General features: G+C 40.6%; 43 protein-coding genes, 2 tRNA genes and 1 pseudogene (2 of these 46 cut by a window edge). 36 read left to right on the forward strand and 10 right to left on the reverse strand.

The genetic code is table 11. From position 1 onward, the window contains the following. Positions 1 to 668 (reverse strand): annotated as a pseudogene (locus AQ505_RS01170) (SNF2-related protein); it reaches 2,226 nt to the left of the window's first position. Between the two features lie 246 nt (positions 669 to 914). On the opposite strand from AQ505_RS01170, the gene AQ505_RS01175 reads away from it, so the two are divergent. Next, positions 915 to 1,520, forward strand: a complete 606-nt coding sequence (locus AQ505_RS01175) for a GIN domain-containing protein (protein WP_062546488.1) — start codon at positions 915 to 917, stop codon at positions 1,518 to 1,520. 64 nt (positions 1,521 to 1,584) lie between these two features. Here the strand turns inward: AQ505_RS01175 and amaB are convergent, their stop codons facing one another. Further along, positions 1,585 to 3,123, reverse strand: coding sequence for an L-piperidine-6-carboxylate dehydrogenase (gene amaB, locus AQ505_RS01180; RefSeq protein WP_062546489.1), 1,539 nt, complete (start codon positions 3,121 to 3,123; stop codon positions 1,585 to 1,587). A gap of 336 nt (positions 3,124 to 3,459) precedes the next feature. On the opposite strand from amaB, the gene AQ505_RS01185 reads away from it, so the two are divergent. The 7 genes from AQ505_RS01185 (at position 3,460) to AQ505_RS01215 (ending at position 9,334) form a co-directional block, all read left to right on the forward strand. Next, positions 3,460 to 4,863 (forward strand): tetratricopeptide repeat protein, encoded by a 1,404-nt coding sequence (locus AQ505_RS01185; protein ID WP_062546490.1) that lies wholly within the window; start codon positions 3,460 to 3,462, stop codon positions 4,861 to 4,863. 67 nt (positions 4,864 to 4,930) lie between these two features. Next, positions 4,931 to 5,701 (forward strand): phosphosulfolactate synthase, encoded by a 771-nt coding sequence (locus tag AQ505_RS01190; protein ID WP_062546491.1) that lies wholly within the window; start codon positions 4,931 to 4,933, stop codon positions 5,699 to 5,701. A gap of 16 nt (positions 5,702 to 5,717) precedes the next feature. Further along, complete coding sequence (locus tag AQ505_RS01195) at positions 5,718 to 6,458, forward strand: shikimate dehydrogenase family protein (RefSeq protein ID WP_062546492.1); 741 nt, start codon at positions 5,718 to 5,720, stop codon at positions 6,456 to 6,458. A gap of 1 nt (position 6,459) precedes the next feature. After that, positions 6,460 to 7,047 (forward strand): gliding motility lipoprotein GldD, encoded by a 588-nt coding sequence (gene gldD / locus AQ505_RS01200; protein ID WP_062546493.1) that lies wholly within the window; start codon positions 6,460 to 6,462, stop codon positions 7,045 to 7,047. 16 nt (positions 7,048 to 7,063) lie between these two features. Continuing rightward, entirely contained in the window at positions 7,064 to 7,705 is a 642-nt protein-coding gene (locus AQ505_RS01205) for an MBL fold metallo-hydrolase (RefSeq protein ID WP_062546494.1), read from the forward strand. 14 nt (positions 7,706 to 7,719) lie between these two features. After that, a complete protein-coding gene (locus AQ505_RS01210) occupies positions 7,720 to 8,952 on the forward strand; it encodes an ABC transporter permease (RefSeq protein ID WP_062546495.1) in 1,233 nt (410 codons plus the stop codon). A 4-nt stretch (positions 8,953 to 8,956) separates the two neighbouring features. Then, positions 8,957 to 9,334: a hypothetical protein gene (locus AQ505_RS01215; protein ID WP_062546496.1), complete on the forward strand. Its 378-nt coding sequence runs from the start codon at positions 8,957 to 8,959 to the stop codon at positions 9,332 to 9,334. 20 nt (positions 9,335 to 9,354) lie between these two features. Here AQ505_RS01215 and AQ505_RS01220 read toward each other — a convergent pair whose 3' ends face one another. Further along, positions 9,355 to 10,200 carry a menaquinone biosynthesis family protein gene (locus AQ505_RS01220; protein WP_062546497.1) on the reverse strand — a complete coding sequence of 282 codons (846 nt, stop codon included), beginning with the start codon at positions 10,198 to 10,200 and terminating at the stop codon, positions 9,355 to 9,357. 85 nt (positions 10,201 to 10,285) lie between these two features. Beyond that, positions 10,286 to 10,918, reverse strand: coding sequence for a futalosine hydrolase (gene mqnB, locus AQ505_RS01225; protein ID WP_062546498.1), 633 nt, complete (start codon positions 10,916 to 10,918; stop codon positions 10,286 to 10,288). A 72-nt stretch (positions 10,919 to 10,990) separates the two neighbouring features. On the opposite strand from mqnB, the gene AQ505_RS01230 reads away from it, so the two are divergent. Genes AQ505_RS01230 through AQ505_RS01245 form a run of 4 tightly spaced genes read left to right on the forward strand, consistent with a single transcriptional unit; the run spans position 10,991 to position 16,672 of the window. Continuing rightward, positions 10,991 to 11,401 carry a 6-pyruvoyl trahydropterin synthase family protein gene (locus AQ505_RS01230; protein ID WP_062546499.1) on the forward strand — a complete coding sequence of 137 codons (411 nt, stop codon included), beginning with the start codon at positions 10,991 to 10,993 and terminating at the stop codon, positions 11,399 to 11,401. 10 nt (positions 11,402 to 11,411) lie between these two features. Then, positions 11,412 to 12,044: a GTP cyclohydrolase I FolE gene (gene folE, locus AQ505_RS01235; protein ID WP_062546500.1), complete on the forward strand. Its 633-nt coding sequence runs from the start codon at positions 11,412 to 11,414 to the stop codon at positions 12,042 to 12,044. A 19-nt stretch (positions 12,045 to 12,063) separates the two neighbouring features. Then, positions 12,064 to 12,954 carry an ACP S-malonyltransferase gene (fabD, locus tag AQ505_RS01240; protein ID WP_062546501.1) on the forward strand — a complete coding sequence of 297 codons (891 nt, stop codon included), beginning with the start codon at positions 12,064 to 12,066 and terminating at the stop codon, positions 12,952 to 12,954. Between the two features lies 1 nt (position 12,955). Beyond that, on the forward strand, positions 12,956 to 16,672 hold the full coding sequence (locus AQ505_RS01245) for a sensor histidine kinase (RefSeq protein WP_231635001.1): 3,717 nt from the start codon (positions 12,956 to 12,958) through the stop codon (positions 16,670 to 16,672). Between the two features lie 8 nt (positions 16,673 to 16,680). Here AQ505_RS01245 and AQ505_RS01250 read toward each other — a convergent pair whose 3' ends face one another. After that, positions 16,681 to 17,571 carry a hypothetical protein gene (locus AQ505_RS01250; RefSeq protein WP_231635002.1) on the reverse strand — a complete coding sequence of 297 codons (891 nt, stop codon included), beginning with the start codon at positions 17,569 to 17,571 and terminating at the stop codon, positions 16,681 to 16,683. Between the two features lie 202 nt (positions 17,572 to 17,773). Here AQ505_RS01250 and AQ505_RS01255 point away from each other — a divergent pair, with 202 nt between their 5' ends. Further along, entirely contained in the window at positions 17,774 to 19,330 is a 1,557-nt protein-coding gene (locus AQ505_RS01255) for a glycoside hydrolase family 10 protein (protein WP_062546503.1), read from the forward strand. A gap of 164 nt (positions 19,331 to 19,494) precedes the next feature. Here AQ505_RS01255 and AQ505_RS01260 read toward each other — a convergent pair whose 3' ends face one another. Both AQ505_RS01260 and nagB read right to left on the reverse strand, forming a co-directional pair. Then, complete coding sequence (locus AQ505_RS01260; RefSeq protein ID WP_062546504.1) at positions 19,495 to 22,359, reverse strand: M16 family metallopeptidase; 2,865 nt, start codon at positions 22,357 to 22,359, stop codon at positions 19,495 to 19,497. A 156-nt stretch (positions 22,360 to 22,515) separates the two neighbouring features. Continuing rightward, on the reverse strand, positions 22,516 to 24,435 hold the full coding sequence (gene nagB / locus AQ505_RS01265; RefSeq protein WP_062546505.1) for a glucosamine-6-phosphate deaminase: 1,920 nt from the start codon (positions 24,433 to 24,435) through the stop codon (positions 22,516 to 22,518). 217 nt (positions 24,436 to 24,652) lie between these two features. Between nagB and AQ505_RS01270 the strand changes: the two genes are divergently transcribed. From AQ505_RS01270 to AQ505_RS01280, 3 genes are all read left to right on the forward strand, one after another. Continuing rightward, positions 24,653 to 25,852, forward strand: a complete 1,200-nt coding sequence (locus tag AQ505_RS01270; protein ID WP_062546506.1) for an anhydro-N-acetylmuramic acid kinase — start codon at positions 24,653 to 24,655, stop codon at positions 25,850 to 25,852. 70 nt (positions 25,853 to 25,922) lie between these two features. Then, positions 25,923 to 26,138, forward strand: coding sequence for a hypothetical protein (locus AQ505_RS01275; RefSeq protein ID WP_062546507.1), 216 nt, complete (start codon positions 25,923 to 25,925; stop codon positions 26,136 to 26,138). A gap of 63 nt (positions 26,139 to 26,201) precedes the next feature. Then, the gene (locus AQ505_RS01280; RefSeq protein WP_062550844.1) at positions 26,202 to 27,902 is read left to right on the forward strand and encodes a S41 family peptidase; all 1,701 of its coding nucleotides are present in this window, start codon (positions 26,202 to 26,204) and stop codon (positions 27,900 to 27,902) included. On the opposite strand, the gene AQ505_RS01285 is transcribed toward AQ505_RS01280, so the two are convergent. Both AQ505_RS01285 and AQ505_RS01290 read right to left on the reverse strand, forming a co-directional pair. Further along, positions 27,903 to 28,223, reverse strand: coding sequence for a 2Fe-2S iron-sulfur cluster-binding protein (locus AQ505_RS01285; RefSeq protein WP_062546508.1), 321 nt, complete (start codon positions 28,221 to 28,223; stop codon positions 27,903 to 27,905). A 2-nt stretch (positions 28,224 to 28,225) separates the two neighbouring features. Then, positions 28,226 to 29,236, reverse strand: a complete 1,011-nt coding sequence (locus AQ505_RS01290; protein ID WP_062546509.1) for an NAD(P)/FAD-dependent oxidoreductase — start codon at positions 29,234 to 29,236, stop codon at positions 28,226 to 28,228. 129 nt (positions 29,237 to 29,365) lie between these two features. On the opposite strand from AQ505_RS01290, the gene AQ505_RS01295 reads away from it, so the two are divergent. The 4 genes from AQ505_RS01295 (at position 29,366) to AQ505_RS01310 (ending at position 31,643) form a co-directional block, all read left to right on the forward strand. After that, positions 29,366 to 30,109: a UDP-2,3-diacylglucosamine diphosphatase gene (locus tag AQ505_RS01295; RefSeq protein WP_062546510.1), complete on the forward strand. Its 744-nt coding sequence runs from the start codon at positions 29,366 to 29,368 to the stop codon at positions 30,107 to 30,109. Between the two features lie 161 nt (positions 30,110 to 30,270). Beyond that, positions 30,271 to 31,344: a peptide chain release factor 1 gene (gene prfA, locus AQ505_RS01300; RefSeq protein ID WP_062546511.1), complete on the forward strand. Its 1,074-nt coding sequence runs from the start codon at positions 30,271 to 30,273 to the stop codon at positions 31,342 to 31,344. A 77-nt stretch (positions 31,345 to 31,421) separates the two neighbouring features. Then, a tRNA-Asp gene (locus tag AQ505_RS01305) sits at positions 31,422 to 31,495 on the forward strand. A 74-nt stretch (positions 31,496 to 31,569) separates the two neighbouring features. After that, positions 31,570 to 31,643 (forward strand) — tRNA-Asp (locus AQ505_RS01310). Between the two features lie 130 nt (positions 31,644 to 31,773). On the opposite strand, the gene AQ505_RS01315 is transcribed toward AQ505_RS01310, so the two are convergent. Beyond that, the gene (locus AQ505_RS01315) at positions 31,774 to 33,765 is read right to left on the reverse strand and encodes a VPS10 domain-containing protein (RefSeq protein WP_062546512.1); all 1,992 of its coding nucleotides are present in this window, start codon (positions 33,763 to 33,765) and stop codon (positions 31,774 to 31,776) included. 137 nt (positions 33,766 to 33,902) lie between these two features. Here AQ505_RS01315 and AQ505_RS26765 point away from each other — a divergent pair, with 137 nt between their 5' ends. The 16 genes from AQ505_RS26765 to AQ505_RS01395 form a co-directional block, all read left to right on the forward strand. After that, on the forward strand, positions 33,903 to 34,223 hold the full coding sequence (locus tag AQ505_RS26765; protein ID WP_231635003.1) for a hypothetical protein: 321 nt from the start codon (positions 33,903 to 33,905) through the stop codon (positions 34,221 to 34,223). 15 nt (positions 34,224 to 34,238) lie between these two features. Then, positions 34,239 to 34,643 carry a phytanoyl-CoA dioxygenase family protein gene (locus tag AQ505_RS26770; protein WP_231635004.1) on the forward strand — a complete coding sequence of 135 codons (405 nt, stop codon included), beginning with the start codon at positions 34,239 to 34,241 and terminating at the stop codon, positions 34,641 to 34,643. Positions 34,644 to 34,649: 6 nt separating this feature from the next. After that, positions 34,650 to 35,270, forward strand: coding sequence for a class I SAM-dependent methyltransferase (locus AQ505_RS01325; RefSeq protein ID WP_062546513.1), 621 nt, complete (start codon positions 34,650 to 34,652; stop codon positions 35,268 to 35,270). Between the two features lie 556 nt (positions 35,271 to 35,826). Continuing rightward, positions 35,827 to 36,237 (forward strand): HYC_CC_PP family protein, encoded by a 411-nt coding sequence (locus AQ505_RS01335; RefSeq protein WP_062546514.1) that lies wholly within the window; start codon positions 35,827 to 35,829, stop codon positions 36,235 to 36,237. 79 nt (positions 36,238 to 36,316) lie between these two features. Further along, positions 36,317 to 37,768, forward strand: a complete 1,452-nt coding sequence (locus AQ505_RS01340) for a TolC family protein (RefSeq protein ID WP_062546515.1) — start codon at positions 36,317 to 36,319, stop codon at positions 37,766 to 37,768. A gap of 12 nt (positions 37,769 to 37,780) precedes the next feature. Beyond that, a complete protein-coding gene (locus tag AQ505_RS01345) occupies positions 37,781 to 40,930 on the forward strand; it encodes an efflux RND transporter permease subunit (RefSeq protein ID WP_062546516.1) in 3,150 nt (1,049 codons plus the stop codon). A 5-nt stretch (positions 40,931 to 40,935) separates the two neighbouring features. Beyond that, entirely contained in the window at positions 40,936 to 42,027 is a 1,092-nt protein-coding gene (locus tag AQ505_RS01350) for an efflux RND transporter periplasmic adaptor subunit (protein WP_062546517.1), read from the forward strand. A gap of 1,397 nt (positions 42,028 to 43,424) precedes the next feature. Beyond that, positions 43,425 to 46,424, forward strand: coding sequence for a SusC/RagA family TonB-linked outer membrane protein (locus AQ505_RS01355; protein ID WP_062546518.1), 3,000 nt, complete (start codon positions 43,425 to 43,427; stop codon positions 46,422 to 46,424). Positions 46,425 to 46,444: 20 nt separating this feature from the next. Then, on the forward strand, positions 46,445 to 48,010 hold the full coding sequence (locus AQ505_RS01360; protein ID WP_062546519.1) for a RagB/SusD family nutrient uptake outer membrane protein: 1,566 nt from the start codon (positions 46,445 to 46,447) through the stop codon (positions 48,008 to 48,010). A gap of 34 nt (positions 48,011 to 48,044) precedes the next feature. After that, entirely contained in the window at positions 48,045 to 48,725 is a 681-nt protein-coding gene (locus tag AQ505_RS01365; RefSeq protein WP_157262163.1) for a hypothetical protein, read from the forward strand. 11 nt (positions 48,726 to 48,736) lie between these two features. Then, the gene (locus tag AQ505_RS01370) at positions 48,737 to 49,765 is read left to right on the forward strand and encodes a DUF5007 domain-containing protein (RefSeq protein ID WP_062546521.1); all 1,029 of its coding nucleotides are present in this window, start codon (positions 48,737 to 48,739) and stop codon (positions 49,763 to 49,765) included. A gap of 31 nt (positions 49,766 to 49,796) precedes the next feature. After that, positions 49,797 to 52,943, forward strand: coding sequence for a SusC/RagA family TonB-linked outer membrane protein (locus tag AQ505_RS01375; protein WP_062546522.1), 3,147 nt, complete (start codon positions 49,797 to 49,799; stop codon positions 52,941 to 52,943). An 18-nt stretch (positions 52,944 to 52,961) separates the two neighbouring features. Next, a complete protein-coding gene (locus AQ505_RS01380) occupies positions 52,962 to 54,467 on the forward strand; it encodes a RagB/SusD family nutrient uptake outer membrane protein (protein ID WP_082461371.1) in 1,506 nt (501 codons plus the stop codon). Between the two features lie 36 nt (positions 54,468 to 54,503). Then, positions 54,504 to 55,292, forward strand: a complete 789-nt coding sequence (locus AQ505_RS01385; protein ID WP_062546523.1) for a hypothetical protein — start codon at positions 54,504 to 54,506, stop codon at positions 55,290 to 55,292. A gap of 38 nt (positions 55,293 to 55,330) precedes the next feature. Then, positions 55,331 to 56,938 (forward strand): DUF5008 domain-containing protein, encoded by a 1,608-nt coding sequence (locus tag AQ505_RS01390; protein ID WP_062546524.1) that lies wholly within the window; start codon positions 55,331 to 55,333, stop codon positions 56,936 to 56,938. Positions 56,939 to 56,966: 28 nt separating this feature from the next. Continuing rightward, positions 56,967 to 57,671 carry the 5' portion of a LamG-like jellyroll fold domain-containing protein gene (locus AQ505_RS01395; protein WP_197286275.1) on the forward strand. The gene runs 1,071 nt beyond the window's last position, so the window shows 705 of its 1,776 coding nt (coding positions 1-705); its start codon is at positions 56,967 to 56,969; its stop codon lies off the right edge, out of view.

The following is a 57,671-nucleotide window of genomic DNA, read 5'->3' on the forward strand; positions in this document are numbered from 1 at the left end:
TCTGTTGATTTAGGGATCGTGATATAGCGTTTGTTTAAAAACGGCAGCAGTTTTTTACCCTCAATGTCTTGTTCGAAGAAATATAATACATCATTCAACAGGAGCCATGCCGGTTGGTTACTCACTACCTGTGCTTCCTGAAACATGAAATCAATGCGCATTCCCTGATACTTGATGGTTGGGAAATAGCGGGTTTCCATCGCATTGCGCCTAAAATGAAACAATACGGTAGCAGGTTCAGCAGCGAGTTCGATTTTTCGTTCTGCAGGCCAGCCATCACTGTCCATCTGGTACAATGCCCCGTCTTTTTTAATCAGCTCTAAAGCTTCGGCCAGCTTCTTTTCAATCTTTGGTCTTACATTTTCATAAAACTTATCATTGAAGAATTTACTGAAGAACTCTACCGGGCGGATGGGTTTCTTATGGTATTTCTTGATGATGAAGTCCTGCTCGGTTTCATCCAGAATTTTAATCAGCTTGAAATCTTTTTCTGTCAGGTGTGCTGCGAATTCTGATGCGGTATGAGAAAAAATCCTTTGGTATGTTAATGAAAAGTCTCCCTGAGGATTCAGCTGGACAATATGAGGCTCTATTAAATAACCGAAAAATTCGTGTTTACACAATGAATAAACAATTTTACAGGGTTTAGAACTATCTACTCGTAACATCAGCTAAAGATTAAAACAAAGGGAGGGTAAGCATTTAAAAATCTTTAAACATACAGCAAATTGAACTTCTTTCAAATAAAATACCTGATTTAGCTAATTTTTTTTCTGCCTGTTCGTCGAAAAAAATAGCCCTTTGGTCGGGGATTCTTTCATTATGGTCTAAAACGGTAAATATTGTTGAAACGTTTCTGAAATGGAGGCGTCTTATCTACAAAACCTTAAGAAATCATTTAAAATCAAAATATTATGAAAACCGCTGTAAAATCATTAATCGCATTAACCTTAACCGCAATTGTTTTATCTACCTCTGCATTTACAAATGCATCGATGGCAGCAACAACACCAACAGCTATCAGTCCTGAAAGACCTTTCAATAAGATTGAAGTACGTGGAAATGTGAAGGTTACCTTGGTCCAAAGTAAAAATGAAAGAGTGGAAGTAAAGAATGAAGTGGAAGGAAATGAGGTGATCTTTAAACAAAAAGGCTACACTTTGCTGATCAACTCTGATGCAAAAGAAACTTTAGATATAGTAATTTATGTGAAAGATTTACAAAGAATTGTGGCCTCAAATGGTGCTAAAGTAGCTACTTTAGGGAAATTTGACCTGAATGTATTACAAGTATTCCTGAATGATGATGCTAAAGCGACATTTAAAGGAAATATCAAAAGCTTATACACAGTGACAAATGGCAGCTCAGATCTGAGACTGCTTGGAACTGCCAACGAGCATATTTTAGTAAAAAATAAAATGTCTGTATTGAATACTACCGATTTTGCTGCCTTGAAAACAGAGAGCACTTTCCTTGAAAATGGAATTGCTGCAAACACGAAAACGACTTTAGTGAAATAGAAGAGAAAGATTTGCGGTACTATTAAAAAGGCGGCGGGAGTTTATCCCGTCGCTTTTTTTATGATTATAAATCAAATTTGATGCCTTGTGCCAAGGGCAATGTATTGGCATAGTTAATCGTATTCGTTTGCCTGCGCATATAGCCTTTCCAGGCATCAGAGCCACTTTCTCTGCCACCCCCAGTTTCTTTCTCGCCACCAAAAGCACCGCCTATTTCTGCACCTGAAGTGCCGATATTTACGTTTGCAATGCCACAGTCGGAGCCTGAGGCCGACAAAAACTGTTCGGCTTCTCTAAGGTTTAATGTCATAATAGCGGAAGATAATCCTTGCGGTACTCCGTTTTGTAAAGCAATGGCTTCTTCCAGCGTTTTATATTTGATCAGGTAAAGAATAGGAGCAAAAGTTTCTTCCTGTACAATTTCATAATGATTTTTTACAACTGCAACGCATGGCTTTACATAACAGCCGGAATTATAATTCTCTCCGTCCAGAATGCCTCCTTCCACTACAAATTCCGCACCTTCCCTGATTCCCTTTTCGATCGCTTTGCTGTACATTTCTACTGCTGCGGTATCGATTAATGGACCTACATGGTGGTATTGATCTAAAGGATCACCAATTCTTAACTGACCATAAGCCTTAATCAGCCTGTTTTTGAAATCTTCAAAGATGTCTTCATGAATGATGAGCCTTCGGGTAGAGGTGCAGCGCTGTCCGGCAGTACCTACCGCGCCAAATACCGCGCCAATGATTGACATCTCTAAATCGGCATCCTTTGAAATAATTATGGCGTTGTTTCCACCAAGTTCCAGGATACTTCTGCCAAACCTGCCCGCTACTGCAGTCGCAACGGTACGGCCAATACGGGTAGATCCGGTAAAGGAAACCAGGGGAATCCGTTTGTCGTTATTGATCATCTCGCCTACTGCATTACCAATTAGCAGGCTGCTGATGCCTTCTGGCATGTCGTTATTTTTCAGTACTTTAGTGATGATCTGCTGACAAGCGATGGCACACAATGGTGTTTTTGAAGAAGGTTTCCATACGCAAACATTTCCACATACCAATGCCAATGCCATGTTCCAGCTCCATACAGCTACAGGGAAATTAAAAGCTGAAATCACACCTACTATTCCCATCGGATGCCATTGTTCATACATCCGGTGATGCGGCCTTTCAGAATGCATGGTCAGACCGTATAACTGACGGGAAAGTCCAACTGCGAAATCGCAGATGTCAATCATTTCCTGTACTTCGCCAAATCCTTCCTGTAAACTTTTTCCCATTTCATAGGACACCAGGGTGCCCAAATCTTCTTTTGCCAACCTCAATGCATCTCCAAACTGACGTACAATGTCGCCGCGTTTTGGTGCAGGCAGACTGCGCCAATATTGAAAAGCACTTTCTGCAGTTTTCATGACGGTTTCATAATCTTCGGCAGTAGCCACCTGAATGCGGGCAATTTTCTGCCCGTCTACCGGCGAAAAGCTATCTATGGTTTTAGTGTTTTTTGCTGCCGACCAGGTCTGGCCAGTGCTGTATGCAGGATTGAGTTCCTGAATCCCTAGGTTTTTTAAAACGGAACTGATGTTTTTTTTCATTCGTTTTACGGTTTATGAACGGTGATAAAGCTTTCTCCTGAGGAGGATCCATACTTTTTACAACCATTTTTTTAATATTTGGTTTCTTTTCTGACCTGAATTTTACAGGTTTTCATTTAAAGTTATGTTATTTTGTAAGATAATTGTGATCATTATCTCTATTGCAAAAAGCGGTCAACTCATTTTCCCCGAGCCTTTTGCCAAAAATATTACTATCAGTCATTTAGGGTTCGGGTGTGTGGATGTTGAAAATTAATTAGTTTATGCAAATATTTAATTTGTAAACTTATATTGTGTTTTTAAAAATCTGGGATCTGTTCTTTAATTATTCGCAACATGGAAGAGGAGTTTTTATTTGAGTTTAGTGATGATGCGCAACGTTCTGTAGAACGTTATGAGGAAATGATACGTAATGAGGATCAGTACTTTTTCGATGCGCAGGCTTTTGAAAATATTATTGATTATTATATCGAGAAGAGTGATCCTGTAAAGGCACTGCAAGTGACTGATTATGCAGTAAATCAGCATCCTTATGCCGCTGTATTTCTGGTGAAACAGGCGCAATTGTTTTTTGTAACCGACCAGATTGAAAGGGCTTTTCTTGCTTTGCAAAAGGCAGAAATGCTGGAGGCTTCAGAAGCGGAGATTTATATCTTACGAGGTAATATTTACAATAGTCTGGAACGTTATTCAGAAGCTTTGGATAATTTTCAGATCGCATTGGGTTTTGCCGAGTCTACTGATGAAATCCTGTTACAAATTGCTTATGTGTACCAGAATATGCTCGATTATGAACAAGCAATTGTTTATATCAAACGTAGTCTGGAACAAGATATGGAAAACAAGGACGGCTTATACGAGCTGGCATTTTGTTATGATATCCTGGATAAACAAGAAGAAAGCATTAAATTTTATCAGGAATATATAGATAATGATCCCTATTCTTATGCGGCATGGTATAACCTTGCCAATTCGTATCATAAACTTGACCTGTTTGAAAAAGCGATCGATGCTTATGACTATGCCATTTTAATTAAGGATAATTTTGCTTCTGCTTATTATAATAAAGGAAATGCACTGGTACAGCTAGACCGTTTTGCGGAGGCTATAGAGGTGTATAAACATACTTTTGAGTACGAACCACCTAATGCGGACACGTATTGTGCCATCGGTGAATGCTATGAAAAACTGGATTTGATGGATGAAGCACGTGCTTATTATAAGAAATCAGTGAAAATGGATGCTAAAATGGCAGACGCCTGGTTTGGAATTGGAGTGACGCTCAATTTCGAAGAGCGCTATTTTGAATCGCTTCATTTTTACCGTAAAGCATTAGAACTGGACGACGAAAATCCAGACTTCTGGTTTGCCATGGCAGATGCTTTTTATAAACTCGGTCAGATTGAAGAATCTATCGAAGCTTACTATAAGGTTTTGGAATTTAATCCGGTGGATATTGAAGCCTGGCTTGACTTTTCTACCGTGCTTTATGAGCAGGGAAGGCTATTGGAAGCTTCTGAAACGATTTTGGATGGGATAAAAAATAACCCGGATGCTGCAGAACTATACTACCGAATGGTGGCCTATCTGTTTGCACTCGGAGAAAAAAATGATGCCCTGGTTTACTTGGAAACAGCGTTGGTAACCGATCCGGATAAACACTATATTTTATTCGAATATTTACCACAACTACAAGATAATGGTTCAATAATCGAAGTCATTAATCGTTATGTTAAATAATGTTACCATTTTTTATTAGATATACCTGATAAAAACTGTCCATTTTTTTTTCACCTTTGTGACCAATATGAACTACCCATTAAATAATATACCCGAAAGATCTGTAAAGCCACGCAACAAAGGAATTACAATGGTCATGGATAAAGGATTAAGCTTAAGGCAAACTGAAGATTTCATCGAGGTTGCCGGAGTACATACTGATATCGTAAAATTAGGCTGGGCAACTTCGTTTGTGACGCCTAACTTAAAAGAGAAGCTCGCAATTTATAGAGATGCAGGAATTCCTACTTATTTTGGAGGGACATTATTCGAAGCTTTTGTAATTCGTAATCAGTTTGACGACTACTGCAGAGTGCTGGATAAATATCAGATGGAATATGCTGAAGTTTCTGATGGCTCGATTAGCATTGAACACGACCTAAAATGTGAATTCATTCAGAAATTAGCAAAACAGGTCACTGTAATTTCAGAAGTAGGTTCTAAAGATGCAGCAAAGATTTTTGCCCCATACAAATGGATCAAATTAATGAATGCTGAGCTGCAGGCGGGTTCCTGGAAAGTAATTGCTGAAGCCAGAGAGGGTGGAAATGTGGGCATCTACAGAGGTTCTGGAGAAGTGAGAGAAGGATTAGTAGATGAAATCCTGACTCAAATCCCTGAAGAAACCATCATCTGGGAAGCACCGCAGAAAGAACAACAAGTTTGGTTTATTAAGCTTCTTGGAGCCAATGTAAACCTTGGAAATATCGCTCCTGCGGAAACTATTCCTTTGGAAACTATCCGTTTGGGCTTAAGAGGTGATACTTTTGATCATTTTCTGAATCTGGATAAATTGTAACCCTACATTTATACAGATGAAGAAATTTGGCCTGATTGGGTTTCCCTTATCTCATTCCTTTTCAAAAAAACATTTTACGGAGAAATTCGCGCAGGAGCAAATCGCTGATTGTGAGTATGACCTTTATCCAATTGAAAATATCAGTTCCTTCCCGGAGCTGATTGCTGATGAAGAAATTTGCGGAATTAATGTGACCATCCCTCATAAAGTGGGCGTGATGACCTATATTAATCAGCTGGATGAAGCAGCAGCAGAAATTGGTGCCGTAAATTGTATCGATATTCGGAGAGAAAACGGTAAGGCTGTGCTGAAAGGCTACAATACTGATGCCTATGGTTTTGAAACATCTTTATTTCCTTTTTTAAAGGAACACCATACTAAAGCCTTGATTTTTGGCGATGGTGGGGCTGCAAAAGCAATAAAATATGTGCTCCATAAGTTGGGAATTTCATTTTTAGTGGTCACAAGAAAACCAGCAGAGGGAACGATTTTGTACGAAGCTGTAAATGAAGAAATGCTGCGGGAATATACGGTGCTGATCAATACCACGCCTCTGGGGATGTCGCCAAATGTAGACAGCTGTCCGCAGATTCCTTATGAATTTATCACTGAAAAACACCTTTCTTACGATTTGGTTTACAATCCTGAGCTGACAAAATTTTTAGAACGAAGTGCTGCATCCGGTGCCGCCATTAAAAATGGACTGGAAATGTTGTACCTTCAAGCCGAACGCTCCTGGTACATTTGGAACTCCTGATATGAATAGATTTTTCCCGGTCGGCCTCCTTGCGCTGGTATTGGCTTTTACTGCCTGTAATCAGGAAAACAATTATGCACCGAAGCCGAGAGGGTATTTTCACATCAATTTTCCTAAAAAAGCATACCAGACTTTCAATGAAGGCTGTGCTTTTTCATTTGAATACCCAGTGTACGCAAAAATGATTCCCGATAGCGGAAGAGGGACACAGCCTTGCTGGTATAACCTTTCTTTTCCGCAATTTAACGGACGTCTGCACCTTACTTATTACGATGTATCTTCCAAAAAAGAATATGAGGGCCTGGTAGAAGATGCGAGAACCTTTGCCTTTAAACATACGGTGAAGGCGAATGCGATTGATCAAAAACTGATCAATTACCCTGAAAAGAAAGTTTATGGCATTTATTACGCCATAGAAGGCAATACTGCTTCTTCTGTACAGTTCTTTTTAACAGACAGTGCGAAACATTATTTTCGTGGTGCTTTATACTTTAATGAGCGCCCGCAGTACGATTCTATTCAGCCTGTTGTAAATTTTATAAAAAAAGATATTGATCAGATGATCAGTACCTTCAAATGGAAAAATTAAGACTTATTTTAAATATATGATTAGTATTCAGCAATTTGCTTTCAATCCATATCGTGAAAACACTTACGTTTTATTTGATGAATCGTTGGAATGTGTGATCATCGATCCCGGAATGTATGATGGTGATGAACAAAACGAACTGGTTCGTTTCATCAAGGAGAATAAGCTAAAACCGGTATTGTTGTTAAATACACATTGCCATATCGACCATGTATTGGGAAATAAATTTGTGTATGACAACTGGAGTTTGAAGCCTCAGTTTCATGCAGGAGAACTTTCGGTGCTGCAAGCCATCCCTGGATATGCAACACAGATGGGCTTCGAATACGAGCTTTCTCCGGAACCAGAAGTCTTTTTGGGAGAAACAGGAAGGGTTAAATTTGGAAACAGTCAGCTGGAGCTGATTTTTGCGCCAGGTCATTCGCCGGCACATTTATGTTTCTATGCCGCTGCAGACAACTTTTTAATTGGTGGTGATGTACTTTTCTATACCAGTATCGGTCGTACAGACCTTCCGGGTGGGAATCATGCGCAATTAATCAATAGCATAAGAAATAACTTGTTTATATTGCCAGATGATTGCAAGGTTTATCCAGGTCACGGTCAGTTTACGACCATTGGCTTTGAAAAACAGCACAATCCATTTTTACAGTCGTAACATTATAACCAGATTTGAATACAGCCTTTTACATAGCCCGCAGGTATCTTTTTGCTAAAAAATCTACCAATGCGATCAATATCATTTCCGCAATTTCCGTGCTGGGGGTGTTTGTGGGAAGCGCTGCATTGATCATTATTTTGTCGGCTTTTAACGGGCTTGGAGAAATGGTGCTGAAAATGTTCAATACCATGACCCCTCAACTGGTCATCATGCCGGCTCATGGCAAGACTTTCGAACCCAATACCGCTTATTTTAATCAATTGAAGAAGGCAGATGGGATTTATTCTTACGTGGAGGTCTTGTCAGAAAATGCCTTACTTAAATACAATGACAAGCAAAGTGTAGGCCTGATTAAAGGCGTAGGCCCGGATTATCTGAAGAACAAAAGCCTGGACAGTACCATTATTGACGGACATTTCATGCTCGACAATCCGAGTGGTCATTATGCGGTGATTGGCTCTGCAATTCAGAACTTCCTGGTGGTCAATACCACAGATCCCTTTAACCCTTTACAGGTCTATTCTCCAAAAAAAGGAAAAGGGGTGAGCTCGATTAATCCCGGTGATAATTTCACCGTACTGACCATTCCGGTATCTGGGATTTTTGAGGTGCAGCAGGATTTTGACAACGTGGCTATCGTACCTTTAGACTTTGCCCGGCAGTTATTAGCTGAACCAAGCAAAATTTCTTCTATAGAATTGCTGTTAAATCCAGGAATAGATCCAGATGAATTTAAAGCGAAAATAGAAGAGAAGATCGGAACGGAATTCGTTGTAAAAGATCGTATTGAGCAGAATTCCGCACTTCATAGCATACTGGGGAGTGAAAAATGGGCGGTATATATCATCCTTACTTTTGTATTAATAATTGCTATATTTAATATTATCGGTTCATTAACAATGCTGGTGATAGACAAATTGAAGGATATTTCCGTTCTAAGTAGTCTGGGAGCAGGGAAAAGCCTGATCAAGCGGATATTCTTGCTGGAGGGGATGATGATTACCATGACGGGATGTATACTTGGGTTATTTGTGGGACTGATATTTTGTCTGGTACAGCAGGAATTTGGCCTGATCAAGATGTCGCAAGACAACCCAATGATTTCCAATGCCTATCCAATTGGCCTTAAATGGGCGGATTTTTTATTAGTATTTTTAACAGTGACTGTGTTCTCTTTTATGGCATCAGCTTTGTCGTCTAATCTGAGCGTCAAGAAAATTGACCACTTAAATCAAGATCTCTAACATCATGAATATATCTATCAAATCATTACCCTTATTAGTACTTTGCTCAGTTGTTGTTCTGGCCTGTAATACCAAACCAGTATCTGTTGAAAAGAACAACATGAGGGTGATAAAAGGCTTGTATAGCTATGGTCCGGAGATTAAATCTTTTACGGATTGCGAAGAAGGGACTGAATATTGGGTAGCCGATAGCGCGAAAACATTGGAACTGGCTTATAGTAACTTCAATTTTGAAAAGCCCTATGAGCCCGTATATATCGAGGTAGAATGCCATATCATCAAATCCGACAGCTTAATTGTTGCTGCAGATTTTGATTCTACTATGGTAGTGACGAAATTATTGAAGATCACTAAAGAAATTCCTGACGGGCCTTGTAATTAAAGTCCGTCTTTTAAATACAGCTAAGGAATCAGGTAAAGGTCTTTTGTAATGGGTTGGATCAATCCTCTTTCCTGCGCCATTTGAAATAACACATCAATTGCTTTTCTGCCTTCTGTACCCAGGTCAATAGAGTATTTGTTAACGTACAGGTCAATGTGCTTGTACATCACTTCCTCACTCATTTCCTGTGCATGCTGTTTGATGAACTCAATTCCAGATTTAGGGTTTGCAAAAGCGTATTCAACAGATTTGCGAAGTACTCTGTTTACTTTTTCTTTTATGTCCTGATCCAGGTCTCTATTGATCACTATGCCTCCTAAAGGAATCGCACAGCCGGTTTGCTGCTCCCAGTAATTACCCAGATCCATCACCTTGTGTAAGCCCTTGTCCATATAGGTAAACCTGTTTTCATGAATGATCAATCCGAGGTCAATTTGATCTGTCAGAAGTGACTGCTCAATGGCGGAGAAAACCATTTCCTCCTTTTGTACTAAATGGGGGAAAGCAATGCCCAACAGGAAGTTAGCGGTAGTATATTTTCCAGGGATGCCCACGCGAAGTTCGGCATTGATATGATCTGGATGATTGGCGAGGTATTCATTTTTGGCAATGAGTAAAGGCCCAACGCCGAATCCTAAAGCACTTCCGGCATCTAACAGCGCATATTGTTCATACACATAAGCAAAAGCATGAAAGCTCAGTTTAGTGATGTGAAGTTCCCCTTTCATGGCCTTTTGATTCAATGTTTCTACATCATCAAATGAAACTTTAAAATCTAATCCTTCCGTGTCAATTTTATGATGAATCAGGGCATCAAATATAAACGTGTCATTCGGGCAAGGGGAAAATCCAAGGCTTAAAGTCATTGCAGTATAATTTTTGGGTTTGGAAAGATCGGCTGATCAGCGGCAGCCGACAGGCAAAGGTAGTTAAAATCGAAAGGGAAGATCGTTAGCTGTTTGTCAAAAATCCAATCGCCCATTCATTCAAATTTTTGATGGCAAGGCCGATTTTCCAGCTTTCGCGGTTTCTCGGTTCCACATAATTCGAGATGCTGCGGATTTGCAGACAGGGGATGCCGGCTTGCTCACAACTGTAAAGTACCGCTGCGCCTTCCATGCTCTCCGTAATGGGATGCAGCCTGTTTTTAACCGCTTCAATGCTTTCTGCAGAGCCATGAATGGTATTTACGGTAATTCCTTTCACTTTCTTAAGTTCCGATAAAGAGGGATGAAGCAGGTTGTTGTAGGCATGGTAACCGCTTTTTCCGAAACCCAGCGCTTCGATAGGAAGAAATTGGCCATGGTCTTCTGCACCAAGCTCCGAAAAATCATCCGCCACTACATTCAAAACTGTCCCTAGCGGGATCGTAGGGTCAAAAGAACCTGCAATACCCAGGTTGAGCACCAATTGATACCGGTTAGATAAATGCTTTCCTAATGCAAAAGCGGTGGCAGTCATCCCTACCCCAGTAATCAGCAGGTCGAACCTTTCTGTTTTCATCAATGCGGCTCCTGATAACCCGAAATGTTCGGTTATTAAAGAGATTTCTGCATTTGTTGCTGCTACTAAAAGAATCTTCATAAAGTCTAAGTTAGAGATTAAACCTTTCTACTTTAAGCTTTCTGCGTATATTTGTCAACAATATAAGAGAGAATGATATACATAACCAGAAAAGCATCATTTAACGCTGCGCATAAATTGTCGAGACCGGATTGGTCTGAAGATAAAAACACAGAAGTTTACGGAAAATGTGCCAATCCAAATTGGCATGGACACAACTATCAGCTGTATGTGACTGTTAAAGGGGAGATTAACCCGGAAACAGGCTTCCTTGTAGATCTGAAATGGTTGAAAGACATCACCAATACTTATGTGGTGGATAAAATTGACCACAGAAACCTGAATCTTGATGTAGATTTCATGAAAGGGAAACTGGCCTCTACGGAAAACTTAGCCATCGCAATATGGGAAGAATTACTGCCTTATATTGAAGAGTCTGGCGCGACCCTGCACTGCATCAAAATTTACGAAACTGAAAACAACTTTGTCGAGTACTTCGGCTAATCCATCAGATATGAACAATCATTTAGATCATTTAGATGAAACTGAAGACGGTTACATCAAAATAGATCGTTACAACGAAGGAAAAATCTCCGCTGTAGCGAATCATTATACAGACATTCTAAGCCAGTTAGGCGAAGATCCTAGTCGCGAGGGACTGGTAAAAACACCGGAACGTGTAGCGAAAGCCCTGCAATATCTAACGCATGGTTACGACCTGGATCCGGCAGCGATCCTTAAAGGTGCAATGTTCAAAGAAGACTACAGTCAAATGGTGGTAGTGAAAGATATTGAAGTATTTTCTATGTGTGAACACCACATGCTTCCTTTCTTCGGAAAAGCACATGTGGCCTATATTCCGAACGGTCATATTGTTGGATTGAGCAAAATTCCTAGAATTGTTGATGCTTTTTCTCGCCGTTTGCAAGTACAGGAACGTTTAACAAATGAAATTAGAGATTGCATCCAGGAAACGTTAAACCCTTTAGGAGTAGCCGTGGTGATTGAATGCAAGCATTTATGTATGGCAATGAGAGGAATTCAGAAGCAAAATTCTGTGACTACCACCTCCGCTTTTACAGGAGAATTTGCAAAAGACACAACAAGGGCAGAGTTTTTGAGGTTAATCACTGCCAACTTACACTAAACACACATTAAGCATAAAAATGAAAGCATATATATTTCCAGGACAAGGCGCTCAGTTTTCGGGCATGGGTAAAGAATTGTACGAAAATGAAATCGCTAAAGACCTGTTCGAAAAGGCAAATGAAATTATTGGTTTCCGCATCAGCGACATCATGTTCTCCGGAACGGATGAAGAGTTAAAAGAAACAAAAGTAACTCAGCCAGCTATTTTCCTTCATTCTGTGATTTTGGCAAAAACATTAGGTGCAGATTTCAAGCCTGATATGGTAGCAGGACACTCTTTGGGAGAGCTTTCGGCATTGGTAGCCGCAAATGCTTTGTCTTTTGAAGATGGCTTAAGATTGGTAATTGCAAGAGCAAATGCCATGCAGAAAGCCTGCGAATTACAACCTTCTACAATGGCTGCTATTTTAGGTCTTGCAGATGAGGTGGTAGAAAAAATCTGTGAAGGAATTGACGAAGTAGTTGTGGCCGCAAATTACAACTGTCCTGGACAAATTGTAATCTCTGGCAGCATTGAAGGCGTAGATATCGCTTGTCAGCAGTTAACAGAAGCCGGTGCTAAACGTGCTTTAAAGCTAAATGTTGGCGGTGCTTTCCACTCTCCATTAATGGAGCCTGCAAGGTTAGAACTTCAGGAAGCAATTGAAAATGTAACGGTACTTTCTCCGGTATGTCCAATTTATCAAAATGTGGATCCGGTTCCAAATACTGATCCTGAAAAGATCAAAGCAAACTTAATTACACAATTGACCGCTGCGGTAAAATGGACGCAAACTATCGAGCGTATGATCGCTGATGGTGCCAGTGAATTTGTAGAAGTGGGTCCTGGCAATGTTTTACAAGGCCTGGTTAAAAAAGTGAATAGAGCCTTCCCAACAAGCTCTGCAACTACCACAGCAAAGGTTTAACGTGAGCATCGCGGGTAAAATCAGATTTTTATTATTGATACTTGGGGCCTGCTGTATTGGCACGGCCCTCACTTTAAAAAGTACGATCAGTAAGAAAGATCTGCTTACCCATGAAGCGGCAACCCTTCAGGAAAACCTGAGTGATAAAGAAAGTATTGTTTACGACTTCCTGTCCGATTCGAAAAGAGTGGAACAGGCCAAGCAATATGAGCTCAACGAAAAATACGCTTTAGACTTTATTAACCTTTATCCACAGCAGGGAATTAACCTGCTGGTGTATGAAAAAAATAATTTAAAATTCTGGAGCTCTTTTAGTGCCTTTCCTTCCAGTTTGGATGCGATAAATGAAGGCTCATCCTTCGTTCAGCTGCCCAATGGCTGGTATGAAGTGGTTCGGAAGACAACCGGAAATTACGCGCTGGTGTTCCTCATCGAGGTAATGGACCAATATAATATTCAGAATCAGTACCTGCTGAACGACATTTCACCTTACCTATTACCTTCCAATTCATTATCCCTGGCCTCTTTTACAGATACAGACGTTTATGGCATCAATAATTTTGAAGGCCGACTGCTGTTTGAAGTAAAGCTAAAACCGAGTTATACTAAGAGTATTTATTCAAAAATTGAGGTTTGGTTATGGGCAATTGGCTTGTTTAGCATTTGCTTATTCTTCAATTCCTTTTGTGTCTGGATGGTGAAAAAAGGCCGATTGCTTTCTGCTACCTTATTACTGACCTTGTTCTTTGTGGTCTTGAGAGTAACAGATCTGGAATATGGATGGTTCAATCAACAGTTTGACCTGCTGATATTTAGTCCTACGATATACGGGGAGAGTTTCTTTCTGCCTTCTTTAGGCGACTTCCTGCTCAATGTATTTGCCATTACCTGGGTCATTTATTTTATTTATAAACACAGAAATGAGTACCGTTTGCCTTCCTGGCTGAACCAGAATAAAATAGCAGGATGGGCCTTTTATCTGATATTACTGGCCTTTTTTGGTCTGCTTGCGCTGATCAGTGACCAGATTTTCTTTGGGCTGATCATCAATTCAAAGATCAACTTTGACATCACCAATATCATCAATCTGGGCTGGGTAAGCTGGATCAGTATTGTTATCCTATGTCTGGTATGGTTCAATATTTACCTGGTCATCACCATATTATTGCAATTGAGTAAAACCCTGAATGTCACGAATAAGGAGCGTTTAATGCTGTTTCTGTTTGCATTCTTAGCTTACCTTTGCTACCGCCTGAGTACAGATTTCAGTATTTTCTTTGTGGTGTATGCTGTGTTTATCCTCACAGTAGGCTGGAATGTGTTTATTAAAGACAATAAATTCTCTATTGGTGTTTTTACTACTATATTCTTCTGTCTGGCCTTCATGTCCTCTATCAAGTACCTGAAGTTTATCGATATAAAGGAGAAAAATAAAAGGCTTACGATCGCGCAGAAACTGGAATCTACAGACGATCCTAAGATCATCAGTGCAATTGAGAGTCTGGAAGTAGGCATTTACACAGATAGTTTTGTTGCTGATTACTTTAAGCAACCCATGATGGGCAGGTCTGATGTTTTGCAAAGACACATTAATAAGCAGTTTTTGGGAGGCTATCTTTCCAAATTCGAATACAATATTTACGAATACAACAGCAAAGACTCTTCTCTAAATAAGCAGGGAGTTCCCTTAAGTTATTATAAAAAGCTGGTGCAGACAGGTTCTATAAAAGCTTCTGAATCAAATTTCTTTTACCGGCTGAATGATACTTTTGGGTATCAGAACTATTTCGGAATTATTCCTATTTTCGAGGATAATCACATTCTTGGGACACTGGTGATCGAACTGAAATCGCAGCAATACAATTACAATAGTCAGCTGCCTGATATCCTGATCGACCGTAAAAATAAGAGCGAGGATGATTATAGCAATTACTCTTTTGCCTTCTACAGTTATGGTAAATTAGTCAATCAATCTGGGCCATACACGTATAAGCTCTCTGCTCTGGATTTTAAAGCTGAGCCTAGAAAGCCTAGGATCGTCACAGACAGCCTTGGGTATACACATGTAGTGTATATGCCAATCGCCTCCAAAATGATCGTGGTGAGCAAGGAAAAGGTGTCTTATGTGGCGCGCCTCGCTACGCTTTCTTTCTTCTTTTTGGTTTTCATTATTTTTTCAGTTACGCTCTACGCTTTAATCTGGGTGCTAAAGAATATCGATGAAAGCTGGGGTGGCTGGTTTAATATCAATCGGTCGTTAATGATCAATGCGAACAAAATCCTCTATAAGACCAGGATTCAGTTCTCAATTGTACTTTCGGTTGTGGCCACTTTGGTGATTGTAGGCTGGACCACCTATTTCTACATCCGCGACGAGTACCGCAGACAGCAGGAGGACTATATCCAAGAGAAAATAAGAAAAGTACAGCTGTCTTATGAGAAACGAATCATAGCCACCGGATTGCCGACCTCTGATGAGGAGTCTACGCGGTTTTTTAATGAGTTCGCTGATGTGAATGGTGCCTACCTCAACCTTTTTGATGCAAATGGAAACCTCTTGTTTACCTCTTTGCCAAGGATTTATGATTTTGGCATTATAGGGCGTAAAATGGGTGCAAAAGCCTATGTTTACCTGAAACAGATGCAAAGATCGGAATACATCAATCCAGATGAACATATCGGAGATTTCGGTTATTCTTCTGCTTATGCGCCGATTCGCAATGCGATGAATGAGACCATTGCTTATATCGGACTACCTTATTATGCCAATGAAGCAGATTATCAGCGTAAAATTGGCCTATACATCAATACCTTAATTAACATTTATGCCCTGGTATTTGTAGCCATTGGTATTCTGGCTGTGTTTCTAGCCAATCAGATCACCAGCCCGCTTACTTTTATTCAGGAAAGTATCCGAAAGACCAAATTAGGCCAAAAAAATCAGCCTATTCAATGGTCGAGGCATGATGAAATTGGCTCCCTGATTAGGGAATACAATAAGATGATTGCCGCATTAGAGGAAAGCGCTTCTAAACTGGCCCGATCCGAAAGGGAAATTGCCTGGCGGGAGATGGCCAAACAGGTAGCGCATGAGATTAAAAATCCTTTAACGCCATTAAAACTAGGTGTGCAGCTGCTGGAGAAATCCTGGAAAGAGAAAGATCCTAATTTTGAAAAGAAGTTTGAACGCTTTAATAAGTCATTTATAGAGCAGATTGATAGCCTGGCTTCTATCGCTTCAGAGTTCTCGAATTTTGCCAAGATGCCAGATACCAAACTGGAAAAACTACGTTTACTGCCGATTATACAGCAGGCAAGGGATGTTTTTACGAATACGCAAAATGTAGAAATTTATATATTTAACCATACCAGCGTTGAAGTCATGATTCTTGGTGATAAAGATCAGCTGCTGCGTACATTTAATAACCTGCTTAAAAACGCGATTGAAGCCGCCGGTACAGACGCGAGGTGTGTCATTAAAGTGAATGTGATGAATGATGAGGAAAACGTATTTGTAGAGGTAGAAGACAATGGCAAGGGTATTGACCCAGAGCAGCAGGATAAGATTTTTGTACCTAACTTCACGACTAAATCATCCGGAACAGGATTAGGTCTGGCCTTCGTAAAACAAGCTGTGGAAAATGCAGGGGGAACAGTTTCGTTTAAGTCCTTTGCTGATGTGGGAACCACTTTTTACCTGAGCTTCCCACTATCTTAATCGGGTTTCTATTTTAATTCAATTGCTGCTTTACCCATGGTAAAACCATCTGCATAAAGAATAATCGAGTAAGTGCCTTTAATAAAAGGGTTCGGATTGATCCAGTCCATCTTATAAATAGTATTGTCGTCGTTATAAGAAATAGAGGTCGAAGAGGTGTATTGCATTTGCTCACCGTCTGCTTCAAATAGGTTTTCACCGTTAGCAATCAGGTTTCCTGCAGGGTCAAATACACGCAGATATATCTTGTGGTAATCTTTAGCGGCTAGCGCATTGGATGCGATATTGAAATTAATTGTTAGTTTTTTTGCGGTACTGGCACGGGTCACTTCTATGGTTTTTCCATTGTTTTTCACCTTATAAGCTACAATAGATACATTTCCAGCTTTTAAAGCAGCACCAGTTTTTACTTTAGCTTCTAATTCTGTGTTTTTCTTCTCCAGATCGCCGGCCTTTTGATTGGCAGTATTGGCAAACTCTTTTAAGCTGTCACGTTGTGTTCGTAAATAAGCGTTTTCTTTTTCTAAGCGGAGGATTTCATCGCTGTAGTTTTTCACAAATTCGCGTAGTTCTTTAACCTCTTTCTGGGCAATATTGAGGTCGCCTTGGGTCAGTTTTCCGTTTTGTAGGGCAAGTTTCAACTCCGCAATCTTTGCTCTGGCGAGCTTTTGTTCTTCCTGAAGTTTGTCAGTTAAGGTAACATTGAGTGCATTCACCTTATCCAGTTCGGCTTCTATCTTCTCCACTTCAAGTTTTAGTCTGTCTTTTTCTGTGCTCACGGTTACAAAGCGCTGGCTTTGATGTCGGTCTTTTAAGTATAGGTAAGCATTGGTTCCCAGAAGGGCGAGAATGACTACAATTAGAAAATAGATCTTATTGCGGTCTCCCTTATTTACCATCTCATTTTGGTCTGACATTTCTTGAATTCTTCTCTAAAGGTGTTTAAAACGCGAACATAATATAAAAATATAGGAAATAGTAAAAAAAACAGCCTATTTGTATGAGACTTTAAAAAAAATCGTTTACTTGCTAAGATCTCGAATACACAACGTATACCAGAGCACACAAAGAAAAAGAATTATTAAGTACAAATTATATAAAATGTTTAAAAATACTATCTATGGGCTATTGTTTCTAATAGCACTAACTCCATATCTATCTTTCGCACAAGGCACATCAAAAATTGCTCCAAAAAGAGAGTTTCGGGGGGTATGGGTGGCTACGGTTGCGAATATCGACTGGCCATCTAAACCGGGCTTGAGCATGGATCAGCAGAAGCAGGAGTTAATTGGCTTATTGGAAATGCATAAAGCAAATGGAATGAATGCGATCATGTTACAGGTAAGGCCTGCAGCAGATGCGTTTTATGCCAAATCGAGGGAGCCCTGGAGTCAGTGGTTAACCGGCAGACAAGGGGTTGCTCCAGGACAGGATTATGACCCATTGGCCTTTGCAATTAAAGAAGCACATCAAAGAGGAATGGAGCTGCATGCCTGGTTCAATCCATATCGCGCTACAACAAGCCCGAGCACGGTGGTGAGCGCTGATCATATGATCAGAAAGCGCCCGGAATGGTTTTTTACCTATGGTGGCAAGAAACAGTTTGATCCAGGGATTCCAGAAGTAAGGGAATATATCATTCAGGTGATTCTTGATGTGGTAAAAGGTTATGATGTGGATGGAATTCATTTTGACGACTACTTTTACCCTTACAAAATCGCTGGACAAAAGATCAATGATGAGGCTACATTTAGCAAGTATGCTAATGGTTTCACAAATATCAACGATTGGAGAAGGAACAATGTCGATTTACTGATTAAGCAGCTGGACGACAGTATTCATACCCATAAAAAATATGTTAAATTTGGAGTAAGTCCTTTTGGCATCTGGAAAAACGACAATGAAGATGTGGAAGGTTCAGCTACCCGTGGATTATCAAACTTTCATGAACTGTTTGCCGATTCTAGAAAATGGGTAAAAGAAGGATGGGTAGATTACATCAATCCACAGATATATTTCAGTTTTACCCGTAAAGTAGCGCCTTTTGCTACCTTGGTAGATTGGTGGAGTAATAATACTTATGGCCGCCACCTTTATATCGGTCAGGGCGCATACCTTGTGAATCAAAAGATGGAAGCTGCCTGGAGATTACCAGAGCAGGTGCCAGATCAAATCAGGTACTTACGTCAGAATAACCGTGTTCAGGGAAGTGTGTTTTTTAGTTCAAAATCCTTTTCTACGGTCGCGCGGGCAGTGGGAGATTCTTTAAGAAACGATCTGTATAAATTTCCGGCATTGCCTCCTCAAATGCCTTGGCTGGATGATGTTGTACCTCATGCGCCACAGGAATTGACTGCGGAAGCAAAGAATGATGGAGTACACCTGAAATGGGAAAAGCCTACGGTTGCCAGTGATGGCGAAACAGCATCAGGATATGTAATCTACCGATTCAATGAAGGGGTAAAAGTGGATGTGCTGGATGCCAGGAATATCCTTAGGATCAGCTTCGAGAATTATACTTCCTTTATCGATACCACAGTGGAAAGGGGAAAAAGATATACCTATTTGGTGACCGCATTGGATCGATTGAAGAATGAGAGTGAACCAAGCAGCCCAGTTGGGCTGGAAACAAGTGCATTGGTTAAACTAGAAAAGTAAGTAAATAAAGTTCGTATCATTCGATAGAGCTGATCAATTCAATAATAGACTCGGTCCATGCTATAAATAACAAGACCTGATGTTTAAAAAGCATCAGGTCTTGTTATTACCATTGTGTCCGTACTATTTCAGGATTTTTTCCTATTTCCCGTACGGCCACCTGCTTATTTTTGTGGAACCAGTACGAAACGCAGGTAATTATTTTCGTTCAGGTATTTGTTTGCTGCAGCTTTTGTGCTTTCTACAGTTACCTTTTCTAATAATTTAGGTTGCTGGAATACCATATCCATTGGTTCTCCATTTTTAATACTGCTGCTCAGGTAACCTAACCAGAAACCATTGTCTCTAAGGCTGAGTTCTGTCTGACGTTGTTCTTCAGATTTGAATTTCGTCAGGTCATCCACCGATGCACCACTCTGTTTGATCTTGTTGACCTCATCTAAGGCCGCTGCAATCAACTTTTCTACATTGGCTGGAGCACAGCTAAATGAAATCGTGAAATAATAGTGCGGATTCGGCTCTTTGTTGATGCTAAGGCTTACATTCGGACTGTATACGCCACTTTCTTTCTCTCTCAGACGTTCCAGGATTTTGATTTTCAAGGCTTCGTTTAAGGCATCCAGCTGTACGTTGTTTTCTTGTGAAAAGTCGTAATCTCCATGCAGGTACAATTGTACCGCTGCTTTATCTTCCAAACCTTTGTAAACAGTTTTGCTGATCTTTCCTACCGGAGCTTTCACACCATTGTCTGCGAAGTTTTGTTTTTTGCCTGCTGAAGGCAAGCTGGCGATATAAGTTTCGATTAAAGGTTTAATTGCATCCACATTAAATGCACCAACGATCACAAAAGTCTGCTCTCCAAGGTCTGCAAAGCGGTCTTTATAGAATTCAAAGGCCTTATCCAGTGAAATTTTATCCAGATCCGATAAGTTCATTGGCATACCTCGTTCATGGTAAGAAGCCATCACTGCCTGTACCGTATCCGCAAATACGCTGCTGGGACTTGCATTTTTATTGGCTAAAATGACTTTATAATCACTCATGTTTTTATTGAAAATCTCTACATCTTTTCTTGGTTTGGTCGCGTATGCGTATACCAATTGGAAAGCTGTTTCCAGATCTTTTGGAGAAGCACTTCCACTGAAACCCTGGTAGAGGTCGCTCACATAAGCGCCTGCATTCGCTGTATTCCCTGCAAGCAGTTTATTCAGGTTCGAAGGGTTAAATTCTCCAACACCACTTTCAGGAATCAGGCTTACGAGTTCAGCAGAGCGGAAATCCGAATTGCTGGCCAGAGAAGTTCCTCCTTTAGAGAAGGAGCTGAAAATAATCTGATCATTTTTGAAATCCGTAGGCTTCAATAATACCTTAATACCGTTGCTTAGCGTTAATTCTGTGGCGCCTACGGCATCAATTTTCTTTTCTGAAACAATCTTTCCAGCTGCAGGCTTTTTGTCCAGGAGCGGCTTGTTGATGGTGTTGTCTACATAAGGAGTGATGCCATTGCCTGCATTTTTTAAGGTAGCCAATAATTGTGCTTCAGTAGGTAAACTGGCTTTTTCTTTTTCTGGTGCCATCACCAGGATAATTTGATTATCCTTTGTAATCAGGGTTTTTGCCAGTGCATTGAGATCAGCAAGGCTGATTTCTTCCAGCGTCTTTTTAGTCAGGTTATAGCTATATTCTGTGGAAGCAATACTACTTCCTTCCAGAAAATTATTCAGGTATTTTTGAACAAAGCTGGAAGAAGGAGTTTTATCCTTTTCTTTCATGCGTTTTTCATTGGCAGCGGTAATGTTCTTTTTAGCGATCTCTATTTCTGACGGTAGAAAACCGAATTTGTTTACACGTTCATTTTCAGCTAAGCCAGCAGTAATGGCTTTTTCTAAAGTGGCTCCGGAATTGGAAACAACTACCGTTTGAAAGGCATTGATGTTGGGTACCAAACCTCCCTGGAAAGGGCCATAACTAGACTGTGCCACTAAAAATGGTGCATTTCCTTTTTGAAGGATCTCTTGTAAACGTGCGCCTAACATGCTATTGATCATCGAGTACATCAGGCTCTTCTTTAAATCTGCGGTAGTTTTAACGACTCCGCCACGGTGTTTATACATCACCTGCGCCACATTGTAAGGCTGTTCAGGGTCTGTGATGATCTTGACTAAGGGTTCCTTATTATCAGGAAGATCGTAGGTTAAACGTGGTCTCGGATTGGCAGGATTGGCCAGGTCAGAAAAGTTTTGTTTGATCAGCTGTTCTACTTCATTCACCTCAAAATCACCTACAGCAATCACTGCCTGTAAATTTGGTCGATACCAATCCTTATAAAAATTGCGGATTTTATCGTGTGTAAAGTTTTGCAGCAAGTCAATTTTACCAATTGGTATGCGATTTTCATAACGTGAACCTTTCAAAATTAAAGGCAGCATTTGCTTTTGCATCCTTTCCTGCGCATTTTTTCCACGCTGACGATCTTCTTCAATGATTACACCACGTTCTTTATCGATTTCTTCGCCATCCATGCTGATTTTTCCTGCCCAGTTGGCGAGGATTTTAAATCCTGACTTGAATACTGCAGCACTATCGGTAGGGATAGGCAGTTGATATACGGTTTGATTGAAACTGGTATAAGCATTTAAGTCGGCGCCAAAGCGAACGCCTGCTTTTTGCAGGTAATCAATCATTTCATTTTTTGGGAAATCTTTAGAACCATTAAAAGCCATGTGCTCTGTAAAATGGGCGAGGCCACGCTGGTCATCGTTCTCCATTAAGGAGCCTATGCTGGTGGCTAAATACAGCTCTGCCCTGTTTTTAGGCTCTGTATTTTTTCTGATGTAATAAGTGAGTCCGTTTGAAAGTTTTCCTATTTTAACATTTGGATCATTCGGGATGAGCTGTCCATCCGTTTTTTTTGCAGGGCTTGTAGTACCGGTTTTCGCAGCACCGGTTTTTTTTTGGGCATATCCGGGGCTATAAACAGTCAATTGTGCGACCAGTCCTATCGCAAGAATATAAATATTTTTCTTCATGTAGTTTGGTAATAAGTTGGACTAAATTATAGTTTTATCATGAGTATTCATGAGCTATCGGCAAAGATTTTCTGTTCAGAATAAAATGGCGTACATAAAAAAACCGCTAAGCTTCAGGAGCTTAGCGGTTGTAAAATATTTAAGTATTAAATACGATTAAAAATGGTATCGCACAAAGGCTTCCATTGCTTCATATTCAGCTAATCCAAGGTGGTCATAAGCTTCTGCAGTTTCTCTGTTTCTGTCTTCAGCTCTTACCCAGAATTCTCTCGAATCATCACCAGGGAATACTGCGCGGTCTTTTTGCGACTGGTGTTTGAAAATAGCAAATTTCTTTTTCTCTACTTCTTGCGGGCTCAATGGTACGGCCATTTCGATCTCATAAGTATCAAACTCTAACCAGGCACCACGGTATAACCATAACCAGCAGTCTTTAACCCAGCTTTCAGTTTTCGCTAGTCTTTGTAATGCTGATAAAATGATATTGAAACATACGATGTGTGTACCATGTGGATCTTCAAAATCTCCAGCTGCAAATACCTGCTCTGGTTTGATTTTTTGTAAAAGTTCCATTGTCAGTTCGATGTCTCTCTCTGTTACCGGATTCTTTTTAGTTTTTCCACTTTCGTAGAAAGGAAGGGCCATGAAATGGATATGGTCGTCTTCCAAACCGCAGAATCTGGCACCAGCAATCGCTTCTCCTTTTCTGATCAATCCTTTAACCGTTTGTAATTCCGGAGTATCTACCTGATTTGGTTGTTTAGTCTCGATGAAGCTGCGGATATTTTGGTAAATACCTTTCATTTCATCCTGAGCCATGCCCATTTTTTCTGAGAAATCGATGTTGAATTCTAGGAAACGCAGTGCATCATCATCCCAAACTGCAGTATTGCCTGAGGTTTGGTAAGCCACATGTACATCATGTTTCTGGTCTACTAAGCGGATAAAAGTACCACCCATAGAGATCACATCATCATCAGGATGTGGAGAGAAAATTACCACACGTTTGTTAGCTGGTTCCGCGCGCTCTGGTCTTTGAGAATCATCTGCGTTTGGTTTACCACCTGGCCATCCAGTGATGGTGTGTTGTAATTTATTGAAAATGTGGATATTAATGTTGTATACCGGACCTTGTTCCACTGCAAGCTGAGCCATACCGTGGTTATTATAGTCATCTTCAGTCAGTTTCAAAATTGGCTTACTTAAAGTATTTGCCAGCCAGATTACTGCTTTTCTGGTCATTACTTCATCCCAGATGCAGTCTTTTACCAACCAAGGTGTATCAAAACGTGTCAATAAAGAAGCCGCATCTTGATCCAGAATAAATTCTACATGCTCAGATAATTGCAGATAAGTAGCAGGAACTTCACTTGAAATTTCACCTTCTACTGCTTTTTTAATGATGGAAGCTTTTTTCTTATTCCAGGCCATAAGAATGATCTCACGGGCTTTGAAAATAGTACCGATACCCATGGTGATTGCTTTTGTAGGAACAAAAGATTTACCACCAAAGTCGCGGGCCGCATCTCTTCTGGTCAAATCGTCTAGCGTTACTAAACGAGTACCTGAGTTTGGCGCAGAGCCTGGCTCATTGAAACCAATGTGACCAGTACGACCGATACCCAGAATCTGAATATCTAAACCACCAACTTCAGTGATCTTTTTCTCGTAAGCTAAACAGAAAGCAGGAATGTCTTCCAGTTTCAGGGTACCATCAGGGATGTTTACGTTTTCTTTTTCAATGTCAATATGATCAAATAAATGATCATTCATGAAAGATACATAGCTCTGTGCAGCAGTTGGCTGCATAGGGTAGTACTCATCAAGGTTGAATGTGATTACATTTTTAAAGCTCAAACCTTCTTCCTTATGCATTCTAACTAATTCCGCGTACACCGCTATTGGTGTAGCTCCGGTAGCTAGGCCTAAGACAGCCTTGGAATTGTTCTTTTGTTTTTCTTTAATAAGGTCCCCGATGCGGTGAGCAACACTTAAAGATGCTGCTGTAGGATTTTCAAAGACAGAAACGGGCAGTTTTTCAAAACGCGTTTCTTCCAGAAGATTTAATCTTGCCATTTAATTGTTCTTAAATTTTGTACGGAGCAGTAAATATAGGGACTCTGCCGACTTAATCCAAATTTTTAACCCCGCTGTGTTTTTTGTTTCAAATTGGCAATCAAAATGGTTTTTTTTTGCAAAACTGTTAGTTTTTTCAACGGATCGGGAGGATTTTTTATGAAATCCCTTCAGACAATTGATTTTAACCTATTTTAGTATCCGACAAATCAGCCTTATGAATTCAAACTGGAAATCACTCTTCGAAATACTGCAGAAACCGGAACGCCTGATCATCGGACTGATGTCTGGCACCTCTCTGGATGGTCTGGATATTGCCCTTTGCGCGGTAAAAGGAAATGGTGCCGAAACCGTTTTAAAAGTGCTGGAATTTACTACGGTTCCTTATCACCAGGAGTTTAAGCATGAAGTCAAATCTGTTTTTTCCAGAACAGATGCTGACCTGCAAATGGTTTGTCTGATGAATGAGAAGATTGGGCTATACCATGCCGCGCTGATTTTGGAAACCTTAAAAAACTGGGGAAGGACACCTGCAGAAATTGATGTGATCGCCAGTCATGGTCAAACGATTTTTCATGCGCCTGCAACTTTACATGGCCTGAAGGATTTCCCAAATGCCACCCTTCAAATTGGTGATGGCGACCATATCGCGGTGAAAACCGGCATCATTACCATTTCAGATTTCCGTCAGAAACACCTGGCAGCAGGAGGAGAAGGAGCACCATTGGCAGTTTATGGAGATTACCTGCTCTTTTCAAAAAAAGGAGAGGACCGCATCATGCTCAATATCGGAGGAATTGCCAATTTCACCTATCTGCCAGCCGACCATGATGCCTCGAAAGTTTTTTCTACGGATGTTGGTCCCGGAAATACCATGATGGATCAATTTGTTCAGCAGCATTATCCGGGCTTATATTTCGATGAAAATGGAGCAATCGCTATTGAAGGAACAGTGAATGAAGACTTATTAACCGCTTTATTAACAAATGAATTTTTAAACGCTGATTTTCCGAAAACCACCGGGCCTGAACTTTTCAATCTGAGCTACTTATCCACAGCACAAGAACAATCAGGCACTTTAAACCTTGCTAAAGAAGATGTACTTGCCACTTTATGTGCCTGCTCGGCAAAAGTGATCCTGGCTGCTATCAACAAATGCTTTGAAAAAACAGCCACACCTTATATATATATGAGTGGAGGAGGGATGCACAATCCGCTTTTAGTAAGGATGCTGAAAGCTGGTCTGCCAAAGGCGAAATTCGGCACTACAGCACAGCTGGAAATTAATCCGGATGCTAAAGAAGCAGTGCTTTTTGCCGTCCTGGCTAATGAGACTTTAGTTGGCGAAAAAATCAATTTCGGTGCGCGCCAAGGTGTCCCTTCCATCCGAATGGGAAAAATCTCTCTGCCTGATTAACCGGAGAATACGGAATCCCTGTGCTCCTCTCATAAATTTTCCTATTTTTGCAACCAAACTATAATACATTATGGCAAGTTTTACACTTACTCCTGAGACCTGGACAAAGGTTAAAATTAAGTTTCTTAGAAAATACCGCGATCTGGCGAAAGAGAACCTATCTTTTGTGCCTGGACAAGAAGATCAATTGGTAGAGCAATTGATGAGCTTAGTGAAAAGAAACCGCGAGTATGTAGAATTTACCATCAAGAAAGCCCTGGCTGATCCTGATGGCAACAGGCTATAATTCCCATTAGCCTATTGAGTTCCAAGCCTTTTTTGTAAATTTACGCTTCAACAGATGGGTAAAATGAAAAAATTCAGACTTGTAGCCGCCTTTTCGCTGATCGCTTTTGCTTCCATAAGCTGGTCTTTTAAGGAAGATCTTTTTCAGGTTTCCAAAAACCTGGATATTTTCGCGTCTTTATATAAAGAGATTAACGTCAATTATGTAGACGAAACCAATCCATCCGACCTCATGCGTAGCAGTATTGACGCCATGCTGGATGGACTGGACCCCTACACAGAATATATTCCTGAGTCTGAAGTAGAAGACTATAAACTAAAATATGTGAGCACCCAATATGGGGGCATCGGAGCGAGTACGCTTTTTATCGAAGGAAAGCTATTTGTAAATGAAGTGACAGAAGGCTACCCTGCAGATAAGCAAGATCTGAAACCTGGCGATCAGATTGTAAAGATCAACGATGTTGCGGTAAAAGGAAAAGAGCGCGCACAGGTAAGTCAGCTGCTGCGTGGCCCTCGTGGTTCAGCCCTGACTTTGTTAGTCATCAGAAATGGCGCCGTGATCACCAAAAATCTCAATCGGGATGAAATTAAACAACCTAATGTTTCTTATTCAGGCATGACTGAAGATCATTTTGCCTATATCAGATTGGATAAATTTTTGGAAAATGCAGGACAGGAGGTAAAGGATGCGGCCATCAATCTGAATAAACAGCAGCCTAAAGGAATGATCATTGACCTGCGCTACAATGGCGGTGGAATCTTGCAGGAAGCCGTAAAAATTGTAAACCTCTTCGTGAATAAAGACGTTTTAGTGGTGACTCAAAAAGGTAGAAACCCACAAAAAACCATTACTTATAAAACCTTGGCAGATCCCTTGCTTCCTCAAATCCCATTGGTAATTCTGGTAGGAGGTAACTCCGCTTCTGCCTCAGAAATTGTGGCGGGTGCTTTACAGGATTTAGACAGAGCCATTATAGTAGGGCAGCGCAGTTATGGAAAAGGATTAGTGCAGCAAACTTTTCCCTTGCCTTATAATAGCCTGGTGAAAGTAACCGTGGCCAAGTATTTTACGCCTTCAGGCAGATGTATTCAGGCCTTGGATTATGCCCATAAAGACCAGAATGGAAAAACACCTAAAGTAGCGGATTCCCTGATGAACAAATTCAGTACCCGTACCGGCAGAAGCGTCTATGATGGCAATGGAATTTATCCTGACATCTTTGTGGAAACACCTAAACTGAGTCCAATTACGATTTCTTTATTGAATAAGAGCTTGTTTTTTGACTATGCGAATGCCTATAAAAACAACAACAAAACCATTGCCCCTGCAGTAAGTTTCCAATTGACAGATCAGGACTATGCTGCTTTCCTGACTTCCCTGGAAGGAAAAGACTATGCCTATGTTTCTAAAACAGAGCGTTTGCTGGCAGATTTGCGAACGGAGGCAGAAAAGGAAAATAAACTACCGGCTGTAAAAGCAGATCTGGAAGACCTTAAAGCTAAGATGTTAGTGGCAAAGAAAACAGACTTGACTACCTTCAAACCGGAAATCAAAAGGGTATTGGAAACACAGATCGTAAGCAGGTATTATTATGAAAAAGGGAAGGTGATCCAGGCTTTCCAATATGATAAAGAGCTGAGTGCAGCAAAAGCTGTGTTGAGCAATTCGTCAAAAATGATGGCAATATTGAAAGGAGAAGGCGAATATAAAACTATAGGCAGCCCAATCAAGACAATTGCGGCTGCTCCTATAGAAAATTAATTAGTGTAGTTTAACGACCAGTCCATCCATTGCTGGACTCAACTGTAACTGGCAGGCTAACCTGGAATTAGGAAGTAAATCTGGTAAGGTGTCCAGCATGGCATATTCGTCATCGGTCATCTCATTCAATTTTTCTTCTCCTTCCAGCACGTCTACGCAGCAAGTTGCGCAAAGTGCCATTCCACCACAGGTGGCAAGAATATCGTATTCACATGCTTTCAGGTATTCCATCAAGCTCAGGCCCATATCTACAGGCGCTTCTAATGTTGTTCTGCTGCCGTCCGGATTTTGGACGTGCAGGGTAATGTTATTTTCTTCCATGCTTAGAATTCGGATACTCCGTTTACGGTAGTGTATTTCATGGTATATTTAACACCTGGGTTCATGTACTGGTAAGCACTATGACTCATTAGTGCCGCTTCGTGGAAACCGCAAAGGATTAATTTTAATTTATTCGTGTAAGTATTGATGTCGCCAATCGCATAGATACCTGGGATATTGGTCGAATAGTCATCTGTATTTACTTCAATTGCACTTTTGTTGATGTTTAAGTTCCATTGTTCAATTGGACCTAATTTAGGGCTCAATCCGAAAAGAGGAATCAAATGATCCGCTTGGATTGTACTTTTTTCCAGGCTGCGGTTATGAACAAGTTCCACTGTTTCCAATTTTCCATTTCCATGAACAGAGCTTAAATTGCTGTTCAATACCAGGTTGATTTTTCCGCTTTCTGCAAGAGCCATTACCTTGTTTACTGAATCAGGTGCACCACGGAAACTTTCACTGCGGTGAACTAAAGTCAATTCGTCTACAATATCCGCAAGGAAAATTGTCCAGTCTAAAGCAGAGTCACCACCACCGGCGATTACCATTTTCTGACCACGGTATTTTTCAGGATCAAGAATCATATAATTCACCCCTTTACCATTTTCAAACTGTTCTAATCCTTCTACTGCTGGTTTACGAGGCTCAAAACAGCCTAATCCGCCTGCAATTACTACTACTTTAGCTTCAATGATCGTACCCATGTTAGTGGTCAACACAAAATCTCCTTCTCCACGTTTCTCCAGACCTTCAATGCGTTCTCCTAAAGTAAAACCAGGATGGAAAGGTTTCCCTTGCTCCATTAGGTTGTCAATCAATTCCTGAGCTAGTACCGTAGGGTATCCAGGAATGTCATAAATAGGTTTCTTAGGATATATTTCAGACAATTGACCACCTACCTGAGGTAAGTAATCGATCAAATGACAACGCATTTTAAGGAGTCCTGCTTCAAAAATCGCAAATAAACCAACGGGTCCGGCGCCAATAATGGCTATATCTGTAGAAATCATGTGTTTAAATTTTGTGCGAATTTACGAACTTTTGTTTTAATAACCGCGACTGTTTAGATATATTCTAGATAATTGGTAGAACTTATGACAAACCTGCGATATTTTTTTTACTTATCTTTGTTGATACTGATGACAAAAAACATATATTTTGCTTCTGATTTCCACCTGGGTTCTCCCAGTCATCAGGAAAGTAGAAAGCGCGAAGATCGAATCATTCGTTGGTTAAACGCTATAGAAAGCAGTTGTGCTGAGCTTTTTTTGATGGGCGATATTTTTGACTTCTGGTTTGAATATCGGGAAGTAGTCCCAAAAGGTTTTGTTCGCCTGCAAGGTAAGCTCGCTTCGATGACAGACGCAGGAATTAAAATTTATTTTTTTAAAGGCAACCATGACATGTGGGTGAGGGATTATTTCACGACAGAAATGGGAATTGAAATCATTAGCGATGAAATGGTCATGGAGCGAAATGGTAAAAGTTTTTACCTGCACCATGGGGATGGACTAGGACCTGGTGATGAAAAATATAAGTTGTTAAGAAAAGTATTTAGAAACCCGGTTTGTCAGTGGTTATTTTCCATCGTACCCCCACGTATTGGACTGGGAATCGCCAATTGGTGGTCTGGAAGCAGCAGGGTAGCCAATAAAACTGAGGAAGCATTTCATGGAGAAGAATTCGAATGGCTGGCGATTTATGCAAAAGAACTATTGCAAAAGAGACATTACGACTATTTTGTATTCGGACACCGCCACTTGCCTTTAGAGATCAATCTGAATGGGAAAAGTAAGTATGTGAACCTTGGGGAATGGATTAATTTTAATTCTTATGCGGTATTTGACGGCAAAGAATTAACACTGAACTATTTCGAAAAATAATCATCAGGGCTGTAAGAATCCGGCAAGCATTAAATTTTTAGTGTCAATTAACTGAAAAAGCCGTATTTTTGCCTTCCAAAATAAATCAATTGCCAGGACAGGATCCGCAGGACGGGTCTGAATCAAGAAGGCAACAAGTATTAATTTTCTGAAAAAAGAATATGTTAGAAAAATTAGAAGCAATTAAGCTACGCTGGGAAGATGTAGAAGAACAGTTGAGTAATCCTGATACGATGCAGGATATGAAACGTTTTGCGGCTTTAAATAAAGAGTATAAAGATTTAGGCAAGATTGTAGACCAATATAAAATCTACAAGAATGTAATGAGCAATATCGAAGCAAACAAGGAGATCTTATCTACGGAGAAAGATGCCGAAATGCGCGAAATGGCTAAAGAAGAATTGGATATGTTGCTGAAGCAGCAGGATGAACTGGAAGAAAAAGTACGTTTGATGCTGATTCCTGTAGATCCTGAAGATGCTAAAAATGCCGTATTCGAGATTCGTGGTGGTACTGGTGGTGATGAAGCAGCTTTATTTGCTGGTGATTTATACCGTATGTACAGCCGTTTCTTTGAGCAAAAAGGCTGGAAGGTAGAAACTGTGGATGTAACTGAAGGTACTGCCGGTGGTTATAAAGAGGTGATCCTGAAAGTGAGCGGAGAGGATGTTTATGGGCAATTGAAATATGAATCAGGTGTACACCGTGTACAACGTGTACCAGATACAGAAACTCAGGGTCGTGTGCATACTTCAGCAGCCTCGGTAGCGGTATTGCCAGAAGCAGAAGAAATCGATCTATACCTTAACCCTGCAGATATTGACTTGCAGACTTCCCGTTCAGGTGGAGCCGGAGGTCAGAATGTGAATAAAGTAGAGACGAAAGTGCAATTGACCCACAGACCTTCGGGACTGGTAGTAGTTTGTCAGCAGGAACGTTCTCAGCTTGGAAACAGGGTGATCGCAATGGAGATGCTGCGTAGTAAACTATATGATATCGAATTGCAGAAGAAAAATGGAGACATTGCGGCAAGACGTAAGACGATGGTATCTACCGGTGACCGCTCTGCAAAGATCAGAACTTACAACTATCCTCAGGGAAGAGTAACAGATCACCGCATCGGATTGACACTTTATAACCTAAATCATGTGATGGATGGTGGTGTTCAGGAGCTGATCGATGCATTGCAGTTTGCAGAGAATGCTGAAAAGATGAAAGAAGGCTCTGTGGTTTAACCAGTTGCGATTATTTCAAAAAATAGTTTGTAAATATAAATAAAGACTCTATATTTGCAATCCCGAAAGGGAACAACGGACCGGTAGTTCAGCTGGTTAGAATGCCGCCCTGTCACGGCGGAGGTCGCGGGTTCGAGTCCCGTCCGGTCCGCAAAAGTTTCTCATCGAGAACTTGAAGTTGTTAAGTAGAGGATCTACTATAAAATCCACCCGTAAGGGAAACACGGACCGGTAGTTCAGCTGGTTAGAATGCCGCCCTGTCACGGCGGAGGTCGCGGGTTCGAGTCCCGTCCGGTCCGCAAAAAGCCACTCCAACGAGTGGCTTTTTTGATTTACAGGGATTTTGACCACCCAGCCATAAGCCCGCTTCAATAGCTATCCTTTATATATATTAATAAACTGATAATTTTGTAAAAACATTCAGAATAACTACTGACTAATTTTTTGCCTATAAATATAATCGGCAATTCTAAATATCGCATAGTTTTTGTCGCGTACATGCTGGACAAAAAAGCTGCCCTTTGTTAGATGATCAATAGCCTTACCGAACTGAATAGAGTTGGATTTGAGTTTCAATGCCCCGTATTCGATATTCCATGGCATAAAAAGGTAGTTTGGGCGGTTGTAGGAATTTTCGACAATGAGTCTTTTACCATCCTTAAAAACAAGGATTATTCTTCTTGTATCAATTGTGGTACTCCAATAGCTGTCAGCTTGGGAAAACACAGCATTGAGCAGTTCAGGAGATAGGGTGTATAATGAATCTGCAACCTGTTTATAATAATTGAAATCTGTATTTTCTCCTGGAAAAGTATAAACCGTTTCATCGAAACGGTGTTCATCAAGACCTTTAATCTTAATCTGCGCTGCTTGCTGATCAATATATTTTTTGAAACGTTCGATGTCATGCTTGTTGATATCAAGATCTTCAATGCTTAGTTTATCGGTCTTGAAGCCAGCGATCATTCCTGCTAGTGTATTTATAGTGTTGGCATCAATTGTTTCGATAGCGTTGGCTAAAAAAGATCCGCGTGAAACTTTTTTATCGAGCATAAACCGCTTTCCATGTCTGACAAAGGACTGAATTGAATTGCTATGGTGAAAACACCCCTGGCTGCCATGCTCCAAATGGAACTCTTCAACTGGATTGGCCTTAAGGTCAATCACTATTGAGGGTACCTGAACAGGAAGAAGCATCTTTTTTGGGAGATTTAATTCATAAAATTTGTTGTAGCTTCGATTAGAAATCAACAATTTTCCATTTATAGTGTTTGCATTTGTGATGTGAAAATCAAGGCGCATATATCTAAACCATTGGTTTCTTACGATATCGTATTTAAGAATATCTTTTCCGACAAATCCGTAGTTTTCACCTTCAATCTGCAGTTGCAACTCAGGTTTGGATATACTACTATTACTGCGGAGTAGTTCGGTGCTTTCAAAAATGCTGGGACCGATCGTGTAGAGCTGTTCATGAGTTAAGGCAGTAAGTTTTTCGCCATGAACGGCTATCGCAGCAACAGGTAGTTGTAATTTTTGATTGGATGTCCATAGGGCTGAGAAATCAGAACTGTAAAGCTGAACATTCCGGTCTTTCTGTATAGCATATAGTTTTCCAGAGTCAGTAACTTCGAAATCTACAATTTCCGGGAGATAACGCCACTCTATTTGATCTGTTTTGCTGATAAATGTTCTTCCTTCCTGCTTAATGATATAGTGGTTGTCTAATAACCTGATTTTTTTTATTTCGGGGTGACTTGTTTTGGAAATTCTGACATATTTCTTTTGGTCCAGCGGTGTTGGAATTTTGATCCAGCTTTTGCAATTATCTAATGTCAGATATAGGGCATTCCAGGTAGATCCGAAAAGGCCTGTTTTTCCATCTTTTTTAAAGTGAGCGGAGATCAGTCTTAGGTTACCTGTTTTTTCTATTTTATCAAATGTTTGCCAGGTCTTGCCACTGTCTTTAGTATAGTAGATGTATTGCGAATTACCGGTCATCCAAGCTTTTCCATCTTTACTGAAATAGGCTCCGTTTAGCCAGCTGCTTTCACCAAACTGAACCTTTGCCCAGGATTTTCCACCGTCTTCGCTTCTAAAAATAAAATCCTCTTTCCTGTTTTCCTGTAAGAATCCGGACAAAACAACAGTACTATCTGAAAAGAAATTGATGCGCTCGAAGTGATTAGAGCTATGATTATCATTGGCGCTGATGCTATTCTCCCGCCAAAGCTGATCGGCTTGAGACCGATAATATACTTGTCCCGATGCAGTGGCCACCCAGATATCTCCTTTTGGTGAGACTCCCAGTTCTCCAATTATGCCACTTATTGAAAGCCTGGCTAAATATGGATTCTGGGAAAATACCGGTTTTATAACGAATAACAGCAGGATGATAAATATTGGTGAGATGAAACGCATGTTGCAATGATGAGGTTTTTTTTAGGATTCCACAAAATATTTTCCAAAACTCTATGAATTGGTTGCTGACCTTTTTCATAAAGTCCCAGTCGGCAATAGGATTGTTTAATATTTTAATCTATCTGTATATTCGATGTATGGTAGATTTTAATAAGTATAGGGTTGAAATTGAAGACACAGGCTTTGTAGCGATTGATAATGTGTTTTCTGATGCTAAAATCGAACAAATTATCCAGCTAATTGATCAAGCTGATACTTCCAGAAAAACATTCAGAAAATCTACTGACCTGTTTGCAATCAGGCAATTTTTAAAGGAAGTACCAGAAATAGGAGAGCTCATCATTAATGATGAATTTAAGCTGCTCATTCAAGAGCTTTTTGGTTCAGATTATTTTATGGTAAAATCTATTTATTTTGATAAGCCTGGACAATCTAACTGGTTCGTTTCTTATCACTAGGATTTGACCATATCAGTGGACAGAAAGGTAGAATTAGACGGATATAGTAAGTGGACAGTAAAACAAGACCAATTCTCTGTTCAGCCGCCATTGGACATCCTAAAACAGAGTTTTACCGTTCGTATACATCTTGATGATACAGATGAAAATAATGGAGCGTTAAGGGTGATTCCTGGCTCTCATTTAAATGGGATCTATAGAGTTGAAGATATAGATTGGTCTTTTGAGACTGAACATACTTGTGAGGTCACGAAAGGTGGAATCATGATCATGAAGCCATTATTATTACATAGTTCAAGCCGCAGCATCAATAACAATAAACGACGAGTGATCCATATCGAATTTTGTAATCAGGAGCTGCACGAGGAATTAGAATGGGCAGAACGAATGAATTTTCATTGCAGCAAATTTAGTCTATAACAGCAAATGGGATTTGGATTTAACTTGTTTTTTATCTTCATATTGATTCCGGTTACAGTTATTCTTTTATTAGCTTGGTTGTCGACAAAGAAAATCATCTATGGAAAGGTCGTTGGATTTACCTGGTTAGGCATCATTAATATAAATGCTGGATTTGATGAGACGAGTGTTATTCTAGGAAAGAGGTTTATGGCTGCAGAATTAATTGTGCTGGATTTTTATGACCCCTTAATACATACTGAAGTCTCAATTAAAAGAGCCAGAAAAGCATATCCGGCATTTCCTGGCACTCGAAATGTAACATCAGATAATTTGCAGCTGGAGGAAAATTCGGCTGATAAAATATTTGTAATTCTATCCGCACATGAGATTAGGAACAAAGAGGAACGGATAAGATTTTTTAAAGAGCTAAAACGCCTAATAAAACCTTCGGGTCAGATTTTTATTGTTGAACATTTGAGAGATAAGGTCAATTTTATGGCATATAGTATTGGTTTCCTTCATTTTTATTCTAAATCTACCTGGTTTGAAGTCTTTCAGGCAGCAGAGCTTAAAATTCAAAATGAAATAAAAATTACACCATTTATTTCCACATTTATACTTGAAAAGAATGGAAATACATTTTAAAATTATTGGCGTTTTATTAATTGCATTGTCTTTTATGCATGTGATTTTCCCAAGGTATTTCAATTGGTCTAAATAACTGGTTTCTTTGAGTCTAGTCAATCGCCAGATGATGTATGTTCATACATTTTTCATCGCTTTGGTTGTATTTCTAATTGGAGTGTTATGTCTAACCTTGTCGGATGAATTACTCTCCACCGGACTTGGAAAGAAGATTGTTTTAGGGTTTGGTGTTTTTTGGTTAATCAGATTATTGATGCAGTTTTTTGGATATTCTTCGGCGCTCTGGAAAGGAAAATTTAAGGAAACCGTAATACATATTTTATTTTGTCTGTTTTGGACGTATTTAACTGTTATTTTTTTACTTCCTATTGGATTTGAAAAATGATTGATCGTAAGATATTCTCTTCTATCAATTCATTTTGTTATTAATTGTAGAGCAGTCTAAATTTAGTGCAAAAGGGAAATTACTATCCGAACCACTCTCAGAATTATGTAAAAGATTCGCATAATCCTGTAATGCTTATCTTAAATAGCTGAGCCATCTTTGTGACTCCTTATGAAAAGACTGCTCAGCCTGTTTCTTTGCCTTTTGTTTCTGATCGTATCCACTGGATTTACGACCAGTGCTCATATTTGCAAAGGGATAAAGCAAGAAATGCGTTTATTTTCTAAAGAACATCAGGGTCAGGTATGTCCGGTTTGCGCTTTAAAAAACAAGCAGAAAACCAAGAAGGACAATTGTTGCAAACATGAAAAGGAGCAGGTAAAGCTAGCGGATAAAGTGCAAAAGATCGCCCAGCAGGAAAACCTTTTGAAATTCTCAGGAGAAGCGGTTTTATACCTACATCCAGCAAATGCCACCATTTGGGATCATAAAATAAAAACCCTTAAAACGGATAATTTCTATTTTTCTACCCCATTAAAACAACCCCCATTCTACATTTTACATTGCGTATATCTGATATAGGCCGTCTTCATTTTGAATTCTGGAGCATGGAAACATCCTCCTTCATCATGATGGTTTAATTTCTAAAAGATATAAAACAATGAATATCAGATTCATTGCGTTAGCGGCATTTTGCGGCTTATCGACGGTGTCGTATGCCCAAACTTTGCAGCTGCCAGACGCACTACAGCGTTCTATTCAGAACTACGAAAAAATCAAAGTAAAAGAGGCCTTAATAAAAGCTTCACAAGAAAACACAAATTATCAAAAAAGCCTGTATCTACCAGATCTTACAGTACAGGCGCAACAGAGTTATGGGACGATCAACGCGCAGAATGGTCCGTTGTATGGTTATGGAGGATTAGCTTCGGCAGCTACCTCTATGCCACTGGCAGATCAAAATTGGAATGCGGCTTTTGGATCGCTATACCTGGCCAATATCAACTGGAACCTGTTCACATTTGGCAGGATCAAAAACCAGGTGCAGCTGGCTAGAGTCGAAGAAAGGCAGTCGGCAGCCGACCTGGAGCAAGAGAAATTCCAGCATCAGGTAAAAGTAGGTGCTGCTTATTTCAACCTCTTTGCCAGTCAGCGGATCAAATATGTGCAAGAGAAAAATCTGGAGCGTGCTCAGGTATTCATGAGTACTACACTGAGCCGTGCAGCTAGCGGATTGATTCCGGGTGTGGACGCCTCCTTAGCGAAAGCGGAGGTCTCTAACGCGCAGTCTGCACGAATTAAAGCCTACGACATGGAATTGGAGTACTCCAAAATATTGGCAGTATTACTTGGAGAAGAATATCAAAGTTTTACACTGGATTCCGTATTCACCAGTAAAACTCCGATGTTGACCGAACATGAGCTGACTGCGCGTAATACTTCAGCAGGAAAAGTATCAGGAACTCAAGCTTCTGATCCGATTGCGCTACCTTTGAACCTAATCAATCATCCATTATTACAATGGCAAAAGAGCAAAATCTCGGGAAGCACGAAATCCGAAAAAATCCAGCGTTTGCAAAAACTACCTTCCTTATCTGCTTTTGGAGTAGTACAAGGGCGTGGATCCGGCTTTGAATCCAATTACGTGCAAGACAACAGTGCTTTTTCAAAATCTTATCATAAAGGCGTAGGCATACAAAGGGGGAATTACCTGGCAGGATTAACCTTGAGCTGGAACCTGACCAATCTTTATCGTTTCGGTGCTAAAGTAAAAGAGCAAAAATACCAGACGCAAGCGCTTCAAAACGAGTATCACCTGATGCATGAGGAATTGTCAGCTCAGGCCCAACTCGCAGATGCGAAACTAGAAAATGCAGTAGAAAACTTTGAAGAGACAAAAATCCAGGTTAAAGCGGCGGCGGATGCGTATCGTCAGAACACCACTTTATACCGGAGCGGCTTAACCACGATTGTGGACTTAACCCAATCGCTGTACGCCTTAAACCGAGCGGAAATCGACTTGGAGATTGCCAGAAATAATATATGGCAGGCCTTACTGTTAAAATCTGCTGCGGCAGGAGAACTGTCTGTTTTACTAAATGCCATTCCATAACCCTGAAAACCCATGAATTTATTACGTATAGCATTGCGCAAGCCCATTTCCATTATGGTGATGGTGATGGGGCTTTTGTTCTTCGGGATCAAAGCCTCCAGGAATATCAAGATTGATATTCTTCCGGAAATGAACCTTCCTGTGGTATATATCGCCCATTCTTTTAATGGCTATACCCCACAGCAGATGGAAGGATATTTTACTAAAATGTATGTGAATATGATGCTGTTTACCAGTGGCATCAAAAGTATAGAAACCAAAAATACACAGGGATTAACCCTGATGAAACTCAATTTCTATGAAGGGATTGATATGGGACAGGCCATTGCAGAGATCTCTGCGCTATCTAACCGCTCGCAGGTGTTCTTACCGCCAGGTGCTCCACCTCCCTTTATCATCCGTTTTGATGCTTCTTCGCAGCCTGTAGGACAGCTGGTATTCCGGAGCGAAACGAAAACGAATAATCAGTTGCAAGATATTGCCAATTTTACGGCGCGTCCCTTCCTGATTGCCATCCCCGGGCTCACTACAGCGCCGCCTTTTGGCGGTAGTCCGAGAACAGTGGAAATCAATATTGATCCGAATAAACTGCGCAGTCACCAATTATCTCCGGATCAGATTGTGGAGGCGATCAGTCGGAATAACATCACTGCGCCCTCAGGAAATGTCTATATCAATGACATCAACTATCTGACGCCAACAAACAATACCATAAAAGTGGTAGAAGATTTCGGGAATATCCCTATTTTCAAAGGAAAAGCCGACAATCTGTACATACGGGATATTGCCACGGTAAAAGATGGTGCTGACATCACTACTGGCTTCGCCTTGATCAATGGCAAGCGTTCCGTATATATCAATATCGCTAAATCCGGCAATGCATCCACTTGGGATGTAGTGAGCAAGCTAAAAAAAGCCATTCCGAATATCCAGAACAACCTTCCCGACGATATAAAAATTTCTTATGAGTTTGACCAGTCGGTTTATGTGATCAATGCGGTGAAAAGTTTAATATTAGAAGGCGTGTTAGGTGCTTTACTCACCGGACTAATGGTATTGCTGTTTTTAGGAGATAAGCGCAGCGCGATCATTGTGATCCTCACGATTCCAATTTCTATCCTTTCGGGCCTGCTGTTCCTGAAACTTTTCGGGCAATCGATTAACATTATGTCCTTATCCGGGCTGGCATTGGCGATTGGAATTTTGGTGGATGAGAGTACCGTCACCATTGAGAATATCCACCAGCATCTGGCCATGGGCAAAGCAAAATCTCAGGCGATCTGGGATGCCTGTAAAGAGATTGCCTTTCCAAAACTATTGATCCTGCTGTGTATTTTGGCTGTTTTCGCCCCAGCGTTTATGATGACTGGCATCCCGGGTGCTTTATTTATGCCTCTAGCCCTGGCCATTGGTTTCTCCATGATCGTTTCGTTTTTATTGTCGCAAACCTTCGTGCCCATTCTATGTAACTGGATGATGGAACCGCATTCGGTGGAAGAACTACAGAAAGAAAGCCGCTTTGATCGTTTTAGAAACCGCTTTATCGACTTCCTGACAAGCCTGCTGCCCAAAAAGAAACCAGTGATTCTGCTGAGTTTCCTGGCTGTTGGTACTTTGATTTACCTGATGTTCAGTATCACCGGAACAGATGTACTGCCTGCGGTTAATTCCAGTCAGTTTCAATTGAGAATCAAAGCACCGGAAGGGACTAGAATTGAAAAGACAGAGCAAAAAATCAAGCAGGTGCTGCGGGAATTGGAAACAGTGATAGGCAAAGATCATATCGCGATTTCTTCCGTGTTTATCGGACAGCACCCTTCTTCTTTTGCCGTAAGTCCGATTTACCTATACAATGCTGGCCCGCATGAAGCTTTAATGCAAGTAGCCTTAAAAGACTATACCGGAAATACCAGCCTGTTAAAAGATGAAATCCGAGCACACCTGAAAAAGAAAATGCCGGAACTCCAGCTTTCTTTTGAGCCGATCGAGCTGACAGAGAAAATCCTGAGCCAAGGGACAAACACGCCTATTGAAGTCCGCTTCTCCGGGATGATGAAAAAGAGAAACATCATGTATGCGAATAGGCTGCTGGCAAAACTGAAGGAGATTGATTATTTGAGAGATCAGCAAATTCCCCAATCTTTAAATTATCCCGCATTGGCGATCAATATCGACCGAGTCCGGGCAGCGCAATTGGGAATTGATGCTCAGGACATTGCTAAATCAATGATTGCCACGACCGCCTCTTCCCGTTACACCAGCAAAAACATGTGGGTAGAGGGGATGATGGGAATCGCTTATGATGTACAAGTGCAAACGCCTCAAAATATCCTAAACAGTAAAGATGAGCTGGCAAACATCCCGCTGTCCAAAAATTCCGCCCGACCGGTATTGGGGGATGTGGCTACGATTATGCCTAGCACTACCTTAGGCGAAAGTTATAACCTGGGGACGATGGCTTATACCACGGTGACCGCCAATCTGCACCAGATGGATCTGGGAAGGGCGCAAAAAGATGTCAATGCAGCAATTGCTTCCTTAGGGGAGATTCCTAAAGGCCTGAATATTTCTGTAGCAGGGATGGCGCCTGTACTAGACGAAACTATGGACAGCCTGCTGAGTGGATTATTAGTGGCCATATTGGTGGTTTTCTTGATGCTGACCGCCAATTTCCAATCTTTCAAAGTGTCATCTATAATATTGACCACTGTGCCTTTTGTGGCATTAGGGTCATTGGTGTTGCTTAAAATCACCGGATCAACGTTAAATCTGCAATCTTATATGGGCATTATTATGTCTGTGGGGGTGTCTATTGCGAATGCGGTACTGCTGATTAGCAATGCAGAAACGTTAAGGCTGCAAAGCGGAGATGCCTATGCTTCTGCCATGAAAGCAGCGGCTTTGAGAATGCGCCCGATCATTATGACCTCTATGGCGATGATTGCTGGCATGCTGCCCATGGCTATCGGTCATGGGGAAGGTGGAGATCAGGTATCGCCATTAGGCCGTGCGGTGATTGGTGGATTATTCGCGTCGACCTTCTCTGTATTGATTTTATTGCCATTGGTATTTGCCTGGGTACAGGGAAAAACCGGTACAACCTCTCCGTCCTTAGATCCGGAAGATGAAAACAGTTTACATTTTGTTAAACCAAACGCTTAAAAAAAATGAAAAGATTCACTTATATCCTTGCGGGATTGACGCTTGCTCTCGCCGCCTGCAGCAATGAAAAAAAAGTAACGGAAAAAACGGCAGCTATGCCGATGATGATGCAAAGTTTTGAGACGATTACCATTCATAAAACAAATCCAAAAGTTACTTTGAAGCTGGCAGGAGAGTTATTGGCAGATCAGGAAACGGCATTATATGCCAAAGTCAATAGTTATGTACAGCAGATCAAGGTCGATATTGGCTCAAAAGTGACAGCTGGCCAAGTGCTGGTGGTCTTAGATGCACCAGAGATCCAAGCCCAGCTGGCCACGGCGAAATCAAAGCTGCAAGCACAGGAAGCGATCTACATCGCGACCAAATCCAATTACGACCGGATGTTTGTTGCCGATAAAACTGAAGGCGCCATTGCCAAGGATGCTTTGGACCAGATTACGGCCAAAAAATTAGCAGATGAGGCGCAGGTAAATGCGGCGAGATCCATCTACAATGAGCTCAAAGCCATGAACAATTACCTGGTGATCCGGGCACCATTCAGCGGGACGATAACCAATAGAAATGTAGATTTAGGTGCCTATGTAGGGCCAATGGGTAAAGCGGCAGATCTACCTTTATTGGTTATACAGAGCAATCAAAAGTTGCGCTTATCGCTATCGGTGCCAGAAGCGAATACACCTTATCTAAATATTGGGGATACGATCCGGTTCAAAGTAAAGTCTATTCCTCAAAAGATATATATGGCCAGGATCTCCAGAAAATCGGGTGCCCTGGATGAGAAATTGCGTTCTGAAAAAATAGAGGCAGATCTGCTCAATGTAAGCCAGGAGTTGAAGCCAATGATGGTGGCGGAAACGAACATCCCGCTCCAAGCGGCGGAAGCCAGTTTCTTTATTCCAAAAACAGCTTTGGTGGATGCCAATCTAGGCGTATATGTGATTCGAATTGAAAATGGAAAAACCAAAAATATTTCGGTTGCTAAAGGCCGAATGATGCCGGATCAGGTAGAAATATTTGGGGACTTGAAAGGAGGAGATGAAATCCTGTTAAAAGCAACTGAAGAAATCGAAGAAGGTGCAACCGTCAAAAAATAACTGTTTTTAACAGATAAGAATTTGTTTAGAAAGCCAACCCTCGGGCTGGCTTTCACCTAAAAAAGGCTGTCGCAAAAGACCGGCTTTACAAGGGAAAGAGACCTGCTCGTCTTTGGAGGAAGGAAGGGGGTTGGATAGGGTCTGGATAGCAGGGACTAAGGCAACCCTACGTAGACCCTATCCAAACCCCTTCCGCTCCCTATTATAAGGCCCTTCTCTTCCCGACCACTTCCCGACGACTACCTATCTTTCTTTAAAATTATTTTTTTCCCTTCTTTTTTAACATTTCAACCCCAGCAAATTCAGAAAAAATCCACCGAAACAAAAGAAATGTTTTTTTAAAAACCCGAATAATTTAGTTTCAACTGTAAAACCAAAACAACCAGTTTTTGAAAATTAAGCCCAAAAATCTTCTTTTTTTGCCGTCTTTATTTTTAATAATTCTGGATATATGCCATGGAAAGTGTAAAAAGGCGATTTTTTGTAAATTATCCCGGAGCGCAAACGTTTGTGTGGAGTAGAAATTACAATATTTTTAACGGTAAACAACTGTAAATCTCTTTTTTAAGCCCTAAGAAAGAGGACATTCTGGTCTAATTCAAGAAAACTTTGCTTTTAATATGTAATGATAATTACCTTATTTATAAGCTATTAGTAAATAAAAAACACGATTATTATTTCTGTTATGAGTTCATTTTTTTAAAACACCTCAGTAATGTAATAGTTTGGTCAAAATAATTAGTTCGTTAATACTATTTTATCACTTGCTTCTTAAAACAGAATCTGCGTCTCTATTTTAAGTATTATTAAATTGGACATATTATACGGAAAAATTATTGCGCTTTACTTGTTGATATTGACATATTATGCGATAATAGTACGTTAATCAAACGTTTGCGCTGTCATTTGCGGAAAAGTCGCGATATAAATATCCTAAATTGCTTTCATTAAGTATTACATAATCTTATGTCGTTGATCAACCACCAGAATAACTTATTCTGCAACACTAGGATAGCCATACGAATGCCATTGAAAAAGACATTTAAGCAACATATGCTATAACTAACCAAACAGCAACCTAAACCAAACAAACTATGATTACAATCTTTACTCTTTCTCAGCAATTGCATCTAAATTGTTTGATCCAGATTTAACCCCATTCGATTAAATAGAACAATCAGGTTATTCCATTATTAAATCAGATCATCAGCTCTTTTCTATAACACGTTTTCCAGGGCTTTATTATCTACCAGATATTTTTTAATGATTAACCCATTCCACATCATTTTGTGGTCAGTGGATTTTTATGGCCTGTTTTTTAAATCATCAGCGCTCTTGTGATTTATCCGACAACAGGAAATTAACTAAGCTAACAATCTAATAATTAATTAATACGAATGAAAATGGTCCGAATTATTGCGAGTGCGTTCTTTGCGGTCCTGGTTTCTGCCCTTTGTTTTGTAAAGGCAGAGGCAAAGCCCCTTTATACCGCTCCACTGAATTACCACAGTATTCTCATCAGACAGGATACGGTGCCCGAAGACTCTGCTGAGTTAAAAAGGATAGACAAAGCAATATCCAAGAAAATCAGTAACTCTGCTATACTTAAAGGAACCAGAGACTCTGTCAATATCAGAGTTGCAGCCTTAAGTCCAAATATTTCCCTCCAGCAAATGCTAAAAGGAAATGTAGCCGGAGTGTACGTTCAGGAAACCACCGGAGAGCCCGGCGCTGAACAAAGTATGTTGATCAGAGGACTTTCTGCTCCGATCTTCAGTAGAAAAGACGTATATGCAGTACAGCCTGCAGTGTATTTAAATGGTATTCCTTTATCTCAGGACAACCCTTTTGCTTTTGAGATCCAAAAATACGACTTCAATCGTATTGGCCCTGCCACCAACCTTTTATCCTTTATAGACATCAACGATGTCAACTCTATAGAGGTCATCAAAGACCCGGTAGCATTGGCGAAATTAGGGCCTAATGCAGCCAACGGCGCAATTTGGGTGACTACTAAAAATGCAAAATCCGGTACCAGACAAATTAGTCTGAACAGTTACTTCGGAATGGTGCAGTCCAGTAAGGTAAATACGGTGAATGGTGCGTATGAAAATGCTTTCCGCCAGCCTTTCTACCAGAAATATGCGACCGCAGATGACCGCGCTAATTATGTAGGTTATTTAAGAGATTCTACCAGTACCGACTATTATGGGCCTTCCAACTGGAACGACCTGTATTTCAAAACAGCTCCTGTTTACTCACTTGACTTAAGCTTAACCGGTGGATCTGAACGTGCAAACTTCAGATTTTTTGGCGGTAATACCCGTAGTGCCGGCAATGCCGATGAAACTGCCTTAAACAGGTATACTGCAGGATTTCAAATCAACATGGCGCCATTTGAATGGTTAACATTGTCTACCAAGATCAATGCGACCAGATTAGATAGAAACAGGAATAGAAGCGTGAGAGATCGTTTTGGTGAAACCACTTACTTGACAGATTTTACCACTCCGTTATCTCCAAATAAAGCGCTTTACCAAAACTTCTTAGATGAATATAAAAAGGTAATTGACGACAATACCAATACACTTTTACAAGGAGCAGTAGCACTGACACTGAAACTGGATAAAATCAGCTTCACCACCAGTGTGCTTTTTGACTATATGGAAGGCACCAGGGATGCTTTCTTCCCTTCTACCTTAATGGAAGACAATAATTTTGTTTCCAATTATTTTGGGTTTAACCAGCGTGTGATCCTGAATAACGCATTTAGTTATAAATATGATTTAAATAAAGACCACAAGTTCGAATTCGAATTGGGGCAGTCTTTACAGGACGATACCTATAAATATAACTACGCGAAAGCTTATAATGGGCCTAACGATTTTATCAAAATCAATCAGGTAGATGGTAATAGAGACCATGATGATTATTTGGAATCTCCTTATGGTGGATTTTATGTATCCCGTTTCAACGATCGCGAAAAGAGTAAATTACTTTCATTTTATGGCGCAGCAAGATACCAATACAAAGACCTGCTTACTTTAAGAGCCAGCCTAAGAAATGATGGTTCTTCAAATGGGCAGCCGGATAGTCGCTGGATGATAACGCCAGCATTTGGTGCGGAATGGAGCCTTAAAAACCAATTCTTAACCGCAAATAATTTATTCGAAGATTTAAGAGTAACGGCCTCCTGGTCTAGAATCATGAAGCCATTTAATGACGATCGTTTCGCTGGCGGACCTCAATACAGAGTAAACATGGGATGGAATGAAGAGCCAACTTTACCTACCTATGGTGGTGGTGGTGGTATCATGAGACCTTATACTTCTGGATGGGTAGGTTACGGCATTGGACTTCCTTATGTAGATCAGTTTAACCTGGGCTTAGAGGGCAGTTTCTTAGAAGGCCGCTTAAATGGAGGTATTACCTACTACCAAAAGAACGATAAGAGAATGGTATTGAATTTACCATTGGTGAAGGAAAGTGGTTACGCAAGTATCAATGCTACCGGAATGGATGTGAGAAATACCGGAGTAGACCTGACTTTGAATGCGCAAATTCTGAAAAGAGAAAGCAGTTTAAGCTGGACTACAGGTTTCAATATGAATTTCAATAAAAACAAACTGACTGCTTTGCCAAACGGATTGAAAGAGCTGATCATCGGCGATCGCCTCCTGAAAGTAGGAGAGTCTATTGGTGCTTTCTGGTTGTATGAAAATAAAGGAATCTATAATAACAGTGCTGAAATTCCAGTAAATCCAGCCAATGGCAGAGCATTAACATTTGATGGCAATACCTTGAAAGCTGGTGATCCGATCTGGAAAGATCAAAACGGAGACTATGTGGTAAACGATGCAGATAAAGTATTGAAAGGCAGTCGCCTTCCCAAATTTACTGCAGGGTGGACCAACCAGTTCAGTTATGCAGGTGTAGACCTGACTTTACAGTTTTTTGCAGCCATCGGACAAAAAGCATTGAATCAATATGATGCCAGCCGTTACGATTTTATCAACAGAGAAAACTCCAATAACATTGGTTCCATCAGAGAAGTAAACTCCTGGCAGATCAGCAATAACGCAAAAAGTTATACGATTTACAACCCATGGAGTGATGTGATCCCTTACCGTATCGATCAGGACCTATTCTTAGAAAATGCTTCTTATGTAAAATTAAGAACAGTTTCATTAGGATATGACCTTACGAAAACGAAAGCAATCAGAAACATGAAAGCAGACATCAAGAGAATCTATGTATATGTGACTGCCAACAACCTGCTTACCATGTCTCCATTTACAGGTGGTGATCCCGAACTAATTGATTATACGGGCATGTACAATGGTTACGGAATGGCTATTCCAAGAACCTACACGCTTGGGGTAAAGTTTGATTTATAGTTTTAAATAGAATAGAGAAGATGATAAATTTTATAAACAGGAACACAACTTTTAATAAAGCCCTAACCGCTTTGTTATTGCTGGCAGTTTTGTCAGCTAACTTCTCCTGTAAAAAGGCATTGGACGTGCAATCAACAAGGTTATCTACTGAAGAAACACAGTGGACTACATTGGAAGATGGTTTATCTGGCGTATTGGGTATGTATGCTTTAATGCGTACTGCAATGGCCAGTAACAATACCCACTGGTTAATGGGAGAATTGAGACAAGGAGATTTTCAAGCCACCAACAGGTCTGATTTAAAAGCCATCATTCGTGGAGATTTGAAAGCTTCTTATCCCATCATGAATGAGATCAGCAACTGGCGGAGATTTTACTCTGTGGTGAATGCTACGAGTTTGTTTATTGAAAGATCAGGAGAGATCCTTGCAAAAGATAAACGCTATACCAAAGTCAACAATGACGTGGATATTGCACAGGCAAGAGCTTTGAGAGCATTCGCTTATTTTTATATGGTACGCATCTGGGGTGATGTTCCTTTGCTGACTTCTTCACACGATGGACAGTTTGAAGAACATGAAAGAACCGATCAGAAGAAAGTACTGGCATTTGCAGAATCTGAATTGTTAGCTGCGGCAAAAGTGCTCCCTATTTATTATGGATGGGCAGATCCTCAGCTTCCAGGTGATTATTACGGTAGAAACCGTGATTACTGGAATGGGGTACTGTTCACCAAGATTTCTGCTTATGCAATTTTATCGCACATCACTGCATGGCAGGGAAAATATCTGGAAACGGAGATTTACACCAAATTTATCATGGAAAATTTCCAGAAAGATGGTTCACAATCTTCTCCAAGGTACATTTCTATGAACGATTTGACTGAAAACGGTTTCTACAGTCCTTTTGCCTTTAAGAGGGGAGTACAGATTGTTGGTTTCGCCTTCGAATATGGAAATGGTGAAGCAACTGCAAACGGTCACATTGAGCAGCTGACTTTAGCCGCTCCAATTACCCGTAAGCCAGTACCAGACATGTATGTGCCAAAAGACACGATTCTTAGCGCCTTTAAGGACTTGAAAGATCAACGTTTTGGACTAGATACAATTACTAAACTGTACCGCACCAATTACTTTGTGAATTTCAATACAGAAAAACCAATTTTCAAAAAGATTGCGGTTGTCCAAAATGGTGACATCGGTAATGACGGAACTTATGCCGTGTTCAGTTCAGCGGTATTATTTACCCGTCTAGAAGAATTAACTCTACTTAGGGCGGAAGCACTGGCAGTACTTGGCTTTAGAGATGAAGCGATTAGCTGGTTAAATACTGCAGCAGCGAAACGTGGTACTACCGCTTTTTCAAATACTTCTAAGGCTGACGTGATGGACGCCATTTTTGCGGAACGCAGAAGGGAGCTGATGGGCGAAGGATGGCGTTGGTATGATCTGGTAAGATACAATAGAGTCAAACGCAACAACCCTGGTTTTAATAAACTGCTGGATGAAAACGGAATCTATTGGCCAATCTCAAGAGATGTGCTGAATGCCAATAAAAAGATCGTTCAAAATAGTTTCTGGAATTAAGCTCCTTTCAGTTCATCACCTTAAATAAATTGTAATGAAAAATACTATAAAAAATCTCTTTTTTCTCCCGTTTATGGCAGCGGTAGGTCTATTCATGATCCTGCCTGGATGTAAAAAAACAGATAAAACTTATTACGCCTACGAAAATAAGATTCAGGAATTTGATGGGACTGCTTTGGGCTACCTAAAATCACAAACAGGACAGTATGACTCCCTTTTACTGGTGCTTAATCGCCTGCCTGCTTTGCAAGATTCCCTGGAAAATAAAAACCTGACGGTTTTTGCGGTATCGAATAGAAGTTTTGAATCGGCCATTAAAAACCTGAATGTGACGAGAAAGATGGAGCTAAAAGCACCAATCTATCTGGCTACGGCAGACCTGTCAGAATTGGAAATAATGGTATGTAAATACCTGATCGCAGGTAAAACAAAGTCGGATGATTATATGAGCTACTCCGATGGTCTGCATGTAAAGACCTTGCTTCATAACTATCCAATGCACATCCTATATTCAAAAGCAAGTGCTTCAGGACTGATCAATGGTGGCCCTCAGATTTTAACCTATAGCGATCCAAGAGGTTCCATTTTCGTGAAATTCTGGCAGCGCAGCCCAACCAATGCGGTGAACATTCTGACCCATAACGCAATTGTCAATATTCTGGCACCTAGCCATGAATTTGGCTTTAATGAATTCACACAAAGGATTAATAAATAAGGCAATAAGACATGAACAATAAATACTCATTCACATCATTCTATATGCTTTTCATAGGGATTGCAGTAATGATGACTGTATCCTGCAAAAAGGACCTTCCTGATGACCGTTTGGCATTGGGATCGGATGCCATTTTTACAGCAAGCCTCTATAGCCCTGTATTAGGGCGTAATACCCTTTTTACCGATAATTTTAATTCTGGTACAGGTTCAGGCCTACCACTGGATTTTAAGATTATCAATATGCGCAGAAGAGATGGTTCTCCAGCGCCTGAACTGACAGAAAACTTTCCTGTTACCGTCTGGAAGAAAGCTTATACCGGTAAGGAGACTTCATTAGAAGAAATTGAATCCAAACGTGCAGTAGAAAATCACCCGCTTTTTGAAATTCGTCAGCACTCTGGTCAGTTTCTTATGTGGTCAAATTCAAATTCTTCCTTTGTTAAAGCACGTCCTGATTCAGGCTATGTGTTTGATGTGGAAGTTTCTAACTCTGGTGGTAGGAGGTATTTCAGAGATTTTAAACTGATGCCATATAGAGAACGGGCTTTTGAGCCTTCTAACCTTGATCCAATTACGGGCCAGGCACAATCACTGGGGGTAATGATTTCTGAGATGTCCAATCTGAAAGGCGAGCGGAGTTTTATCAGCCCTTATGACATTGAAGCTGTTTTTAACAAGAAAAACAGTACAGGTAATTCGCTGACTTTCAAATTTAAAGATTCCCTGAATAATGCGATCGATCCGGCATTGTTTAACACCACCAAATGGAAAGAATTGGTACATGGATTTAATATGAAAATGACTAAGGAAGCGGTGACCTATGATGTGTCTTATCCCATTCCATCGGTGGAATTCCCTACCATTTACACCAATCCTAGTGGAACCAGATCAAGAGCCGTATTCCGATATGAAAGACTCGGTTACGGAAACAGTTTGATCCAGGCATATATGGCTATGGACTTCAGTATCTATGAACGTGGAGATTGGGAAATCATCTTCAAGTTTAAAGGAGAGCGTCCAAAATTTACCAATGACTAACCAAGGTTATAATTTTTAATATAAATCAGATATGAAGTATCTAATTATAGTGTTTTCTTTACTCCTGCTCTGCGGCTTTAATAAAGAGGTATTTGCGCAGCAGAAGCAAGTGATCATACAGGGAACTGTTTTTGATAAGGCCGAAAAAATCGGAATGCCCGGCGTTAACATTCAGTCCGGGAGCCCATTGAAAAGTGTGGGGGTGACGAATGAGAAGGGACAATTTTCTGTGAGTGTTCCAGAAAATGCAGAACTGTTTTTTAAATATATTGGCTATACCACGGTTAGAAGAAAATCGGATAGCAAGTCAAAAATGAGTATCTATTTAGCGGAAGAGCAAAGTGCGCTAAAAGAAACGGTAATTATTGGTTATCAGACCAAAACCAAGGAAACGAGTACAGGATCAAGTGTGGTAATCACCGCCAAGATGATCCAGGATGTACCGGTTGCCAACTTAATGGAATTGATCCAGGGTAAAGTTCCTGGTTTGAACGTGCAGAACAACAATGGATCTCCAGGGATGCGTGGATCTATTAACTTACGTGGTTTATCTAGTATCAATGTTCAGGAATCTGGAGGATCAGCCTTTTTAACACCAACATCACCATTATTTGTAATCGATGGGGTGCCGATTGAGGATACTGAGACTTTTGATTATGGTTTCCAGCAGTCGGGTCCAGGTATTAGTCCACTATCCCTGATTCCAGCGGAAGATGTGGAAAGAATTGAGATCCTTAAGGACGCGCAGGCGACCGCATTATACGGTTCCCGCGGGGCTTATGGGGTGATCCTGATCACTACCAAACGTGGAAATTCAAAAGTACCGATCATCAAATATGTATCCAACTATTTCATGAACACTATTCCTAAATTAAGAGATGTGATCGGTGGTAGAGGAGAACGTGATATGCGTGTCAATCAGATCTTAATGAACGACAGTAGTTACTACCATGCGATGCAAATGATCAATGGAAGTCCTTTTCTGGCAGATAGTTTGAACTCTTTTTACAACAATTCTACAGATTGGCAGTCGTATTTCTTCCGCAGAACTTATAACCAGTCGCACAACGTAGACATCTCCGGTGGTGACAACACGTTCAACTATAAAGTGAACACTGGTTATTACGATGAAAAAGGAATTGTGGAGAACACGGGACTGAGCCGTGTAAGTTTAAATATGAACATGCAGTACCAGCCAAGTCAGAAGTTCCGGATGTTTGCCAGTATTAGTAATGCCCTGGCTAAAAACAGTAAAGGAAGCGGAAACGGCTTGCTGCAAAAAAAGGCAGCTGATGGCGGTTCGCAATCTTCGTTGCTTCCGGCGCCAAGTCAATATACTTCGGTAAATTCTGTACTGGCGAGTAAGCAGACCCAAAATGAGAATAAGACTATTAATATGGTGGCCAATATGGACTTACGTTACGAGTTTCTGAAAAATCTGGCCGCTTCTACTAGCTTTAGTTATACGTATGCTTCCGGAACGGAGGATAATTTTGTACCTGCGGCGATCAATAACAATGCTGGAGAACTATACCTCTACAACGATAAAAAAGTAGCCTTATACAACAGAAATACGCTGGCTTATAACCTTTCAATTGCTGAAAAACACAACATTAATGCAACGGTATTTAATGAGTTAACCTCCACCAAGTTTTCTGCAGATGCAATGATCAACAGAAATACCGTGAATGATTATATTCATGGCCCTACTATGGGTTACAGTTATCCTTTCTCTCCGGGTGGTACACTGGATAATTTCTTTGACCGTCGTTCTGTGGCTTTTGCTGGATCGTTCTCTTATAACTATATGCAGAAATATGTATTGGATTTAAGTTACCGTCTGGATGGAACTTCTACCAACGGACCTGAGTCCGGTTATGCTAAAAATCCTTCTATAGGCGCAAGGTGGAACTTTAGTAAGGAAGATTGGTTATCAAAAATTAGCTGGCTGGATTACGCTTCGCTAAGGGCAAGTTATGGTAGTAACATTGTGCCTACAGGAACCATTTACGATGTGTATGGCCGTTATGTTTCTTCCGGTAATTACAATAACAATCCAACGGTTAGTCTGGATCTGAGAACTGTGCCAAACATTGCATTAGAGCCAAAATCTACTACCACTTATAACCTTGGTTTCGACGCGGGAGTCTTTAACAACAGAGTAAATGTTGTTTTTGATACTTACTGGAAATATGTTGACAATGAGCTGAGAGGAAAAGAATTGGCAACAATGAACTCTTTTGAGAAGATTTCTACTAATGAGATGAGTTTTATGGTTCGCGGTTATGAACTTGCCATTAACTTTAAACCGCTGTCAAACAACAGTAAGTTGAACTGGACGATCGGCATCAACGGGGATTACCGTAAGGAAATCTTAACTGGTTTGCCAGATGGTGTTAGACAATTCATGATAAAAGATGCAAATACTGGTCAGAACATTTTATACCGTTTAGGTAGAAACACCCTTTCTAACGTATTGCTAAATACAAATGGTGTGTATTCGAATACCGCTGATGTGCCTGTAGATCCAATTACTGGATTAAGGTACCGTACCGGAACTGGTGGTAATGTAAAATACTTCCAGGGTGGTGATCCAAGATGGACTGATTTAAATGGAGATTATGTATTGGATGATCGTGACCTGGTATCTGTAGGTACTGCGCAGCCTTCCATGGTTGGAGGTATTAACTCCAGCATGATTTACAAGCAGTTTAGTTTGAATATCAACCTTTCCTATACTTACTTGAGAGATATTTTGAACAATGCTGCGGCCCAGCGTTTTCAGAACTTTGGTTTTCCAACTTCACTGAAATCATTGACGCCTCTGGTAGAATATAACTTCTGGATTAATCCAGGTGATGTAGCCACTTATCCTAATCCTTTTGATTTTACTCGTCAGGCGGTGATTAGACCTTTCCGTTACGACCAGACCCTGTTCCAGGAAGATGGCTCTTACCTGAAAATTAATGACGTGACCTTCGGTTATACCTTCAAAAAAGAGTTGACAAAACGTTTCGGAATTACCGGATTACGCTTGTACCTGACTGGAAGAAACCTATATACGTTTACCAACTACTCAGGTCCGAATCCGGAGAGTGTAGATGCCTTGGGTAGAGATGATTCAGGAGGATATCCAAATAGCCGTTCTTATACCTTCGGTTTAAATGTTCAGTTCTAATCTCAATCCTATTTAAAGATGAAAAATTTCAAATATATAATAATCGGGCTTTGCTGCAGTGTAACACTGTTTTCAGGCTGTAAGAAATTTCTTAACGTAGTGCCGATCGATAACCTGACCGGAAACAACTACTGGCAAAATAAAAAAGATGTAGAGGCCTATACTTCAGGATTGTATCAGCAGTTCCGTGCTAAGGTGGCGGGAGAGAATGCAAAGGCTTTTTATTTAACATTCGATGTTAGAAATGCGCCAATTGTTGCCGCTGCTTCACACCTGAACCTGCTGGCTGGAGGTAATATCAGGGCCTTGCAGGGCAATTCGGAGTGGGGTAAAGATGCTGCTTATGGCTATTACAGAATGACCGACTGGAAGGCTTTTTATGACATTATTCAGGCAGCTAACATTCTAGTCGCTCAGGTAGATAAAATCCCTACAGCTACTTTCTCTGAGAATGATAAAAAGCGCTACCGTGCAGAAGCTGTTTTCATGAGAAACTTATGTTATTTATTTATGGTGAGACTGTATGGGGATGTACCTTATTATACTGAAGCTTACCATACTACTCCTTTGCCTAGAATGCCGATGGTAGAGGTATTGGAGAGATGTATTGCAGACATGGAAGCGGTAAAGGAAGATTTACCCTGGACTTATGGTGATCAGTCTATTGTAGCGATCAGAGCTACCCGCGGGAGCGCATTGGCACTAATGATGCACCTGAACATGTGGGCTGCCGCTTTTGATCCAGGCAAGGCTGAGGCTCATTATAGGAGTACAAAAGCATTAGGTGATGAGCTGCTGGCTAATCCTGGTGTACATGAATTGCTGCCATTAGAAAGGACTAAAGAAATCTTTAAAGGGCGTACCAAAGAAGGGCTTTTTGAAGTGCTTCAGAACTCTAACTATGGAGAATTCTTTAATATAAGATCCAACCTGGCCAGTATCATGACGTATTATCCATACCGTGGAACGGTGACCAAAACTACCAATGATGGTTATTATACCACCAAATACATGGAAAGTATTTACCCAAGCAGTGCTGGGCCAGACAAGCGTTTAACCACCTGGTTTGACCAGCCTTTCAGCGGGAATAACAAATTTCAATTTTTAAAATTCATCAACGTATATGGTGGAGAAGGAGTTTCTGTAAGAAATGACGATAACATCATCGTGTTCCGATATTCAGATGCCATTCTTTTGGCTGCCGAAGCTGCTGCTGAATTGGAAGATGTTGGAGAAGGACAGCGTTTGGTTAACCTGGTTAGAGTAAGGGCTGGCGCATCGCTAATCACCACTACCGGAAGCGACCTGAAAGATGATATTTATATGGAACGCTGTCGCGAGCTAATGGGAGAAGGACATTATTACAATGACCTGGTACGTACCAAGCGCATCATGAATATTAAATTCAATTTGTCGAAAGTAATGTCGGTGAGTGATTTTATCCAGGGCGGATGGACATGGCCAATTTATGAGGATGCCTTAAAGAATAATCCATATATGAAGTTGAATGAGTTTTGGAAATAATGATTAGCGGATTTTGCGCTATTAATAAAGAAAAACATGTATAAATTAATAAAAAGCCCCCTGTTAAGTCTACTGCTTGTTTTGTTGGTGCTTACAGCTTGTAATAAAGACAAATATTTTTTAGATACTGGTGTACATAAAGCAGAATACGATGGCAGTATCCTAAGTTATCTAAAATCAAAACCTGTTTACTTCGACTCTTTGGTAAGGGTGATCAACCTGGCAGGCATGAACGAGATTTATGAAAAAGAAAACCTGACCTTTTTTGCGCCACCGAGTGCATTGGTGCATAAATCTGTAATGCGATTAAATCAATATTTAAGGTTCAATGGTCGTGATACGGTATCTCAGCTGGAACAGATTAAGCCCACGGTATGGCGTCAGATGCTGGCACTTTATACTTTCAAAGGCACAAATCGCCTGAAAGACTACCAGCAGATTGATACCACTTCCATTCTGGCTTTTCCAGGACAAGGATACAAAGGCTACGGAAATCTGGATGAAAAGCTAAACAAAACCATGAATATTGGCGTGATATTTAATGACGCGGCGGGAGTTAAATATGCAGGGTATAGACAAGTGGTCTTGTCTTACATCACCGACTTATCTCAGCCTACCCGCTATTTGAACTACGCTCAGGTGGCCAGTTCTGACATTGCACCAAACAATGGAATTATTCATGCTTTAAGTATTATGGGGATAGGCTCACTGAAGCTGACCGTTGGTGGAGACATGATTTACTATAAGTATCCCCTGTATTTCGGTTTTGATGCGGATGACTTTGTCTTGCTGGCCGTTGCAAATGGAATCTCTCCAAAAAAATAAACAGGATTATTTAGAAAGGACTATTAATAGAAATAAAGATGATATCAATTAATACAAAAAGATTCGTGGTGCCGCTTTACAGTCTCATGCTGATGGCTGCTTTAACGATGCCTTCCTGCAAGAAAGAACCGGTAATCGCAGATCCTTACGAGGGAGGTAAACAACCACTAGGCATAAAATTCGCAAATGAACTGGCGATTCCGGAAACCGGAATTCAGGGAGAGGAGGCTACATTTAAGGTAAGGGGACTTAAGCCATTTGAAGGGAAATTCCAAATCCTTTTGAATGAGACGGAAGCGGAGATCTTAAAATTAACAGATAGTACCGTTACTGTTAAAGTTCCGCTTACGGCAAGTACAGGAGGAATTACTGTGGTCGCTGATGGACAAACTTTTTTTGGTCCTTCTTTTCCAATAGAAGGCAGATTGAGCATTGATCCTTCGTTTAAAGTGATCAGCGGAGCTAATGGGCCGATATTCGGGATGATCCCTGCAGACAACAACTATCTGATGGTGGGCGCGTTTTCGGATTTTGATGGAAGAGCGGCGTTAAAACCGGTGAATGGTATTTCTATGATGAATAGCCAGGGTGATTTTCAGCCTCTGATGTCTGCTCGCGGTGCCGAAAATGGTGCCTTGTTCTCTGCTAACCGACTGGATGGAGGAAAATTGATCGTTGCAGGAATCATGGACAGTTATAACCGCAGAAAAGGGATCAATGGCATTACCCGCCTGAATAGTGATGGTTCTTTAGATTCCTCAAAAGTGGCGGTGATTAATTTAACGCCTGATAAACCACTAAATGGATTTGATACGGTAGCCACCTTTAATGGAGGAGTGAGTGGAATTATCAGGAAATCATTTGTTAGAAATAACAAGATTACTGTATTGGGGAATTTTGAATATTACCTGCGTTATTTCTATGACAGATCTACTAGAGATGAGAAAAGAATAGACGCCACCAAAATGAAACACATCGCCAGACTGAAAGAAGATGGCACTATGGATTCTACTTTTAATTTTAATATGGTGACCAGACAAGGTAATGAGAGTCTGAATGCTTCGATATCAGATGCCTTTATGCAGGATGATGGTAAAATTGTAGCGATCGGAGAGTTTACTACTTTTAATGGTGCAGCAGCAAACCGCATTGCCAGAATCAATGAAGATGGAACTCAGGACAAGACTTTTAACGTGGGTACCGGAGCAGATGATGTCATCACTTCCATTACCTATAACCGTGTGAAACGAAAAATTCTAATCACTGGATTGTTCAGAAACTTTAATGGAAAGCCCAGCAATGGAGCGATCATGTTGAATGAAGATGGCAGTGTAGATCCATTTTTCAACTTAGGTCAGGTTACCGGTGGCATTGTCACTTTCGCTCATCAGCTGAACAGTGGTAAGATCATTGTTTCTGGGGGCTTTAAAAGCTATGCTGGTGTAGTCAGACAAGGATTTATGATCTTAAATCAAAATGGGACACTTGCACCTGGATACAACAATACGGGTACCTTTCAAGGTTTGATCTCTACGGTAATTGAAACGACTTCTGCCTTGGGCAACCCGGCAGTTATCCTTTCTGGATTTATCAGCAAGTTCGATAATAAAAGGGTTGGTAGTGTAGTCCGTGTCGAAATTAAGTAATAGTTGCACCTTATAAATGAATATTGATATGATCGGAATAGAAAAACATACGGCAACGAAATGGAGGAGAGGATGCCTTTCTCTTGTGGCATTGATTGGCGTATTAATCGCAGGAGCTTCCTGCAATAAAGATTTTCCAAATACTTTACAGAAAGATTTTAAAAATGATACTGCTGGTGTAACCCCTAAAAAAGCAAAGGTCCTGTACCTCATTTTAGATGGAGTTCGTGGAAAAGCACTTAAGGCGATACAAGCGCCTAACATGACCCAAATTTATAAGCGGTCAATCTACGCGTTCGATGCGCTCACAGATTACGAAGGAATGGGAACCACCAATGCCGGAAGCTGGGCAAATATGCTCACCGGGGTGACCCGTTCTAAACACAATGTGACCAGCGAAGACTTTGTCGGCAATAAACTGGCACAGTATCCAAGCTTGTTCTCTACGATTAAACAAAGTAACAATGGTAAAACGAGAACTGCTGCCTACAGCGCAACATCTGCTTTTGCCAATAACCTAACCATCGATGCGACGGAAAATAAAATTTTTGCCGGTGACGATGTAGGCGTGAAAACGGCCTTGATCAAGGAATTGGAGAACCCGGATGCCACATTGGTATTGGGAGAATTTGGTTCAGCAGAGACTGCGGGTAAATTAAGTGGTTATTCGGACACAAACCCGGCTTATGTAAATACCATCCTAAAGTTAGATACTTATATCGGTGAAATCATG

The sequence above is a fragment of the Pedobacter sp. PACM 27299 genome (assembly GCF_001412655.1).
Lineage (GTDB): Bacteria > Bacteroidota > Bacteroidia > Sphingobacteriales > Sphingobacteriaceae > Pedobacter.

Coding starts and splice junctions, on each gene's coding strand:
- AQ505_RS01175 (WP_062546488.1), top strand. CDS start 915: ATGAAAACCGCTGTAAAATCATTAATCGCATTAACCTTAACCGCAATT.
- amaB (WP_062546489.1), bottom strand. CDS start 3,123: ATGAAAAAAAACATCAGTTCCGTTTTAAAAAACCTAGGGATTCAGGAA.
- AQ505_RS01185 (WP_062546490.1), top strand. CDS start 3,460: ATGGAAGAGGAGTTTTTATTTGAGTTTAGTGATGATGCGCAACGTTCT.
- AQ505_RS01190 (WP_062546491.1), top strand. CDS start 4,931: ATGAACTACCCATTAAATAATATACCCGAAAGATCTGTAAAGCCACGC.
- AQ505_RS01195 (WP_062546492.1), top strand. CDS start 5,718: ATGAAGAAATTTGGCCTGATTGGGTTTCCCTTATCTCATTCCTTTTCA.
- gldD (WP_062546493.1), top strand. CDS start 6,460: ATGAATAGATTTTTCCCGGTCGGCCTCCTTGCGCTGGTATTGGCTTTT.
- AQ505_RS01205 (WP_062546494.1), top strand. CDS start 7,064: ATGATTAGTATTCAGCAATTTGCTTTCAATCCATATCGTGAAAACACT.
- AQ505_RS01215 (WP_062546496.1), top strand. CDS start 8,957: ATGAATATATCTATCAAATCATTACCCTTATTAGTACTTTGCTCAGTT.
- AQ505_RS01220 (WP_062546497.1), bottom strand. CDS start 10,200: ATGACTTTAAGCCTTGGATTTTCCCCTTGCCCGAATGACACGTTTATA.
- mqnB (WP_062546498.1), bottom strand. CDS start 10,918: ATGAAGATTCTTTTAGTAGCAGCAACAAATGCAGAAATCTCTTTAATA.
- AQ505_RS01230 (WP_062546499.1), top strand. CDS start 10,991: ATGATATACATAACCAGAAAAGCATCATTTAACGCTGCGCATAAATTG.
- folE (WP_062546500.1), top strand. CDS start 11,412: ATGAACAATCATTTAGATCATTTAGATGAAACTGAAGACGGTTACATC.
- fabD (WP_062546501.1), top strand. CDS start 12,064: ATGAAAGCATATATATTTCCAGGACAAGGCGCTCAGTTTTCGGGCATG.
- AQ505_RS01250 (WP_231635002.1), bottom strand. CDS start 17,571: ATGGTAAATAAGGGAGACCGCAATAAGATCTATTTTCTAATTGTAGTC.
- AQ505_RS01255 (WP_062546503.1), top strand. CDS start 17,774: ATGTTTAAAAATACTATCTATGGGCTATTGTTTCTAATAGCACTAACT.
- AQ505_RS01260 (WP_062546504.1), bottom strand. CDS start 22,359: ATGAAGAAAAATATTTATATTCTTGCGATAGGACTGGTCGCACAATTG.
- nagB (WP_062546505.1), bottom strand. CDS start 24,435: ATGGCAAGATTAAATCTTCTGGAAGAAACGCGTTTTGAAAAACTGCCC.
- AQ505_RS01270 (WP_062546506.1), top strand. CDS start 24,653: ATGAATTCAAACTGGAAATCACTCTTCGAAATACTGCAGAAACCGGAA.
- AQ505_RS01275 (WP_062546507.1), top strand. CDS start 25,923: ATGGCAAGTTTTACACTTACTCCTGAGACCTGGACAAAGGTTAAAATT.
- AQ505_RS01280 (WP_062550844.1), top strand. CDS start 26,202: ATGAAAAAATTCAGACTTGTAGCCGCCTTTTCGCTGATCGCTTTTGCT.
- AQ505_RS01285 (WP_062546508.1), bottom strand. CDS start 28,223: ATGGAAGAAAATAACATTACCCTGCACGTCCAAAATCCGGACGGCAGC.
- AQ505_RS01290 (WP_062546509.1), bottom strand. CDS start 29,236: ATGATTTCTACAGATATAGCCATTATTGGCGCCGGACCCGTTGGTTTA.
- AQ505_RS01295 (WP_062546510.1), top strand. CDS start 29,366: ATGACAAAAAACATATATTTTGCTTCTGATTTCCACCTGGGTTCTCCC.
- prfA (WP_062546511.1), top strand. CDS start 30,271: ATGTTAGAAAAATTAGAAGCAATTAAGCTACGCTGGGAAGATGTAGAA.
- AQ505_RS01315 (WP_062546512.1), bottom strand. CDS start 33,765: ATGCGTTTCATCTCACCAATATTTATCATCCTGCTGTTATTCGTTATA.
- AQ505_RS26765 (WP_231635003.1), top strand. CDS start 33,903: ATGGTAGATTTTAATAAGTATAGGGTTGAAATTGAAGACACAGGCTTT.
- AQ505_RS01325 (WP_062546513.1), top strand. CDS start 34,650: ATGGGATTTGGATTTAACTTGTTTTTTATCTTCATATTGATTCCGGTT.
- AQ505_RS01335 (WP_062546514.1), top strand. CDS start 35,827: ATGAAAAGACTGCTCAGCCTGTTTCTTTGCCTTTTGTTTCTGATCGTA.
- AQ505_RS01340 (WP_062546515.1), top strand. CDS start 36,317: ATGAATATCAGATTCATTGCGTTAGCGGCATTTTGCGGCTTATCGACG.
- AQ505_RS01345 (WP_062546516.1), top strand. CDS start 37,781: ATGAATTTATTACGTATAGCATTGCGCAAGCCCATTTCCATTATGGTG.
- AQ505_RS01350 (WP_062546517.1), top strand. CDS start 40,936: ATGAAAAGATTCACTTATATCCTTGCGGGATTGACGCTTGCTCTCGCC.
- AQ505_RS01355 (WP_062546518.1), top strand. CDS start 43,425: ATGAAAATGGTCCGAATTATTGCGAGTGCGTTCTTTGCGGTCCTGGTT.
- AQ505_RS01360 (WP_062546519.1), top strand. CDS start 46,445: ATGATAAATTTTATAAACAGGAACACAACTTTTAATAAAGCCCTAACC.
- AQ505_RS01365 (WP_157262163.1), top strand. CDS start 48,045: ATGAAAAATACTATAAAAAATCTCTTTTTTCTCCCGTTTATGGCAGCG.
- AQ505_RS01370 (WP_062546521.1), top strand. CDS start 48,737: ATGAACAATAAATACTCATTCACATCATTCTATATGCTTTTCATAGGG.
- AQ505_RS01375 (WP_062546522.1), top strand. CDS start 49,797: ATGAAGTATCTAATTATAGTGTTTTCTTTACTCCTGCTCTGCGGCTTT.
- AQ505_RS01380 (WP_082461371.1), top strand. CDS start 52,962: ATGAAAAATTTCAAATATATAATAATCGGGCTTTGCTGCAGTGTAACA.
- AQ505_RS01385 (WP_062546523.1), top strand. CDS start 54,504: ATGTATAAATTAATAAAAAGCCCCCTGTTAAGTCTACTGCTTGTTTTG.
- AQ505_RS01390 (WP_062546524.1), top strand. CDS start 55,331: ATGATATCAATTAATACAAAAAGATTCGTGGTGCCGCTTTACAGTCTC.